Annotated in this window: 49 protein-coding genes and 1 other annotated feature (1 of these 50 cut by a window edge); of the genes, 2 read left to right on the plus strand and 47 right to left on the minus strand. The window is 30.5% G+C overall.

The features are described from left to right. Positions 1–213 precede the first annotated feature (213 nt). The 33 genes from OREMA_RS0100215 to putP form a co-directional block, all read right to left on the minus strand. Positions 214–1,437: an L-lactate MFS transporter gene (locus tag OREMA_RS0100215; RefSeq protein WP_026188854.1), complete on the minus strand. Its 1,224-nt coding sequence runs from the start codon at positions 1,435–1,437 to the stop codon at positions 214–216. Between the two features lie 705 nt (positions 1,438–2,142). Further along, the gene (locus tag OREMA_RS0100220; RefSeq protein WP_018247264.1) at positions 2,143–2,505 is read right to left on the minus strand and encodes a DUF2294 domain-containing protein; all 363 of its coding nucleotides are present in this window, start codon (positions 2,503–2,505) and stop codon (positions 2,143–2,145) included. A gap of 392 nt (positions 2,506–2,897) precedes the next feature. Then, the gene (locus tag OREMA_RS0100225; RefSeq protein WP_018247265.1) at positions 2,898–3,386 is read right to left on the minus strand and encodes a hypothetical protein; all 489 of its coding nucleotides are present in this window, start codon (positions 3,384–3,386) and stop codon (positions 2,898–2,900) included. Between the two features lie 70 nt (positions 3,387–3,456). Next, complete coding sequence (locus tag OREMA_RS0100230; RefSeq protein WP_018247266.1) at positions 3,457–4,254, minus strand: ABC transporter ATP-binding protein; 798 nt, start codon at positions 4,252–4,254, stop codon at positions 3,457–3,459. Then, positions 4,254–5,147 carry an ABC transporter permease gene (locus OREMA_RS0100235; RefSeq protein ID WP_018247267.1) on the minus strand — a complete coding sequence of 298 codons (894 nt, stop codon included), beginning with the start codon at positions 5,145–5,147 and terminating at the stop codon, positions 4,254–4,256. The genes OREMA_RS0100230 and OREMA_RS0100235 overlap by 1 nt, the downstream gene beginning before the upstream one ends. A gap of 12 nt (positions 5,148–5,159) precedes the next feature. Then, positions 5,160–6,143, minus strand: coding sequence for an ABC transporter substrate-binding protein (locus tag OREMA_RS0100240; protein ID WP_018247268.1), 984 nt, complete (start codon positions 6,141–6,143; stop codon positions 5,160–5,162). A 79-nt stretch (positions 6,144–6,222) separates the two neighbouring features. Then, positions 6,223–7,218, minus strand: coding sequence for an ABC transporter substrate-binding protein (locus OREMA_RS0100245; RefSeq protein WP_018247269.1), 996 nt, complete (start codon positions 7,216–7,218; stop codon positions 6,223–6,225). Positions 7,219–7,529: 311 nt separating this feature from the next. Beyond that, the gene (coaBC, locus tag OREMA_RS0100250; protein WP_018247270.1) at positions 7,530–8,729 is read right to left on the minus strand and encodes a bifunctional phosphopantothenoylcysteine decarboxylase/phosphopantothenate--cysteine ligase CoaBC; all 1,200 of its coding nucleotides are present in this window, start codon (positions 8,727–8,729) and stop codon (positions 7,530–7,532) included. Positions 8,730–8,842: 113 nt separating this feature from the next. After that, positions 8,843–9,043, minus strand: a complete 201-nt coding sequence (gene rpoZ / locus OREMA_RS0100255; RefSeq protein WP_018247271.1) for a DNA-directed RNA polymerase subunit omega — start codon at positions 9,041–9,043, stop codon at positions 8,843–8,845. Between the two features lie 39 nt (positions 9,044–9,082). Beyond that, positions 9,083–9,664 carry a guanylate kinase gene (gmk, locus tag OREMA_RS0100260; protein WP_018247272.1) on the minus strand — a complete coding sequence of 194 codons (582 nt, stop codon included), beginning with the start codon at positions 9,662–9,664 and terminating at the stop codon, positions 9,083–9,085. 26 nt (positions 9,665–9,690) lie between these two features. Beyond that, positions 9,691–9,936, minus strand: coding sequence for an extracellular matrix/biofilm regulator RemA (gene remA, locus OREMA_RS0100265; RefSeq protein ID WP_018247273.1), 246 nt, complete (start codon positions 9,934–9,936; stop codon positions 9,691–9,693). A gap of 241 nt (positions 9,937–10,177) precedes the next feature. After that, on the minus strand, positions 10,178–10,663 hold the full coding sequence (locus OREMA_RS0100270) for a hypothetical protein (protein WP_018247274.1): 486 nt from the start codon (positions 10,661–10,663) through the stop codon (positions 10,178–10,180). An 89-nt stretch (positions 10,664–10,752) separates the two neighbouring features. After that, positions 10,753–12,309, minus strand: a complete 1,557-nt coding sequence (locus OREMA_RS18075; RefSeq protein ID WP_018247275.1) for a sensor domain-containing diguanylate cyclase — start codon at positions 12,307–12,309, stop codon at positions 10,753–10,755. A 164-nt stretch (positions 12,310–12,473) separates the two neighbouring features. After that, on the minus strand, positions 12,474–15,254 hold the full coding sequence (ileS, locus tag OREMA_RS0100280; protein ID WP_018247276.1) for an isoleucine--tRNA ligase: 2,781 nt from the start codon (positions 15,252–15,254) through the stop codon (positions 12,474–12,476). Positions 15,255–15,621: 367 nt separating this feature from the next. Continuing rightward, positions 15,622–15,861 (minus strand) — a binding site (T-box leader). A gap of 294 nt (positions 15,862–16,155) precedes the next feature. Next, a complete protein-coding gene (locus OREMA_RS0100285) occupies positions 16,156–18,072 on the minus strand; it encodes an SLC13 family permease (RefSeq protein ID WP_083900067.1) in 1,917 nt (638 codons plus the stop codon). A gap of 776 nt (positions 18,073–18,848) precedes the next feature. Continuing rightward, a complete protein-coding gene (locus tag OREMA_RS0100290; protein WP_018247278.1) occupies positions 18,849–19,550 on the minus strand; it encodes a 5'-methylthioadenosine/adenosylhomocysteine nucleosidase in 702 nt (233 codons plus the stop codon). Between the two features lie 61 nt (positions 19,551–19,611). Continuing rightward, on the minus strand, positions 19,612–19,857 hold the full coding sequence (locus OREMA_RS0100295; RefSeq protein ID WP_018247279.1) for a TM1266 family iron-only hydrogenase system putative regulator: 246 nt from the start codon (positions 19,855–19,857) through the stop codon (positions 19,612–19,614). A gap of 25 nt (positions 19,858–19,882) precedes the next feature. After that, positions 19,883–20,407, minus strand: a complete 525-nt coding sequence (locus tag OREMA_RS0100300) for a DivIVA domain-containing protein (RefSeq protein ID WP_018247280.1) — start codon at positions 20,405–20,407, stop codon at positions 19,883–19,885. 13 nt (positions 20,408–20,420) lie between these two features. Further along, positions 20,421–21,209: a photosystem II S4 domain protein gene (locus OREMA_RS0100305; RefSeq protein WP_018247281.1), complete on the minus strand. Its 789-nt coding sequence runs from the start codon at positions 21,207–21,209 to the stop codon at positions 20,421–20,423. A 68-nt stretch (positions 21,210–21,277) separates the two neighbouring features. Beyond that, positions 21,278–21,547, minus strand: a complete 270-nt coding sequence (locus tag OREMA_RS0100310) for a YggT family protein (RefSeq protein ID WP_018247282.1) — start codon at positions 21,545–21,547, stop codon at positions 21,278–21,280. 3 nt (positions 21,548–21,550) lie between these two features. Further along, positions 21,551–22,369 (minus strand): pyrroline-5-carboxylate reductase, encoded by an 819-nt coding sequence (gene proC / locus OREMA_RS0100315; RefSeq protein WP_018247283.1) that lies wholly within the window; start codon positions 22,367–22,369, stop codon positions 21,551–21,553. Beyond that, positions 22,359–22,787, minus strand: a complete 429-nt coding sequence (locus OREMA_RS16865; protein WP_018247284.1) for a cell division protein SepF — start codon at positions 22,785–22,787, stop codon at positions 22,359–22,361. Before OREMA_RS16865 ends, proC begins: the two co-directional genes overlap by 11 nt. After that, entirely contained in the window at positions 22,787–23,488 is a 702-nt protein-coding gene (locus OREMA_RS0100325) for a YggS family pyridoxal phosphate-dependent enzyme (RefSeq protein ID WP_018247285.1), read from the minus strand. Before OREMA_RS0100325 ends, OREMA_RS16865 begins: the two co-directional genes overlap by 1 nt. A gap of 255 nt (positions 23,489–23,743) precedes the next feature. Continuing rightward, positions 23,744–25,063 (minus strand): PhoH family protein, encoded by a 1,320-nt coding sequence (locus tag OREMA_RS0100330; RefSeq protein ID WP_018247286.1) that lies wholly within the window; start codon positions 25,061–25,063, stop codon positions 23,744–23,746. A 25-nt stretch (positions 25,064–25,088) separates the two neighbouring features. Further along, the gene (locus OREMA_RS0100335) at positions 25,089–26,009 is read right to left on the minus strand and encodes an HlyD family efflux transporter periplasmic adaptor subunit (RefSeq protein WP_018247287.1); all 921 of its coding nucleotides are present in this window, start codon (positions 26,007–26,009) and stop codon (positions 25,089–25,091) included. 464 nt (positions 26,010–26,473) lie between these two features. After that, positions 26,474–27,673 (minus strand): dicarboxylate/amino acid:cation symporter, encoded by a 1,200-nt coding sequence (locus OREMA_RS0100340; RefSeq protein WP_018247288.1) that lies wholly within the window; start codon positions 27,671–27,673, stop codon positions 26,474–26,476. A gap of 168 nt (positions 27,674–27,841) precedes the next feature. Continuing rightward, on the minus strand, positions 27,842–30,919 hold the full coding sequence (locus tag OREMA_RS0100345) for an efflux RND transporter permease subunit (RefSeq protein ID WP_018247289.1): 3,078 nt from the start codon (positions 30,917–30,919) through the stop codon (positions 27,842–27,844). Continuing rightward, positions 30,919–32,187 carry an efflux RND transporter periplasmic adaptor subunit gene (locus OREMA_RS0100350; protein ID WP_018247290.1) on the minus strand — a complete coding sequence of 423 codons (1,269 nt, stop codon included), beginning with the start codon at positions 32,185–32,187 and terminating at the stop codon, positions 30,919–30,921. Before OREMA_RS0100350 ends, OREMA_RS0100345 begins: the two co-directional genes overlap by 1 nt. 19 nt (positions 32,188–32,206) lie before the next feature. Then, positions 32,207–33,484 carry a TolC family protein gene (locus OREMA_RS0100355; protein WP_018247291.1) on the minus strand — a complete coding sequence of 426 codons (1,278 nt, stop codon included), beginning with the start codon at positions 33,482–33,484 and terminating at the stop codon, positions 32,207–32,209. 19 nt (positions 33,485–33,503) lie between these two features. Beyond that, entirely contained in the window at positions 33,504–34,079 is a 576-nt protein-coding gene (locus tag OREMA_RS0100360; protein WP_018247292.1) for a TetR/AcrR family transcriptional regulator, read from the minus strand. A gap of 236 nt (positions 34,080–34,315) precedes the next feature. Beyond that, entirely contained in the window at positions 34,316–35,014 is a 699-nt protein-coding gene (locus tag OREMA_RS0100365) for a glycerophosphodiester phosphodiesterase (protein ID WP_018247293.1), read from the minus strand. Between the two features lie 238 nt (positions 35,015–35,252). Further along, positions 35,253–36,287 carry a peptidoglycan DD-metalloendopeptidase family protein gene (locus OREMA_RS16870; protein WP_157279979.1) on the minus strand — a complete coding sequence of 345 codons (1,035 nt, stop codon included), beginning with the start codon at positions 36,285–36,287 and terminating at the stop codon, positions 35,253–35,255. 276 nt (positions 36,288–36,563) lie between these two features. Further along, positions 36,564–38,033, minus strand: a complete 1,470-nt coding sequence (gene putP / locus OREMA_RS0100375) for a sodium/proline symporter PutP (RefSeq protein WP_018247295.1) — start codon at positions 38,031–38,033, stop codon at positions 36,564–36,566. 481 nt (positions 38,034–38,514) lie between these two features. On the opposite strand from putP, the gene OREMA_RS0100380 reads away from it, so the two are divergent. Then, complete coding sequence (locus OREMA_RS0100380; RefSeq protein WP_018247296.1) at positions 38,515–39,138, plus strand: PilZ domain-containing protein; 624 nt, start codon at positions 38,515–38,517, stop codon at positions 39,136–39,138. 59 nt (positions 39,139–39,197) lie between these two features. Here the strand turns inward: OREMA_RS0100380 and OREMA_RS0100385 are convergent, their stop codons facing one another. Both OREMA_RS0100385 and OREMA_RS16875 read right to left on the minus strand, forming a co-directional pair. Continuing rightward, positions 39,198–40,118: an alpha/beta hydrolase gene (locus OREMA_RS0100385; RefSeq protein WP_018247297.1), complete on the minus strand. Its 921-nt coding sequence runs from the start codon at positions 40,116–40,118 to the stop codon at positions 39,198–39,200. Between the two features lie 96 nt (positions 40,119–40,214). Continuing rightward, positions 40,215–41,798 (minus strand): alpha/beta hydrolase-fold protein, encoded by a 1,584-nt coding sequence (locus OREMA_RS16875; RefSeq protein ID WP_018247298.1) that lies wholly within the window; start codon positions 41,796–41,798, stop codon positions 40,215–40,217. Between the two features lie 233 nt (positions 41,799–42,031). On the opposite strand from OREMA_RS16875, the gene OREMA_RS0100395 reads away from it, so the two are divergent. Further along, positions 42,032–42,727 (plus strand): HD domain-containing protein, encoded by a 696-nt coding sequence (locus tag OREMA_RS0100395; RefSeq protein WP_018247299.1) that lies wholly within the window; start codon positions 42,032–42,034, stop codon positions 42,725–42,727. 108 nt (positions 42,728–42,835) lie between these two features. Here OREMA_RS0100395 and OREMA_RS0100400 read toward each other — a convergent pair whose 3' ends face one another. The 12 genes from OREMA_RS0100400 to OREMA_RS0100455 all read right to left on the minus strand — a co-directional run. Next, positions 42,836–44,314, minus strand: a complete 1,479-nt coding sequence (locus OREMA_RS0100400; RefSeq protein WP_018247300.1) for a glycoside hydrolase family 32 protein — start codon at positions 44,312–44,314, stop codon at positions 42,836–42,838. A gap of 223 nt (positions 44,315–44,537) precedes the next feature. After that, the gene (locus OREMA_RS0100405; protein WP_018247301.1) at positions 44,538–45,902 is read right to left on the minus strand and encodes a sucrose-specific PTS transporter subunit IIBC; all 1,365 of its coding nucleotides are present in this window, start codon (positions 45,900–45,902) and stop codon (positions 44,538–44,540) included. Positions 45,903–46,201: 299 nt separating this feature from the next. Beyond that, positions 46,202–47,212: a LacI family DNA-binding transcriptional regulator gene (locus OREMA_RS0100410; protein WP_018247302.1), complete on the minus strand. Its 1,011-nt coding sequence runs from the start codon at positions 47,210–47,212 to the stop codon at positions 46,202–46,204. A gap of 99 nt (positions 47,213–47,311) precedes the next feature. Continuing rightward, positions 47,312–48,256 (minus strand): aminoimidazole riboside kinase, encoded by a 945-nt coding sequence (locus OREMA_RS0100415; protein ID WP_018247303.1) that lies wholly within the window; start codon positions 48,254–48,256, stop codon positions 47,312–47,314. Between the two features lie 446 nt (positions 48,257–48,702). Continuing rightward, the gene (locus tag OREMA_RS0100420) at positions 48,703–49,698 is read right to left on the minus strand and encodes an ABC transporter permease (protein WP_018247304.1); all 996 of its coding nucleotides are present in this window, start codon (positions 49,696–49,698) and stop codon (positions 48,703–48,705) included. Between the two features lies 1 nt (position 49,699). Then, on the minus strand, positions 49,700–51,190 hold the full coding sequence (locus OREMA_RS0100425; RefSeq protein WP_018247305.1) for a sugar ABC transporter ATP-binding protein: 1,491 nt from the start codon (positions 51,188–51,190) through the stop codon (positions 49,700–49,702). Positions 51,191–51,277: 87 nt separating this feature from the next. Next, positions 51,278–52,249 (minus strand): sugar ABC transporter substrate-binding protein, encoded by a 972-nt coding sequence (locus tag OREMA_RS0100430; protein ID WP_018247306.1) that lies wholly within the window; start codon positions 52,247–52,249, stop codon positions 51,278–51,280. A 914-nt stretch (positions 52,250–53,163) separates the two neighbouring features. Then, a complete protein-coding gene (locus OREMA_RS0100435) occupies positions 53,164–53,748 on the minus strand; it encodes an ANTAR domain-containing response regulator (protein ID WP_018247307.1) in 585 nt (194 codons plus the stop codon). A 29-nt stretch (positions 53,749–53,777) separates the two neighbouring features. Next, entirely contained in the window at positions 53,778–55,670 is a 1,893-nt protein-coding gene (locus tag OREMA_RS0100440) for a histidine kinase dimerization/phosphoacceptor domain -containing protein (protein WP_018247308.1), read from the minus strand. Between the two features lie 179 nt (positions 55,671–55,849). Beyond that, complete coding sequence (gene pgeF, locus OREMA_RS0100445; protein ID WP_157279980.1) at positions 55,850–56,671, minus strand: peptidoglycan editing factor PgeF; 822 nt, start codon at positions 56,669–56,671, stop codon at positions 55,850–55,852. A gap of 34 nt (positions 56,672–56,705) precedes the next feature. Further along, positions 56,706–57,014, minus strand: a complete 309-nt coding sequence (locus OREMA_RS16880) for a GerW family sporulation protein (RefSeq protein WP_018247310.1) — start codon at positions 57,012–57,014, stop codon at positions 56,706–56,708. 85 nt (positions 57,015–57,099) lie between these two features. Continuing rightward, positions 57,100–57,671, minus strand: partial view of a sugar ABC transporter substrate-binding protein gene (locus tag OREMA_RS0100455; protein WP_018247311.1) — the 3' portion only. The gene runs 535 nt beyond the window's last position; the window shows 572 of its 1,107 coding nt (coding positions 536–1,107); its start codon lies off the right edge, out of view — the gene reads right to left on this strand; its stop codon occupies positions 57,100–57,102.

Genomic DNA, 57,671 nt, shown 5'->3' on the forward strand with positions numbered 1-57,671 from the left:
CAAAGCTAAATGCCACCTCTGGTTCACATATTGTTCCGGACTGATTGCTCATCTCAAACTCTTCAGATTCTACCTCACGGTAGACACCCTGCTACTGTTGATTTCACACACCGTACTGGCGAAAACAGCATGGATAGGATTTTCACCTACTGTTTACTAAATCTACGAGGCACACATAAAATAAAGGATGCAAAAATGCATCCTTTATTAAAACTAATCTTCAATTTTAGGCTCTTTTAACATTAAAACAGCAATTATTATACCTAATACTGCAAGAGCAATCGTTGGATAGAAAGTATATAAATAACTTCCTAAAATATCTCGTAATTTACCTGCTAAAAGATTTCCTAATACAGCTCCTACACCATAGGCTGTAAATAAAAAACCATAGTTCTTACTATAATTTTTTGCACCAAAGAAGATTCCTGTAGCAGCAGGAGCTATAGCCAACCAGCCACCTAAATTAAGCCAGAATATAGCAAAAGCTACACCATATAAGAATATATTACCCTCACCAGCATTCAACATCAAAATAGAAGCTAAAATTATAAGCATATAGGAAATTATAGCAGCCTTTTTAGGATTAAGCTTATCTGTAATCCCTCCAAAAATAGGGCGTCCTATACCATTAAAAATGGCAAAAAATGATACCATAAAAGCTGCTGTACTAGCATCTAAATTCACTACTTCTTCTGCCACAGGGCTTGAGATTCCAATAGCCATTAAACCTACTAATGTTCCTATTACAAAACAAATCCAAAGTCCATAAAAAGTTGGTGTCTTGATCATATCCTTTGTATCTAAATTTATCTCATTTTTATCATTGGACTTATCTTGATCAGAGTCAATGCTTAATTCCCTTCCTGGAAACTTTAAAGGTAGAGCCAAAACAGTAATAATAATAGCAAAAGCTATACCTAAGATTTTAAAAGTTTGAAAAGGTCCATAAGAATTAACCAACCAATTAGCTAAAGGAGCTGTTACAAAAGGTGATAAACCAAATCCTCCCAAAGTCAAACCGACTGCTAATCCTTTTTTATCTGGAAACCATTTTGCAGCTACTGCCATAGGAGCACCATAGGCCACCCCTACTCCTGCTCCTGCAATTACACCATAAGAAATAATCAGCATATTTATACTAGAAGCAAACCCTGATAAAACCCAGCCGATAGAAACAATTAAACCACCAATTATAGTTATTAATTTAGGACCATACTTCTCTATTAATCCTCCTGCAATTGGCATTCCCAATGCATAAGATACTAAAAAGAACATATAAGGTAATCCACTTTGAGTAGCACCAATATTAAATAACTCCTCTATAGGCTTTCTGAATACACTCCAAGCATAGACTGTTCCCATACACATAAATATTATTAAGCCCAAAGGTATATATAGCCACCTCTTTTTTCCTTGAGTAATACTTGACTTCGACATACTTTCCAAATCAACTCCTCCTTTTATTATTTTAATCCTTTTAATAAGTTCATTATTATACTTATATTTTTCTGTAAAATACCTCTTACTATTTACACATAAAATATCTATACATAAAATAATAGATATATTATTATTATAAAATTATCGAAACAAAATAAGTCTAAGCTATTATTATAATCCCCAAATTAGAAACAATAATAACAACTATAACCTTATATAGCCTTCTATAATAATCTTATCTCTTTTGATGAATCCTTTATAAATTTAATAATTAAATATACAAAAAAAGGTCAACACCAAGCATTGCTAAGATTAATCTTAGCAATGCTTGGTGTTGACCTACATTAGACTGGTATAATATTATACCCTTCTTTTGCCTGCCAACGAGTCTTCTATTTTTATAATATCCCATAACACTATAAGAAAAAATAATATATCTATTATTAAAATACAATTATATTAAAAGTACTATTATTAGTTATTAATATAAATATCAGCTATGTTAATAACTAATAATATACTGATATCACTTAGTAATTACTTCCTTTATTATATCGAGATGAAGTAAGCTTGTCAAATACCTTAGCTAAGGGACAGCTTAGATTACTATAAATATATATATAATAAATTCTTAAGCTGAATATTTCTATTATTTGAAATGAAGTTTATAAACCTTTAAAAATTATATATTACTTATCTCTACTACGAACTTATTTTTTGCTCTAAATCAGCCGATAATTTAAAGACCATAATTCGTTCACCAGTTCTTGTACTAATATCACTATGAAATATAACTACTTCTTCCCCAGTTTGCTCCTTAATAATTTCACCTAATTTCTCTCGCCCAGCCTCTACTAAATCAGCACGAATTCTTTTAATAGACAATAACCCTTCTGTCGTCTCAGAAAGTTTATGTTCAGCAGGTGTTAAAAGCCCCTGTAAAACAACAATTATCATGTCACGAATAATATCAGTCTTTACACTAACTGGCCCTCGACCGAGAAAGTCTTTCTCCCATTGTGTTAATACTTTACTAATCTCTGCTTCTAATTGACCTTTAGTCATAACTTCTCCCTCCTACGCAAAAAAATATATATCATATCAATACTGATAATGATATATATATTTAAACTTAATCTATTAAAGCTTTAATAGATTAAATACATTTTAAAATAAAGTACTTTAGTTGTCAAGCTAAAACTATAAGGTAACTTTAAATCTCTATCTAAGTATACAGCCTTAGAACGAACTTTAAATATGACTTTATAGAATGATAAAGCGACAGTTTTGGAGTTAGGCGTTAGGAGCTAGGACATAGAAAGATCTTACTAACTCCTATTACCTATCACCTAGCACCTAAAAGTGTCTCTTTATATCCATTAAGTTTTACTTTAGACTTCGATATCTACAGATTATTAAATTATAAAAAACAATCTATTTAAAGATATTCCCACTGCTTATTCTGAATTATAAATTTCTTCCTTAAGATCTTCCCATGAAAAATTACTAAAAAATATACCTATAAAAACAGAAATTAGACCATAGATTAATAACTCTTGGACTGTTTTTTCTATAGTAACTAGTTTAAGTATTATAGGAATTATCATAATATTTAGCATATATACTAGCATATACTTTACCCTTAACTTATTAATAGTATTATTTATCTTTTCATCTTCTAAAACTGAATTCACATACAACTCAAAGATACCATTTATTAGTCCTAATATGATAAAAGAGAATATAGTTAAGAATGATTGAATTGATAGTCTTATTAGTCCATAGCCCTTATTCACTCCAAAATAAGGACTTAAGACGATAAGAATTATACAGATAATACTAACCAAACCATACTCCTTTAGTATAACCCCTTTAATTATATATTCCCAGTACTTTAGCTTATCAATCCGCTTTTTCTTCTCTTTCCAATTACTCTTCAATAACATTTTTAGCCTCCATAATAGAGTTAATTAAGATTTATTCTTTGTGAATTCATATAGATTATTTGATTATACTTTATTGAGCTAATAAGATTCGATCATTAGTAAGTCGATGGCCACTTACCTCTGTAAACTGCTCTAATAAATCATCAATAGTCATCTTAGCTCTCTCTTCTCCCTTTATATCTAAGACTATGTTACCATTATCCATCATAATCGTTCTACTTCCAAGTTCTATAGCATGATCTAAATCGTGAGTTACCATTAAAGTTGTCAGGTTATAATCATTAACTAGTCGCTTAGTAATATCTACAATATTTTGAGCTGTTTTTGGATCTAAAGCAGCAGTATGTTCATCTAATAATAATACCTTAGGCTGCTGTAAAGTTGCCATCACTAAGGTAAGTGCTTGACGTTGCCCACCAGACAATAAACCAACTTTGTCATCTAATCGATCTTCTAACCCCAAATTCAAGCTACTTAAAGCCTCTTTGAACTTCTTTCTTCTTGTACTAGCAACCCCTATACCAAAACCAAGTCTTGAACCTCTTTTTAAGGCTAAAACAAGATTCTCAGCAATCGTCATAGAAGCTGCTGTTCCTTGTAATGGATCTTGAAATACTCTACTAATTAAATTGGCACGTTGATAATCAGACTTAGCAGTTAAATCCTTTCCATCTATGATAACCTTTCCTCTATCCAAGTTCAAACTGCCTGCAACTACATTAAGCAAAGTAGATTTACCTGCTCCATTACTCCCAATCACAGTTGTAAATTCTCCTTCAGCTAACTCTAAACCAATGCCTTTTAAAGCAATATTTTCATTTACCGTCCCTTGATTAAATACCTTTATCCCATCTATTACTTTCAACATTAGCTAACACCTCCTGTTAACTTATTAGTATTAAATTTCTCTTTTATTGCTGGTGTCCCTAAAGCTAATATTACTAAAATTGCTGTTATAAGTTTTAAATCATTAGGATTTAAATTCAATCTCAAAGCTACTGTAATTACTAATCTATAAATTACAGAACCTAAAACAACACCTAAAGTAGCCCATTTTATTTTTTTATTCCTAATTATTGCTTCACCAATAATAACTGAGGCTAAACCAATAATAATCATTCCAATCCCCATTTTAACATCTGTAAAGCCTTGATGCTGCGCTACTAAAGCTCCAGATAAGGCAACCAATCCATTTGATAGTCCCAAACCTAAAATCACAGTTAAATCTGTATTTACCCCTAAACTTCTAACCATCTGCTTATTATCACCTGTTGCTCTTAATGCTAGACCTAATTCAGTCTTTAAAAACCAATCAATTAGAAATTTAACTATTGCTACAGATAATACAAAAAATAAAAATGTACTATTTGCTTCTGATATTCCTAATTTAGTTAATAAAGCAAAAATTTTATTGCTTCCTAATAGGGAGATATTTGCCCTGCCCATAATTCTTAAATTAACTGAATATAAAGCGGTCATAGTTAAAATCCCTGACAAAAGTCCCGTTATCTTTAATTTAGTATTTAATATTCCTGTAATAACTCCAGCCAATACACCACAAACTAATGCTATTAGAACAGCTAAAATAGGATGCCAACCTGAAACAATTAACTTAGCCCCTACAGCTGCCCCTAAAGGAAAACTTCCATCTACAGTAAGGTCAGGAAAATCTAATACTCTAAATGTTAAATAAACTCCTAAAGCCATAATTGCATAAACTAAACCTTGTTCTACAGAACTTAAAATGACATTTATATTCATAATCTACTCCTCCTACTTAATTACTTTTTTAGCTTTTTCAATTAGATCTTCTGATATTTCAACATGCATCTCTTTAGCAGCATTAAGATTAATAACTAAATCTGTATCTTCTAAGTATTCTATCGGCATCTCAGCTGGATCTGCACCATTAAAGATTTCCACAGCCATCTCTGCTGTTTGTCTTCCTAACCTATAATAGTTAACTCCAATTGTAGCTAAAGCACCCTTTTCTACTGGCTTATCTTCACCAGTTATTAAAGGTAAATTATTTTCATTAGCTACTTTAACCACAGACTGAATAGCAGAAACTACTGTATTATCTGTTGGTACATAAATTGCATCTACTCTCCCCACCAATGACTGGGCACTTTGATACACTTCATTACTAGAACTTACTGTAGCAGGAATTAATTCTAATCCTAATTCTTTAGCTGCGCTTTCAGCTAATTCTGCTTGCACAACAGAATTAGTCTCTCCTGCGTTATAAATAATACCTATTTTCTTAGCTTTAGGAGCTATCTGAGCTAGTAACTCAAGCTGCTCTCTAACAGGTGTTAAATCACTAGTCCCTGTAATATTAGAACCAGGCTTCTTCAAACTTTCCACTAAGCCTGCTGATTTAGGGTCTGTAACTGCTGTAATCAAAATTGGAGTATCTTTAACACTATTAGCTACTGCTTGTGCTGTTGGAGTAGCTATAGCTAATATTAAATCCAAATCATCATAAGCAAATTGTCTAGCTATTGTTTGAGCTGTAGACATATCACCTTGTGCGTTTTGATAATCATAACTCACATTTTCTCCATCTTTATAACCAGCTTTTTCAAGCTCTTTAATAAATCCTTCTCTAGCATCATCTAAAGCTGGATGTTCTACAATCTGTATAATACCTATTTTTTTGATATTATTACTCTCCACAGTTTTTTCGTTACTACACCCTACTAATAAAACTAACAATAAAGTCATAATTAATAATCCCGGAAATTTTCTAAACATCTTTTCAGCTCCTCTTAAAATTTAATAATAGAAGCAAGATAAGCAAACTTTTCTACCAAACTACACTTCTTACTGGTTATTATTTAATTACCTTCTTAGCTTGACTTAATAAATCTTCTTTAATCTCAACGTTCATCTTCTCTGCAGCTTTAAGGTTAATAACTAAGTCAGTATTTTCCAAATATTGTATTGGCATTTCTGCTGGCTTAGCTCCATTAAAGATTTTTATGGCCATCTTTCCAGTCTGCTTTCCTAAATTGTAGTAATTAATACCTACTGTAGCTAATCCGCCATTCTCAACTGAATTATCTTCACCTACTATTAATGGTAGGTTGCTTTTGTTAGTCACTTTAACCACAGACTGAATAGCAGAAACTACTGTATTATCTGTTGGTACATAAATTGCATCTACTCTCCCCACTAATGACTGGGCACTTTGATACACTTCATTGCTAGAACTTACTGTAGCAGGAATTAATTCTAATCCTAACTCTTTAGCTGCGCTTTCAGCTAATTCTGCTTGCACAACTGAATTAGTCTCTCCTGCATTATAAATAATACCTACCTTCTTGGCCTGTGGTACTATCTTAATTAATAATTTAAATTGTTCTTTAACAGGTGTTAAATCACTAGTTCCTGTAATATTCGCACCAGGTTTCTCTATACTTTCCACTAGTCCTGCTGATTTAGGATCTGTAACTGCTGTAATCAAAATTGGAGTATCTTTAACACTATTAGCTACTGCTTGTGCTGTTGGAGTAGCTATAGCTAATATTAAATCCAAATCATCATAAGCAAATTGTTTTGCTATTGTTTGAGCTGTGGACATATCACCTTGTGCATTTTGATAGTCATAACTGATATTTTCACCTTCTTTATAACCTGCCTCTTCTAATACCTTAATAAATCCTTCTCTAGCATCATCTAAAGCTGGATGCTCTACAATCTGAATAATACCTACCTTCTTAATTTTATTCTCTTGAGGTGTTTTTTTAATATTTTGATTAGAACAAGCTACTAACAAAGTCATTAATAAAATAATTGTAATTAAACTACTCAATACTCTACTTCTCATCTTATTTACCCCCATTTTTATAATTAATTTTTACTAGAAAAAAATTACTCCATACAAAAGAAAAACCACTCCTGTAAGAGTGGCTAATTTATTAACAAACAGATATAGTAACTAACAGATACTACACCTATTTATCACATCCATATTTCCTACTAAACTACCACTCTACTTTTTTTCTACTACTAACAGCTACTTAATACCTACTAAAATTACCACACTACTATTTTACTATTTATTTATTCTCTTTTATTACAATAAATTATAATTTATTTATATTATGATGTCAAGAAAAACTTAATCCCTAGTACTCACTAATTATTTAATATCATCTCACAGATTTGATCTATAATCTGCTTTGCTACCTCTAGCTTACTAGCTTTGGGTATATCTACTTCTCTATCTTTACTAATAATTATTACTTTATTATTATCAGCAGCAAAACCTGTATCTGCAGAAGTTATATCATTAGCAACTATTAAATCAGCATTTTTTCTTGCTAACTTATCTTTGGCATTCTCTAATAAGTTATCGGATTCAGCTGCAAATCCTACTAAAATCTGATTATCTTTATCCTTTCCTAGCTTAGCTAAAATATCTTCTGTTCTTTCTAGCCTAATAACTAAGTCCCCTGACTCTTTTTTTATCTTATTATTTGAATAATCTTTAGGGCGGTAATCGGCAACAGCAGCAGCCATAATAATTATATCTTGTTCTGCCCTATACTTAAAAACAATCTCTTCCATCTCAGCAGCTGTTCTAACCTCTATCTTTTTTACTCCTTTAGGGTCATTCAAAGTTGTAGGTGCTGAAATTAAAGTTACATCTGCACCTCTAGCTTGAGCCATTCTGGCTAATGCATAACCCATCTTTCCTGATGAATGATTACCAAGATACCTTACCGGATCTAAAGCCTCCATAGTTCCTCCAGCTGTTATCAATACCTTCCTATCATTTAAATCTTCTTCTGGAGCTAATAAATATGCAATTGAAGTTTCAACAATTTCTAATGGTTTTGCTAATCTACCTCTTCCTTCATATCCGCATGCTAAATAACCTGCATCTGCTTCAATAATCTTATAATCCTTTTCCCGAAGATAAGATAAGTTATCTTGGAAGATTGAGTTACTATACATATTAACATTCATAGCTGGACATAAAACAACAGGAGCCTGTGTAGCCATTACTGTTGTTGATAGCATATCATCAGCAATACCATTAGCTATCTTTCCCACAATATTAGCAGTAGCAGGAGCTATTAACATTAAATCAGCCTTATCAGCCAAAGAGATATGTTCAACATCCCAATATTGAGCTCTACCAAACATCTCCACTACTACTGGATTATGACTTAATGATTGGAAGGTCATAGGTTTTACAAATTCAGTAGCCGACTTAGTCATAATTACATAAACATCTGCTCCTAATTTCTTTAATCTACTTACTATCTCTACAGACTTATAAACTGCTATTCCTCCAGTCACACCTATTACTACATTCTTGCCTTCTAACATAACAGATTTTACCTCCTATATAAACTATTTTTATAAAAATAAAAATGCCTTCCTATCCAGTTAGAACTAAGTTCTATCAATACTCAAACTGAAAGAAGACATTTTACATAAATTTATATTTTTTCTTCAGGAACTAGTTTATCTTCAATAATTTCTTCTAACGCCTTAGAAACATCTTTAGAGCCTTTATACTCTTCTAATAATCCTTCTGCTCCATCATTTAATTTTCTAGCTCTTTTAGAAGCTATTATAATTGCTGAAAAAGCAGAACCACACTTATCTACTAAATCATTCATCTCTGGGTATGATAACAATATTATCCCTCCTATTAATTAGTGATCAGTGACTAATTACTAAAGTTTACACCTTTCCGCAATAATAATTGATTTTAACTTATCTACTGCAGAAGCCACTTTATCATTAATAATTAAATAATCATATTTATTTATTTCTTCTATTTCTTTAGTAGCGTTTTTCATTCTAGTATTAATTGCTTCTTGAGTCTCTGTACCCCTTTTATTAATCCTAGATTTTAACTCTTCTAAAGATGGTGGTGCCAAGAAAACAAAGATCCCTTCATCAAAACTCTCCTTTACTTGCTTTGCACCCTGAATATCAATCTCCAAGATTACATCTTTGCCAGTTGCCAAGGTTTCTTCGACATAACTTTTAGGAGTTCCATAATAATTATTATGCACCTCTGCCCATTCAATAAATTCATCTTCTTTTATTAATTTCTTGAATTTATTCAGTGACATAAAGAAATAATCTTTTCCATCTAGCTCCCCTTGACGTGGTTGGCGAGTAGTAGCTGATACAGAATAGCATATATCATCATAATCTTTTAATAATGCTCTTAAAACTGTTCCTTTTCCTACTGCAGAGGGCCCAGATAGGATGATTAAGTTTCCCCGCTTATCTTTATAATTTAACATGCTTAATCCCCCACTTCAAATACTTATTACTCATCATCTGTTAAACGTTGTGAAACTGTTTCTGGTTGTACTGCAGATAGAATAATATGATCACTATCAGTAATAACAACTGCTCTAGTTCTTCTACCATAAGTAGCGTCAATTAACATTCCTCTATCACGAGCATCTTGTATAATTCTTTTTATTGGTGCAGACTCTGGACTAACAATAGCAATAATTCTGTTAGCTGCAACAATATTTCCAAACCCAATATTGATTAATTTAATATTCATTAATAATCCTCCTTAAAATTATAATAACGAACACTTTATAGATGGTAATTATATTATATGTAAAGATATATTATAAATATTTAGACTAGTTTATAATATATCATAAATCAATCATGTTTTGCAAGAAAAAAATTATATTTTAAACTCTAATAAGCCTTTATAGTACAAGTACTTTATATCTGAAAACTATTAAATTTATTATAAAAAATGAGGATTAATATATATTCCTTTTGTTTTTCTGCTAACCTTCTATTATCTTATGGTTAACCTCTTTTATGATCATATCATGAGTCTTAACATGTGAAAACAAATAAGCAATCAATAAATCATATTCTTTCTGGTCAATCTCATTGTAATATAACATACTATCTAAAATAGGGACAGGAAATCTATCTTTAGGAACAATAGCTAATAATTTTTTTTTACCATTGGGCATCTTAACGAATATTTGTAAATCATTGATTTTAGAACTGAAAAGAGATAACTTACCCTTCTTAATAAAGTAATTATTAGTAGGTAATTTGCAAAGTTCAGAGTTAATACTTGGAGTCGAAACTATATAATATATTTGTTCAAAAGAAAATTCCAAATCATTAAAGCTATACCCTAGCTTTTTTAATTTCTTAGTAGCAAAAAAATCAAGCCCCAAACAATAGAGTTTCTCTCCAGTTAACAATATAATAGTTATATAAAGAAACATCCCAATAATTAATAAATTATCTAGCATCATATACCACTCCTCTTTATTTTAAACTATAAACATTTAGAGGCTTTATAATTTTAATTTTAAGTTTAATATTTCTTAAAAATTGATAATTATTTTTTCTTATCTATTAAATAGTCTTTATATAATTTAACATTGTCTCTTCCACATAATTTAGCATAATACAATGCTTCATCTGCAACATTTAATAACTCACGATCACCACTTGCATCTTTAGGAAAGACAGCTACTCCCACACTAATAGTAACTTTAGATTTAGGTTGTGTCTCTTGATTTTTAAATTTACTTTCTGATACCTTTCTTCTAATTCTATCAGCTATAGATAAAGCCAACTTTTGAGATATATTAGGTAGAATAATAGAAAACTCTTCTCCACCAAACCTACACACAATATCTTCATCTCTCACATTACTTGCTAGTATACTAGATAATTGTTTTAATGCTTCATTTCCAGCAGGATGTCCATTGTTATCATTATAAACTTTAAAATAATCTATATCTATCATCATCAAAGCCAAACAAGTTTCTTTTTCTCTACATTCTTCTATCTTATCTTTTATACTTGTTTGAAAGAACCTTTGATTATAAAGTCCAGTTAAATTATCTTTAATAACCATATCTTCTTTTAATTTATTAAGCTTTGCATTCTGGATAGCTATAGCAGCTTGGTTAGCAAAAGGTAATAAAGAATCAATATCTTCGTAAGTAATTTCTTTTTGATTCACTATATTATCTACTGTCAATATTCCAATTACATTACCTTTAACTATAAGGGGAACTAATGCAAAAGCTTCCATACCTAATTTAGCAGCTAGTTCACATTGAAAATTATCATCAGGATTCATCCATTTAATATTATAAGATTGTTGATTTTCTATAGCTTTAGTAGCTATATTATCTTTATTCAAATCAAAAACTAAGTTTTGAATAAGATCATTTAACTCTATATGAGTTGCTTCAAGTTCTTGCTGAATAAAGATCATCTCTTCTAAATTAATTTTATCTTTGGCAATATTCTCCCAAATTTTCAGGCCTTCTTCTTGATTTAAAGGACCAATACCAATATTCCCCTTTAACACATTATCCTCTCCAGCAATTAAAAATAAAATAGCTCGATTAAACTCTAAACCTGACCCAGCAGTTACTGAAGATAATATGATATGTAGGATCTTGTCCAATTCTAAAGTTCCTTGCAAAAGAGCACTAACTTCTCTTAAACCTCTTAATTCTTTAATCTGACTAGATAATTTTAAATTTAATTGTATACTATTTTTCAATTTATTTTGGATTATATTAAAGACTCGACCTAAAAATAAAATTGTTATTAAAAAGAATAATATCTGATATGTAAGCGATATCACACTAATATCTGAAAGTATTAATACAGGAAGGGAAACCAATAATGAAATTACTCCACCAAGTGTATCAAACAATATTATACTAAGAATAATAAATATATATATAGCCACAATACCTAATTCTTTATTTAATAAATCAGTAAACAATATATTATTTGATATAAATATCATAATTAAACCAACTAACATAAGTAATTTTACTATCTTTGATTTATTTATAACAGATGAAACTAAGCTTATAATCATAGGCACTAATAAAGAGATTAATATAAAAATAGATATTCTTAACATCTATCCCCCTCCTCCTATTAATATATTCTATACTAGTATACTTTTACCTGCTATCTAATTATGAAATATTATGAAATTATTTTAGTAAATTACAATCCTATATTCCTTAAAATATGAGCAAAATAATAAAGCTTGTGGCTATAGCCACAAGCTTTAAATAATAATTATAATTGAGTTACTACTTCTGAACATCTAGCACAGATTTCTGGATGTTCTTCATTATTACCGACACTTTCACTATAATTCCAGCAGCGGTCACATTTTTCTCCGGCTGCTTGAGTTACTGCTACTTTAATATCAGACTCTTTTCCAGCATATAAATCATCACTTTTTTCTTCATCATCTTCTGATAATTCAGCAACAGAAACGATAAATAACTCTGCTAAATTATCAAATTTAGATAAGAATTCATAAGTCTTTTCACCTGCATAAATCTTAACAGCAGCATCTAAGGAATGTCCTACCACTTTATCTTTACGAGCAATCTCTAATGCCTTAGAAACATCTTTTCTAATAGTTAACAATTCTTCCCACTTAGCTTCTAGATCTTCATTGATATATTCTTCTTTGACAGTTGGCCAGTCTTCTAAGAATACACTCTCAGCATGGTCACCTTCTGGTAAGTGTTTCCACACTTCTTCAGCTGTATGAACTAAGATCGGTGAAACAATCTTAATTAGTGTAGTCAAAATTTCATACATAGCTGTTTGACCAGACTTACGTACTGGGTCATTCGGATTTAAGATATATAATCTATCTTTCAAAATATCCATATAGAAAGAACTTAAATCTACTAAGCAGAAGTTATGAACTGCATGATAAATTTTATGGTATTCATAATTTTCATAAGCTTCTTCTACCACTTGAACTAATTTTTGTAATTTCATTACTCCCCAACGATCAATTTCAGTTAATTCATTATAAGCAAGCTTATCCTCTGCTGGATTGAAATCGGATAAATTACCCAAAATATAACGAGAAGTATTTCTAATCCTACGATAAACCTCGGCATTCTCTTTTAATATCTTATCAGAAACTCTAACATCCTCTTTAAAGTTAGAAGATGCAACCCATAGTCTTAAAATATCTGCACCATATTGCTTGATAATATCATGAGGTGAGACAACATTACCAATAGACTTAGACATCTTCTTACCTTTCTTGTCAACGGTAAATCCATTAGTTACAACTGCTTTATATGGAGCTTCTCCTCTAGCTGCAATAGAAGTCAGTAATGAAGAGTTAAACCAACCACGATATTGGTCAGTACCTTCTAAATATAGATCTGCAGGTCTATCTAAGATATCATAATTTTCTAATACAGCAGCATGACTAGCTCCTGAATCAAACCATACATCCATAATATCATGTTCTTTTTCAAAGTCACTGCAACCACACTCACAAGTTGTCCCTTCAGGAAGCATCTCATTAGCCTTTAATTCATACCAAATACCTGATCCTTGATCAGCAAATAACTCTTTTACTGCTTCAATAGTATCTTCTGTTACTATTGTCTCCCCACAATCTTTACAATAGAAGATTGGAATTGGAACTCCCCAAACTCTCTGACGCGAAATACACCAATCAGTTCTATTTTCGATCATATTAGAGATTCTCTTTTCTCCCCATTCAGGATACCAATCAACATTTTTAACAGCTTCTAAAGCCTCATCTTTAATATCCTCTACACTAGCAAACCATTGTTTTGTAGCTCTAAAGATAACTGGATTCTTACATCTCCAACAATGTGGATAAGAATGATCAATAAAGTTTAAATTCATTAATAAGTCATCTTTTTTCAATAAGTCTGTTACTTTAATATTAGCATCATCATAATACATTCCTTCAAATTCTGGCCCTGCTTCTTCAGTAAATGTTCCTGTATTGTCCATTGGTGCGAATACTGGAATATCATATTCTTGACAAACAACATAGTCATCATGACCATGACCTGGAGCAGTGTGTACACAACCAGAACCTTGTTCTAAGGTAACATGGTCTCCTAGAATTAATAGTGATTCTCTATCATAGAATGGATGCTTACATGTAACTCCCTCTAACTCTTCACCTTTAAATTCAGCTACTATACTATACTCTTTAATTCCACAAATATCCATCATTTGATCTAATAACTCTTTAGCTGCTACAATTCTGCCATTATTAGTCTCAACAATTACATAATCAAATTCAGGATGAACTGAAATTGCCATATTAGATGGAATAGTCCATGGAGTTGTAGTCCAGATAACTACATAGTCATCAGTTGTTAGCTCTTCTCCACCTAAGACTTTTCCTTCTTTTACTGGAAATTTAACAAAGATAGAAGGCCCTCGACTATCTTGATATTCAATCTCTGCTTCTGCTAATGCAGTTTCGCAATCAGTACACCAATGTACTGGCTTTAATCCTTGATATAGTAAGCCCTTTAATGCCATTTGACCAAAAACATCAATCTGCTTTGCCTCATATTGAGGATCTAAGGTAATATATGGATTATCCCAATCTCCCCATACACCTAATCGCTTGAATTGTCCTTTTTGTCTTTCTACATATTTTAATGCATAATCTCTACACATATCTCTTAATTCTGTAGTAGATAACTCTTTTCTTTTTTCTCCTAACTCCTTAGTCACCTTATGTTCAATTGGTAGTCCATGAGTATCCCACCCTGGAACATAAGGAGCTTGAAATCCTTTTAAGTGGTTATATCTAGTAACAATATCCTTTAAAATTTTATTTAATGCATGACCGATATGAATATCTCCATTTGCATAAGGGGGACCATCATGTAAAATAAACTGTTTAGCCCCTTCTCTCTTCTTTAATGCTTTCTCATAGATGCCCTTCTCTTCCCAAAACTTTTGGAATTCTGGTTCCCGCTTTGCTAAATTAGCCCGCATAGGAAATTTTGTTTTAGGTAAATTTAACGTATCCTTATAATTCATCTTTACACCCCTCTTTTTATAGTTGACAGTTGACAATGTACAGTTGACAACCTTTAAATATCTTATATTATTCAAAGATTAAACTATTTTCTATACACCGAAAACTATATTATAAAGCAAAAATAAACTTAGTTAGTACTCATTCTTCTATAATCAAAATTTCAAAAACTAATTTAAAATAATTTTTTATCACGGATATCCATAGGTTTACACGAATACTTTAAAAGATTTTCATTGTAATATAATAATTTATCCGTGTTTTATTCATATCAATCAGTAGCTAATAAGTCTTTTATTTTTACTGGCTAAACCATTGAAACTCTTTAAAACTTATAATTCCTTTCAAAAAATAAAAAAACTCCTCCCTGAAAGGGACGAGATTATAATCGCGGTACCACCCTAATTAGTATAATTTTAGCTGCTAGCTACTGGCTAATAATATACTCACTCAAACAGAATAACGGTCTGCTCCGATTCCTTCTACTATTTTAATTTCAAAGGAATAGCTAAGAGACGATCTTCAATAAAGCTTCTGTTCCTAGGCTTACACCATCCCTAGTTCGCTATAACTTCTACTTCATCTACTCTTCTCTATGATTGCTATTTAATCATATAACATTTTGTCTTACATTATAATACATTTCTTAAATTAAGTCAATAGAGAATTAAAAATAACCTTCTAGCTATTATTATTAAAAACAACCCATTATAATAATAATTAAGTTTCTAAAAACTAAATCAATAAACTCATGTTGTCAACTTACTCAGCTAAATCATCTAAAATCATACTATTAAAACCTCTCCTAAGACCTAAACTAAATATCATATATTTTTAATACTCATCAGGAAGGTTTATGTTTTTATTGAAGATACATAGATTCTTTTATATTAATTTTTCAGATCATATTCCCCAAAATATAGATATAAAAAGAGGAACTATAATTGCTAAGATTATTTCTAAAGGTGCACCTACACGAATAAAATCACGGAACCTATATCCTCCTGGACCATAAATCATTAAATTTGTTTGATATCCAATTGGACTTGAAAAAGCAGCACTAGCAGCAAAGGTTACTGCTAGTACAAAAGCAAAGGGATTAGCTCCAATTTGCTCAGCTGCATTGACTGCTACAGGAATCATAAGTACTGCCGTTGCATTATTACTGATAATATTAGTTAATAAAACTGTGAAGTAATAGAAGATACCCAATATTACAACCGGCGGAAAGATACCTGTTACTTGTAGTAATTGACTAGCTATAAATTGTGCAGTACCAGTCTGCTCAATTGCCACCCCCAATGGAATTAAACCAGCCAATAAAAAGACTACTTCCCAGTTTATTGCTTCATAAACTTCATTAGGTTTTACCAAATTAGTAGCAACCATTGCTATTACCCCACCTAAGGTAGCAATAGCAATCGAAATAATATTCATTGAAGCTAGAATAATTACAGATGATAAAATTCCTAGTGCTAAAAATATTTTAGAAGGGCTATAATTGGGTCTTTCTACATCATCTTCAATAATAAAACTCATATTATTATCTAAACGCTTCAAAGTAGCATCTGTTACTAGCAAAAGTAATACATTTCCTGATTTCAGGCGAAAACTCTTTAAATTTTTGTAAGATATCTTTTCATTATGCTTAATAGCCAATAAACTGGCATCATAACGTTCAAGAAAATTAACATTATTAATAGTTTGACCTGTCATAAAGGAATTATCAGGAATAACAACTTCTATAATTTTCTGACCTTGAACTGAATCTTCTAGTTGATTTTGATTAATTTTAATATCTAGCAATAAACTTATCCCTTTATTCTCAATAAATTTTAATAATGTTTCTTTTGCAGCTCTGATTACCAAATGATCTCCAGACCTAATCGTCTTTACATCTAATGGCTCCATAAATTGTTCCCCTTCACGAGTCATTTGAATAACATCTAAATCTTTATCCAAATTTTTGAAGGCTTCACCTATACTTTTACCCAATAAAGGAGAATTATCATCAATTTTTACTTCCGTTAAAAACTTCTCCATTTTGTAATCTTTTAACAAACTTTTAGACTCAACTTTTATTCTCTCTGGAATTAAATAATACCCAACTGTAACTAAATAAATAAACCCTACTCCAAATACTATTATACCTAATTTAGTAAACTCAAACATCCCAAAAGGATGATTGATAAGTCGAGCAGATACTTGACTGGCTAAAATATTAGTAGATGTACCTAATAATGTTATAGTTCCTCCTAACATCGAGGCATAAGAAAGAGGAATTAATAACTTTGATGGTGATACTTTTGTTCTACGCCCCAGATTAGTCACCATTGGAACAAAAGCCGCTACTACTGGTGTATTGTTAATAATACTAGCAATAAATCCTGTAAAAGCAGTAATTGTTCCTACCTGCTTCTTCTGATTATCTCCTGTAAAACTTTCTAGTTTATTACCTAATAATTGCACTGCTCCACTATTTTGAATTCCCCTACTTAAAACAAACATAGCCATTATCGTCACAGTTGCGCTATTACTAAAGCCTGATAATGCTTGTTCATTAGATACCTTGGTCCATAGATTTAAAGCTACAAGAATCACTGGAACTGCTAATGCTATAATCCCAATTGGAACTGGTTCCCAAACAAATAACCCTAATAATAATATTATTACCGAGCCAACTATTGCTATACTAGTATTAAATTTAGGGATTATTTCTGTATAATTGTTTAAATTATCTGCTGCTTGAGATATTACTGGATAAAGACAAGCTAATAACATTCCTATTAATAATATAAATACTATTTTTTTAACTTGCATAAACAAATAAACCCCTCCTCAATCTAATTACTAGCAATCCCTCCTCTTAAACGGAATTCCATCCATTTTTAGCTTAATACCATATATTCTCTATTACCTTAGTAGTCTTTTATAATAGGAAATAAAAATACTTTCTCTAACTGTTTAATAGTTTTTTAGCAAAAAAATTTACACCTAGCTATTTAATTAACCTTAAGTAGCAAAAGATAAAAGGAAATGAAAAATTCATTCCTCCAATATATCAAATATTCTAGTATTAATTGGTGTGAAAGATAATCTATTAATTTCTTAAAAACAGATAATAATTTTTGATTTTTTCAATAAATGTCTCCCTATAGAAATATCTTTATAAACTCTTATTTCTTTTGGGCAATATCAAATAAAGCTAAGATAGAATATTCACATTCTTTAGATAGATTCATTATTTGCTCTATTTATCCGATATCTAGGCAGCTCTAACACTGCTTCTTCAATTTTAATTACGCAATGTTGATCGTGATACTACCGAATCGACTTGGCATAACCACGATCTTTTATATTAATACGCAATGTTGATCGTGGTACTACCGAATCGACTTGGCATAAGCTCACTCTGAAACTAAACAGTCACTTTATACTTTATGTGAAAATTTGATCTATATAACTAATATATATTATTCATAATGATAAGTTGAATTTAATAATAATCCATATCTCTTTTTACTACTAAAAAGAAGTAATACTATTCATTTCACCTTAGATTTACATCTAACCTTAGATAAAAATTTAAAATCAATCTATATATTCTTCAACATTTCTACTACTATCTTATACGAATTATCAGCAGCTATCTTTGCAAATTCATCAAAGGAAATATTAGCTTCTCCATCAGCTTTGTCAGACATTGAACGAATGATTACAAAGGGCTTAGAATTCAAAAAACATACCTGTCCTACTGCTGCTCCTTCCATTTCAGTACAATAACCTCCAAAAGTACTTTCTAACCAGGCTACCTTTTCTCTATCAGCTATGAATTGATCTCCTGATAAGACTCTTCCTATCAAAACTTTGATATCTTCTTTAGCCGTGACCTTCTCTCCTGCAACTTTAGCTAAATTAACTAACTTCTCCTCAGCCTCAAAAAATACTCTATCCAAGCCAGGAACTTCGCCATATTCTCTACCAAAACCTGTAACATCAATATCATGTTGTGCTACCTCACTAGAGATCACAATATCACCAACATCTAACACTGGATCAACAGCACCAGCTACACCAGTAAAGATAATTTGATCAATAGCAAAATCATCAATTAAAATCTGAGTACAAACAGCAGCATTTACCTTACCTATACCACTACGAACTAAAACAACTTCCTTATCAAGCAACTCTCCTGCATAAAACTCCATACTCGCCTTATTAAGAGTGTCCTTTAAGTCTAATTCCTCTTTTAACAACTCTATTTCTATATCCATTGCTCCAATAATACCTATTTTCAATTATCTTCACTCCTCTATATAAAAGTAACTATTAGCTACTAGCTAACAGTTAATAAACACATTATGTAGTAAGCATTGACTTAACCTTAACTCCATCTATATTACCAGCCTTACCAGCTAGAGCTCCAATCTCATCATTAGTTCCATCCACAATTAAGGAAATAATATTCAAACCTCGATCATCATAAGGCAAACCCATTCTTCCAACAATAATATCCCCATAATCAGCCAAAATATCATTTACCTTATTAGCAGCTTCTAAGCGATCAGAAATAACAATACCAATAACTCCAATACGCTTTTCCATCTAATCTCCCCCCTTACTTCTACTATTAATCTTCTTCTACAAATTCTAATTCTTCTTTAATAGCCTGTAAATCCACATTATCATCTTCTAACATCTCTAAATGACTTTCTAAGAACTGTTTTAACCTAATTTTTGTCAAACGTTCAACATTTGATAGTTTATTGTACTGCTTATATTTTTCTTCTGCTTTATTTTGAGCAACTTGTACTATTTTTTTAGATTCCAATTTAGCATTTTGAATTATATCTCTAGCTTTCAGTTCAGCCTCTCTGATAATAAATTCTGCCTCTTTTTCTGCTGTGATTTCTCTAGTTTTAACTACTTCTTCTGCTTTATTCATCTTTTCTTCTATAGCATATTCTTTTTCTTCATAAGTTTCTACTTCATTTTTTAACTCTTGTATCTCTAGCCTTAACTTATCATTCTCTGATATAATCTCTTCATAGTAGACACCTATTAAATCTAAATAATCATCTACCTCTTGAGTATCATAACCTCTAAGAGTTTTTTTAAATTTTTTATTGTAAATATCTGCAGGTGTAAAAGACATAAGTTATCTCCTCCTAAATATATCGCTTCAATTTTACTTTGATTCTTCCTCGATTAGATTCACCTAATAATTCATCAATCTCTACTCTTCCTCTACCTCGAATAGATATAATATCATCTGTTTGCACAAAGTGTGCTGGATTATCAATAACTTTCCAATTTACCTTTACTTTTCCTTGTTCTATCTCTTTACTCATTTTATTCCTTGAGGTTGAAAAACCTGAACTAGCTATAGAATCAAGTCTCAAGGAAGCAACAGTTGTATTTATCTCTTTTATTCTTTCAGGCTCAATTTCTAAAGCATCAAAATCCATCTCTACTACCTCAACTCCAATTTTATGGACTTGCTCAAGGTTTAATAATAGATAATCTCTTATCTCTTTAGCAACAACAGCTTGACATCCTTGCTTATATAAAATTAAATCACCAACCATCTCTCTTTTAATTCCAGTTCCCAAAATTGACCCCAAGAAATCTCTATGGCTTACTTTTTGAAATTTAAATTGTCCTCTAATATCGAGTAAAACAATAGGACTTTCAACTATGTCTGGCAGATAATAATCTGGCATTAAGGATATTCTTCTTCTTTCAGCCCTATCATAACCACCATATTCCAAAAACTTCAGATTAGGAATCTGCTCTAAAATTGCTTTAGCTAAATACAAGTGGTGAGGGTTAAGAAAATTAGTAAAGGTTGGTTGATGCCTGTTTAAAGCTAAATCTGCTTTATCTAAAATCTGTGATAACTCTATTCTATCCTCTTCATTATTTACATGAGAGAGCAACCTCTCTTTATCAACCACTATTATCACTCCTAGTACCTTAATTGTTGATAATTAGTCGATATCGACTAATTATCAATATCTAATTACTAAAATAAATAAATTAATAGTCTAATCAATCCATCTCTAATGATTTGTAAAGCTAAAAAGGCAATAATTGGTGAAAAATCAATTCCTCCAAAGGAAGGCAACAACTCACGAATTGGTCCTAAGATTGGTTCTGTAAAACGATAAATAAACTCCATTAGCTTTCTCATCCCTTCATGATGAGCTGGAGGACGTACCCATGATGCTATAATCCTAGCAAGAATTAAATAATAAAAGAACTTAAAAACTAAATCTACCAGTGAAATTAACATCTATTACTCCTCCCCCCTTAATTCTTTAGATTTCAATGTAGCCGCTTCTATAGCCGAATAAAAAGCTGAACGAACTCCTTTTTCTTCTAATATCTTTAAACCTGTAATTGTTGTACCTCCAGGAGAGGTTACCATATCCTTTAATTGAGCAGGATGCTTTTCTAACTCTAAAACCATTTTAGCAGAGCCAATTATAGTTTGTAAAGCTAATTCTAAAGCATTATCTCTGGATAAACCAACATTTACTCCTGCATCAGCTAAGGCCTCAATAATTAAATAGATATAAGCTGGACCACTTCCACTTAACCCAGTTACAGCATCCATTAAATCTTCTTCTACCTCAACTAGATTACCAACACTACTAAATATCTCTTCTACTAATTCTTTATCCTCTGCTTCAAAATCGCTTCCTAGGGTATAGGCTATAGCTCCTTCACCAATTAAAGCAGGAGTATTTGGCATCAATCTAACAACTGTATTATTTGAAGATAAATATTCTTTTATCATTTTAGTTGTAACCCCTGCTGCTATTGAGAATATTTTTTGAGATTCATCAATATCTTCTTCTAACTCTTTTAAAACTACAGGAATCACTTTAGGCTTAACTGCCATAATAATATAATCTACATTCTTAAGCAATTCAAAATTATCTTTAGCTATTATTACCTGATACTTATCCTTTAATAAGTCTAACCTTTCTGCTTTAATATCACTAATATACATCTGATTTGGCAGAAAGATCCCAGAATTTAAAATACCTTTGATCAAAGCTTCTGCCATAGACCCCGCACCAATAAATCCTATCTTCTTATTACTTGGCATATAAACTCTCCTTCTCTTCTTTAGATAGACCATTATTATCAGCTTGATAATTTATCTCTACAGTTTCAGGTGCAAATAAAAAGATGCCTTCACTAACCTTTTCTACATTTCCATCTAAAGCATAAATCACTCCACTTATAAAATCAATAATTCTAGTAGCTAGTTGATGTTCTACATCACTTAAGTTAAGCAATACCGACTGCTTATTTTTTAATTCATCAGCTATCTGCTGTGTATCTTCAAAAGAACTAGGCTTAATAATTGTCATATTCTTTTCAGAATCAGAAACAATAGAATTAAAATCTAGATCTCTTTCAATGTCATCTTGCTGATAACTATTACTCTCTCTCTCTATCTCTTGGGGACTTAAAGAAAAGAATTGATCAATTTTATTTAATAAAGTATCTATAAACTCCATCATTTATACTCCCTTTCTCCAAAAATTCCTGATCCAACCCTTAAAATAGTTGCTCCTTCTTCAATTGCCACCTCTAAATCATTGGTCATCCCCATCGATAATTCATCCATCTCCACATTTTCTATTCCTATAGCTTCTATTTTTAACGCTAATTCTTTTAATTTGCGAAAATATGGCCTTACCTCTTCAGGGTCATCAGAATATGGAGCAATTGTCATTAATCCTTTTATCTTTACATATTCAAGTTTAGATATATTCTTAATCAATTCAATTGCTTCTTTAGAATAAATACCAAATTTATTATCATCTTCAGCAGTATTTACTTGTATAAGAATATTCATTACCCTATCTTCTTGCTTAGACCTTTTATTGATCTCCTTAGCTAACCTTAAACTATCTACAGAATGAATCAAGGTACATCTATGTCTTCTAGCTAAATACTTAACCTTATTTCTTTGTAAGTGACCAATCATATGCCACCTTACTTCAGAATCAAATTCATCATATTTATCTGTTAATTCTTGTACCCTACTCTCTCCAAAATCATTAATTCCATCATCTAAAATAACTTTCATCTTCTCCAAAGAATGATATTTAGAGATAGGTAATAATTTAATCTCTGAAATATTACGTCCTGCTCTTTTAGCAGCCTTCTCAATTCTCTCTTCTATTTTATGTAATCTACTTTGGATATCTTGCATAATCAACCTCCCTACTATAATTATATATTTATTATTCTTTTTCTGCAAAAAAAATACACCTATCTGGTGTATTATAGAAATAATTAAATATAGCTAAATAAATATACCAATTACAAAGTTTATTTTTTAACGATTATTAGATATTAATTAATTTCTGGCTTTTAGTTAAACATTTTAATATTTGCTTAAAACTAAAAACCAGAAATCAGTATCTAAATTGATATAATAATACACCCATTTAAGATATAAGAGTTATTATAATGAACTAGCTGCTATTTCAGCCAATTCTGATCTTTCACCTTTAGATAAAGTTATATGACCAACTAATTCTTTATCTTTTAATCTCTCAACTAAATAAGTTAACCCATTGCTATTACTATCAAGGTATGGATGATCAATTTGATAAGGGTCTCCAGTCAATACAATCTTTGTATTCTCACCTGCTCGAGTAATAATAGTCTTAATCTCATGGGGAGTTAGGTTTTGTGCTTCATCAACTATAATAAATTGATTTGGAATACTTCTACCTCTAATATAAGTTATTGCTTCCATTTCAATTAAACCCATTTCCTTTAAATCTGCTACAGCACTGGCTGTATTCTCATCTTTGCCCCCTACCAAAAATTCCATATTATCAAAGATAGGTCTCATCCAAGGAGCTAACTTTTCATCTTTATCTCCTGGTAAGAACCCTAAATCATTACCCATAGGAACAATAGGACGTGTTACTATCAACTTTTTATAATCTTTATCTTCTACAACTTTTTGTAATCCCGCTGCTAAAGCTAATAATGTCTTTCCAGTACCTGCTTTCCCCACTAAAGTAACTAATTTAATATTATCATTTAACAATAATTCAAAAGCACATCTCTGTTCTCTATTTCTAGGAACAATCCCCCATACATCGCTAGAATTAAATATAAATGGGACTAAATAATTTTTACTTTTATCATATCTACATAGAGCAGATTGAGATCCACCAAAACTATCCTCTAAATTAACAAATTGATTAGAATATAGCTTTTCATCTAAAGATAATTCTTCTTGATTCAATCGCTTATTTGAAAAGAAGCTATTGATTTTATCAGCAGGAACTTTTATATCTTTAAGTCCTGAGTATAATTCATCAATATCAATTGCATCTGTAGCATAATCTTCAGCTTTAATGCCCAGTGCATCTGCTTTAATTCTCATATTGATATCTTTAGTAACTAAAATAACGGGAATATCTTGTTCATTTTGTAAACCTAAACTTGTAGCTAAAATTCGATTGTCAGGTTTGTTAGGATCAATACCTTTAGGTAATTGAGCTAGAACTTGATGGTTTAATTCAATTTTAATCTTACCACCATTATCTAACTCTACTCCTTCAGATAACTTCCCTTTTTTCCTTAGTTCATCTACATATCTTGAGAATAATCTGGCATTTCTACCAACTGAATCCTGCCTTTTCTTCTTATCATCTACTTCTTCAATCACAACCATTGGAATAATTATATTATTATCTTCAAATGAAAATATTGATTTTGGATCATGAAGTATAACATTTGTATCTAATATATAAATTTTTTTCATAATTATCCACCCCATCACAATAATATTAATTTAGAATTACTTTAACTCCAGGTCCTATTCCTTTAATAACTGCTTTTCCTTCTACTTCTCCTAATACTTTAATTTCTTTAAAGTATTTTTTAGTATAACCATTTACCATAACTCCTACTTTATCACCTCTTTTTACCAAAGAAGAACTCGGAACCACTATTCCATGATATCTTTTTCTAATAATTTCAACATCAACTCTTCTTAAATCAACTAATTCAGGAATAAATTTGTTAAATTTAATTACCATAATATTTTGAGGTTTATCTGGAATAATAGATCTTATCTTCCCTTTAAAATAAACTCCTTTTAATTGAGAAAATAATACCTCTATAGTAGTTCCAACTTCATAGTTAGATAGTTGATTTTGGGGTAATAAAACCGCTAGATAAAAAGTAAAATTATCAATGATTTTAAAAATTGGTCTACCAAGATTAACATTATCTCCTGAGTTAATCGGATTAATCTTACCTTTTAAATTAATAAAAGAGTCATAGTTTAATTTATCAATATTCTCTTCTCTTAAGGTCATTTCTAAACCATCTATTTTATAGCTAACTATTCCAGCATAATAATTATATAAGTTATCTTCTTCATTAATATTACGAATAGTTGCTATATGGTTTCCTGTACTTATTCTTTCCCCTTCGTTTTGATAAAGTTTAATTTTTCCTCTTTTAGGAGCAAAGGTAACCCTTTCCTTTCTAATCAAAAGCCCTGAAGTTTTAATATGATCTTTAATTGTTTCATAGGAAGTCATTACTATCTTACTAGAATGATAACCTAAAAAATTAATTATAAAAATAATTAACAATCCACTAATAATAATTGTTAATAAGAATTTAATAAATCCACTCAAATTATTTCTTTTTACCTTCTTATGATCAACCTTACTGGTTATTCTCCCAAAATCTCTCATAGTAACCCTACCTTCAATTAAAAGCAATAAATTTTTAGAGATTATTACTCCATACTTTTATAAAATTTAATGTTAAATTAACTCTAGTAATTTAGCAAAGGATTTATATAATTATATATTTCTTTTTCAAATCATATAATTCCTACTTATATTTAAAAATAATCTTAAATTTAATGTTTCTTGAAGGTTTTCTACCTATCTAAGATATATTTCATCTTAGGATTACTCTACCTATCTATTTAATATAATATTAAGTAATATGTAAAAATATGTTTTAATTTCATCAATTGGTCTTGTTAAGATAATTATACCTATGTTTAGATGTTCCATTATAATATAGATTTAAGCTATTTAATTATCAATTATAACAGATTTACTACTAAAGCTCAATAGCATTTATCTTTATAAATAAAAAGAGCTTAATCATATGATTAAGCTCTTTTTATTTATAAATTTATATAAAATTATAAACTTTCATTATTAATCTCTTCTTGCTTAGTAATATTCTTATTCTCAGATAAGCTATCCATAATAATTGATATAGCACCATCTCCCATAACATTAGATGCAGTACCAAAACTATCTTGAGCTAAGTGTAAGGCAATCATCAGAGACTTTTGCATTCCTCCAAATCCAAGCATTCCTTCTAATAGCCCTAAAGATGCCATTACTCCTCCACCTGGAATACCTGGTGCAGCAACCATCGTAACCCCTAACATTAGAATGAATGGAAACATTGCTGCAAAAGTTACTGCTTGACCACTTAACATCATAACTGCCATTGAAGCTAATGTTAAAGTAATTGTATCTCCTGCTAAGTGAATTGTAGCACCTAACGGTACAACAAATTCAGCTATATCTTCTTCTACATCATTACTTAGTACAGAACGAACAGTTACTGGAATAGTGGCTGCTGAAGATTGAGTTCCTATAGCTGTAAAATAAGCTGGCAACATATTTTTTATTGCTTTGAAAGGGTTTTTCTTGGCAATATTACATGCTACCAAATATTGAATAATCACATAAGTAGTTTGTAAACCAATAATTAAGATGTAAACCTTACCAAAAGAAGCCATAATAGAAGCTACTTTACCCACATAACTCATATTAGCAATAATACCTGCAATATGTATAGGTAATAATGGAATAATAACTACTTTAATTACTTTTTGCACTATACCTTGAAAATCTTTAATTACATTATAAAGATTCTTTTCACTTAAATTGGCCATCCCAAGCCCAATCATAAAGGCAGTTACTAGGGCTGTCATAACTCCCATCATTGGTGGAATATCGATAGTGAAAAAAGCATCTACTGTATTCTCTATTGTATTTAAATCTTGACTTCCATCTAGTAAAGCTGGCAGTACAGCTTTACCTAAAATAAAAGCTAATGTTCCAGCAATAATAGTCGATAAGTAAGCTATACCTGTTGCTAACCCTAGCAATTTACTAGCTCTTTTCCCTAGTTCAGCAATACCTGGAGCAACAAAAGCAATAATAATAACAGGAATAATATAACTTAAGAAACTCCCAAAAATATTATTAAATGTTTTAAATAAACTAATTGGCCACTCTACTCCTACTTTTAAACAAAGACTCCCTAAAATCAATCCTACAACAATACCTATAACTAGTTTTGGTAATAAGCCTAATCTTTTCATTTCTTCTCTCCTCCTAATTACTTATGTTTGTCATAAATGGACATTTGTCTTTTATAATTATACAAACTTTCTTAAAAATTTTCAAGTAATATTTCTAAATATAATATTGCTAACACAAAATAAAAAGTGTTGCTTGGGTAAAAACCCAAGCAACACTTTTTATTTTTATTATGCTTTTATCTCTGTTTCTTCATCTCCATGGAGAAGATTTCTTAAAAAGTTCATTACTAATTTAGAAATATCTTCCATGATATCATAAATAACTGGAACAATTACTAAGGTCAAAACTGTAGCAAGAGATAATCCTCCAATTACTACAATTGCCATCGATTGTTGCATCTCAGCACCTGCTCCAATTCCTAAAGCTAAAGGTATCATTGCCAGTATCGTTGTCAATGAAGTCATCATAACTGGTCTTAATCTGATCGGTCCAGCATTTAAAATAGCTTCTTCTCGTTCTTCATGTTCACGGCGAGTATTGATATAATCAACCAATACGATACCATTATTAACAACAATTCCCGCCAGCATAATTATTCCTATAAAACCATTAATACTTAAAGGAACACCTGTAATTGCCAACGCAGAGATTGCTCCTACCAGAGAGACTGGCACTGTAAACATGATTATAAATGGATGGACTAAAGATTCAAACTGAGCAGCCATTACCATATAGACTAAGATGATTGCCATAATCATCGCCTTCCCTAATTCTTGGAAGGATTCTTTCATATCTCCAGCATCACCTTGATAGTTAATACTATATCCAGCTGGAAGATCTATCTTATTTAGTTTAGATTTAATATCTCCTAATACCGCACCTAAACTACGATTGTGAGTATCTGTAGAGATAGTAAACTTACGTTCTTGCTCTTCTCTTTCTATAGCATTTGGACCTGTTGCATATTTTATCTCAGCTATTTGTGATAATGGTACTAATCCCCCTTTTGGAGAATTGATCTTAATGTCTAATAACTTATTAATCGAATTGGTCTCTTCATCAAATAACTTCAAGCGGATATCATACTCTTTTCCATTCTCTTTATACTTACTTACATCCGCACCATCGATTGCAGTATCTAAAGCATTAAATAATTGTCGCTTAGTAATTCCTAATTCTTTAGCTAAACTCTCTTTTGGGATAATCTCCAACTCTGGTTTGCTAGCTTTAGGTGTAATTGCTATATTTCTGCTTCCTTCTGTAGATTGAATTTCTCCTTCTATCTGCTTAGCTAAAGCTAATAAAGTGTCTAAATCTGGCCCTTGAACATTAACACTAATCGCACTACCACCTTTACCTTTACGCCCCATCGCTGAAGTCTGTGGCACAACATTGATTTTAGCTCCAGGCACATCCTTTAATCTAGTTCTAATTATCTCAGCTATCTCAGTAACACCACGATCTCTTTCTGCTAAATCTACCAAATCTACCTCTATTTCACCTTCATAGCTATTACTATTAGATCCAACTTCACTAGATAAACTATCTATCTCTGGAATATCCCCAATCTTATCCTTCATCTCTTTAATGAACTCATTAGTATTCTCTAGCTTAGTACCTTGAGCTAATTCAAAATAAAGGTTTACTACTCCTCTGTCAGTCTTAGGCATAAATTCAACTTGTAGAGGGATTAATTTACTTTTAAGTCCAAAAGCAAACAAGACTAGAATAACTATCAAAGATATAGCAACAACATAACGCCATTTTAAAGCCACTCTCAAAAGTTTTTGATATGCTTTAGTAACAATTCCCCGTTTATTCTTTTCTTCATCTATCTCAACTCGCAATAATTTGGAAGATAACATTGGTATAAAGGTCAGAGCAACTACTAAAGAAGCAAGTAGTGAAAATGCTATAGTCTTTGACATTGGAGTAAAGATTTCACCAGCAATCCCCTCCACAAAGACCATAGGTAAGAATACAATTACTGTAGTCATAGTAGAAGCAAAGATAGCTATCCCTACTTCTGCCGTTCCTTCTTTAGCTGCCTGAATCCTACCTAGTCCTTCATGATGATGACGATAAATATTCTCTAATACTACTACCGAGTTATCCAATAGCATTCCAATTCCTAAACTCAATCCACCTAAGGTCAAGTTGTTTAAAGTCAGTCCTCCAAAGTACATCATTGCTAAAGTGGCAATTACTGAGGTTGGAATCGCAGTTGAAATGATTACTGTTGTTCTGATATTTTTCAAAAATAGAAATAGAATTATAACTGCTAAGATTCCCCCCATAAAGAAGTTCTGTTGCACACTGGCAATAGAGTCTTTAATGAATTCAGAGGTGTCTGAAATAACCTTAACTTCGATATTCTCAGGAACTTCCTGCTTTAATTCTTCTATCTGCTTATTAACTGCATCGGCTACTTCTACAGTATTGGCATCATTTTGTTTCTTTACTCCTAAAGTAATACTTCGCTTACCTCTCAAATAACTATACTGCTCTATTTCAGCATGAGTATCTTCAACTACAGCAATATCTGATAGATTTATCTTCTGACCACTAGAAGATATTAACTGAATATCTCTAATCTCATCTACACTTTCAAATTCTCCTTCTCCCTTTAACGAAAGTTCTTTAGTACCATCATCTACTTCACCAACACTCATATTTAAATTAGAACTTTTAATACTAGATGATATATCATCTAAGGTCAAGCCATAACCATTTAACTTCTCTTGATTAACTTTAATTTGAATCTCTCGCTCTAAACCTCCAACAATATCTACAGCTGCAACACCAGATATCTTCTCTAGCTGTGTTTCGAATTTATCCTCTGCTAGCTGTTTTAGATAAGTTAAATTACCACCAGACATAGCTATCTTAATAATCGGTCTATTGGCCGGGTCAAATTGCATAATAATTGGTTCATCAGCCCCATCAGGCAGAGCATCTTTCACCATATCAACCTTATCTCTAACATCATTTTTAGCACTATCTATATCTGCACCCCAGTTAAACTCCAAGATGATTGTAGAGACACCTTCTTTACTTGTAGAACTAATCTTGTCCAATCCTTCTACTGTAGCTATAGTCTCTTCTAAGGGATCAGTCAGGGAATCCTCTACCTCTTCTGGACTGGCACCATTATATTGAGTTTGAACAACAACATATGGCAAGTCTAAATCTGGCAAAAAATCAACACCTAGTCTAGTAAAGGATACACCACCAATCAATACAACTAAGAGAACAAACATAGTAATAGCTATTGGACGATCTATTGAAAAATCCGATAGCTTCATTATTGCTCACCTCCTCCTACAATTCGCACTTCATATCCAGCTGTTACTTGTTCTGAACCAACAGTAATCACTTTATCTCCTGCTTCAATTCCTGATAAAATCTCTATGCTTTCTGTTGTAGTTAATCCTGTGTTGACTTCTTTTTTTACTGCTTTATTCTTCTTAACTATATAAACATAAGATTTATCATTCTCCTGAATTAATGCTTGCTTAGGAATAACTATTTTGCCAGCACTATGCTCTGTTTTAATCTTAACCTCAGCATACATCCCTTCTTTGATTAAATTATTAGTATTATTAACTTTGATTTCAACTGGAAAACCTAGCTTTTCTTGATTTAATGCTGGACTTATATTCTCAATTTCACCTTCTAGTTTATGGTCTAAAGCATTAAAATCCACTTCTACCGACTGATTCAACTCTAAACTATTTATATTTTTTTCACTAACATAAGTTTTTATTTCGATTGAACTAAGATCTAAAATGGAAATTACTGCTTGTGCTCCTGCCATTTCACCAACTTCAATATCAACCTTTGCTATTAATCCCGCAAAAGGTGCTTTAATTTGAGTCTTATCTAAATTTAATTGTGCTGTATTTAATTGAGCCCGAGCTTGCTCTACATTAGATTTTTGAGTATTGATTGCTTCTTGAGTTGGACCAGCTTGAGCCATCTTTAAAGACTCTTGTAGTGCTTTATAATTATTCTTAGCACTTATATATTCTGTTCTAACACTCTCTAATTGTTGTTTAGAGATAGCCTCTTTATCAAATAGCCTTTGATAACGTTTATAGTCTCTTTCTTTCTGCTCATAACTAACCTTAGCTTGTTCTACTTGAGCAGTTAACTTATCAATCTCTTCTTGTCTACTTCCAGCTAGAAGTTCTTCTAAAGCTGCTTGAGCAGAATTAAAAGCTGTTTTAGCTTCAGCTACTTGTGCTTTAATATCTGCTTGATCTAACTGAATTAACTTATCAGCAACTTTAACTTTGTCTCCTTCATCAACTAAAATTTCTGTTACTCTCTTTTGTAATTCTGGTGTTAAACTTGACGACTTAATTGCTTTAGCCGTGCCTGTAACTGTAATATAATTAGATATCTCACCAGTCTTTGCTGTTATAATTTCTACTGGAATTCCAACTGCTTGTTGAGTTTTTTCTTGATCAGACGTTTGTTTGCCTTTATTAGATCCACACCCTGTTAAAACAGTAATTGTTAACCCAAATATTAATAAAATCATAACCATCTTCTTATAATCTTTTAACATGATACTTCCTCCTCAGATGTTATTTGGCTTCTTCAGTAATCTTGCCTATTACTTTATTCAACTCAGCTACTGCTAGATTATAATCATAAATTGCTTGATAATACTGAATTTGAATTTGTTGATAAGTAGTTTGAACATCTAATAAGTCTAAACTACTAATAATCCCCTCTTTAAACTTTAATTCATTATTTTTTAAATTCTCTTGAGCCTGTTTTAAATTTAATTTATTTAAGTTAATTCTCTCTTTTGCTGCTCTTAAATTTAGTAAAGTAGTTTTAATTGATAATCTAATATCCTTTTTGGTCTGTTGTTGATCTATCTTAATCTTTTCTAGCACTTTCTTTAACTGCTTTTCTTGTTGCTTATCTCGACCACCATTAAACAAATTATAGCTAAAGCTTAAAGTAGTCTGCCAATCACCATCACTAACAGTTAGCTTATCATCACTAGCTTCATAACCTGCATTTAAACTAATCTCAGGATAGATATTACTATTCTTCTTATTCTTTAAGTTTAATTTTGCATTCTCTTCTTGTAAATCTAATAGCTTAAAGGTAGATTTATTATGTAAGGAATACTCATAAACATCTTCCATTTTAAACTCTGCTTTTTGCCAGTTTAAAGCATCGCTAATCTTTAGTTCAACATCATCGCTCATATTTAAAGTATTTTTTAAGGCTAATTTAGCAGTTTCTAAGTTATTTTTAGAAATCAATAATTCCTGCTGAGCTTGGTTATAACTAACCTTAGCCTGTAACAGATCACTTTTTGTACTAATTCCAACCTCTTTATTAACTTCAGCAACCTTTACATACTCTTTATTCTGATCAACTTGTTGCTTTCTAAGATCAACTGTCTCTTTAATCTTTAAAATATTGTAATATTCTTCTAACACTTGATAAATAACCTCTTCTTTCTTCTGTTCTAACTGTAATTTGCTAATTTTTAAATTATTTTTAGCTATTTCATAGGCAGATCTTAACTGACCTGCTTTAAATAAAGGTTGCTTTAAATTCAAACTGACACTATAATTATCTTTACTAGCTCCAACTTGTGGTTCTTCACCAGATCTAGTATAGTTACTTCCTAAATCTAGCGTAGGATAAAAGGCACCTTTGGCTTCCTTTAATTGGGCTTCTGTTCTTTCAACCTCTTTTCTTAATTTATTCAATTCTGAATTCTCTTCCACAGCAATTTTAATTGCTTCTTCTTTATTAATAGTCTGAGAAGCAGAAGTAATAGTAGATAAGCTGAATAATAAAATAATTACTAAGATAAAAACTTGTCTTCTCTTCATAACAATCCTCCTTAATCTATTAAGCCTTAATTCCACTTAACATAATCTTTAAAATTAAATCTGTTGTCTCTTCCACATCTTCTAACTTATAAACACTAGGATTATAACTCCCTCCAATAGACCCTAAAATAAAGTTAGCCAACTCTTCTGATTCAATGTCTATAACAAATTCATCACCTTCTTGTCCCTCTTTAATTATTTTAGATAAATTATCAATTGATTCTTTTCGTAACTTGTGTATCTTCTTATTAAAGTGCTTATCAGGAGTAACTGAACTATCTTGAATCATCTTAACTATATTCTTACTCTCTTTGAAAAAATCAAGATGTGATCTAATTATGGTTTTTAATTTTTTTATAGCAGTTTTATTAGGGATTTGAGCCTCTCTTACTAATTTCTCATTAAGCAATTCAATTCCTGAAACGATAATCCCCCAAAACAACTGCTCTTTACTATCAAAATACCAATAAACTGTCCCTTTAGCCACTCCTGCTTCATCAGCTATCTCAGCAACAGTTGTATTATGATAACCTTGTTTAGCAAATAATTTAATTGCTGCTTGAATCAATCTCTCCTTTTTTGAGTTTTTCCCCATATATCATACCCCTTTTTATTTTTTGGCTGACTGGTCAGTTTGACTGTTTAGTCAATATGTTAACATAAGTTTTCCTTAAAGTCAACCATTTTACATTGTGGGATAATAATTCTAGGTTTGCAAATAAAAAAACTATCAGCAGATTACACTGATAGTAATTCTAATATTTTAATTTTTAACTCCTTCTTTATCTTGATAAACTAATTTACTAAACTAGCTATTATCCATCTATAAATTTAGAAAAAATAAGGATAATCACTCATAATACCATCTACCCCTAGTTCACTTAACCTTTTAAACTCTTGTTTATCATTAACAGTCCAGGTATTGATAAAAAATCCTTTTTTCTTGATCTCTCTTACAAAATCTTCAGTTATAACTAAATGGTGTGGATGTATTCCATCAGCAGCTGCAGAATTAATCAATTCTATAGGCTTTATTGTTAAAGAAGATACTAAGATTGCAGCTTTTATAGTAGGGATAATCGATTTAATATATTTAATCATTTTATGGTCAAAAGAAGATATAATAACTTGATCCTGAAAATCTTCCCTGTCTAATATAGCTATCAACTTATCAGCTATAAACCTAGCTTCTTTTCTGTTTATTTTAATCTCTATATTAATTTTTAGATTCCCTCGTAATAATCTAATCACTTCTTCCAAGTCCAATATCCTCTGACCACTAAATTTCATATCAAAGCACTCACCAATATCAATCTCTTTTAATTCTTTTAGAGTCATATCTTCTACTCTTCTATCTATAGCAGCAATTCTTTGCAAATTATAATCATGAAATACTACCAACTCTCTATCTTTGGTTAATTGGATATCTAATTCTACCATATCAAGTCCATACTCTATTGCTTTAATAAATGATATCTTTGTATTTTCAGGAGCTATTCCTGCCAGACCCCGATGACCTATTTTAATCATAATTAACCTCCAACTTCTTGAATTAAAGGATCTTTCCATCAACTATATTTAACAAGATATAAAATCAAAATATATCTCTATAGAAAGAGATTTTATTAGCTGCTAGCTACTGGCTACTAGCCTTTAGCTTTTAAGGTCTTAGCTAATAGCAGATTTATCACGAAGGGTTTATGATTTTCGAACCCGTAGGAACAGCTAAAAGCTAGTAGCAAAAGTGTCGCATTATCCCCATTAAACCTCATCTTAAATATTGCAAAGGATCTACTGCTTTATTATTTATGTAAATTCCTAAATGCAAATGAGGTCCAGTACTTCTTCCACTATTGCCTGAAAGAGAAATTACCTCACCAGCCAATATCTTATCACCCTTTGAAACTAATAACTTAGAATTATGGGCATATAAGCTAACTACCCCATTACCATGATCAATAGTTATAGTTTTTCCATATCCTCTAATCCAACCTGCATATAAAATTATCCCCTTCTGTATAGCTTTAACTTTAGTTCCCTTAACAACTGCTAAATCTACACCTTTATGTAATATTCTCTTCTTATAAATAGGATGTTTTCGATAACCAAACTTAGATGAAACTTTAATCTTTACAGGAGCAACTAAGCGATTAAGAATATCATTTTTAGTAAATTTATTAGAATTAAATTTAGATTCTGTAATTCTAATCGGAATCCTCAGCATCTTAATCTTAGTAATATTCTTATAGCTTATATTATTAATTTTCTTCAATACTTCTATATTAATTTTAAATTTTTTAGCTATCTGATGTAAATTGTCTGTAGGCTTTATCCTATAATTTATTATTTTATTCAAATTATAGGATTCTAATTCCCCTAAATTATTTTGGGGAATAATTATTTCATCTCCTATATTCAATTTGCTAGAACTCATATCATTTACTCTTTTTATTAAATCTAAAGTTAAATTATATTCTTTTGCTATACCTTCTAAAGTGTCACCACTTTCTACTAGATAACTTTTAAAATTAACAAGTTGTTCTAATTTAAAAAAGGTCTCTTGATCAACTTTGCCTGTGATTTTTAGCTTATTCTTATTTTGGAAGTCTACTAATGATTCATAAGTTTTAGAATCGAGCTTAGATGTTAGAGCAACATCATACCCCAATATCAATAAATTATACTGTACCCTTTTAATAGTAGGCTTATTAGTTATAAAATCATCAGCTAATACTATATTATTTGTAATCATCAAAACTAAAATTATAAGTAATATAATCAAATATACTCTATTATTATTCACCAAATTTAGTTTCTCCCTTCTAAAATCTTTAACTTTAAAAAATAATTCAAACTATATCTAGGTTTTACAATAATAAAAGATGAAATATATATTAACTACTTTTCCATTTCCTCAATAAAATCCTTCTTACTACTAAACAAAGAACAAGAAACTATTACCATTCATTTTCATAATTATAGTATTCAAATAACTTAAGCACAGACATATGTCTGTGCTTAAGTTATTATGGTTATATCTATTTAATTCAGATACTAAATTTTCAAAATTAAAAATATTTTAAAGCAAATCACCATTTTGAACAATTTCTACTACTTGATCAAATTCATCTAAAATTTGATCATTTTCTTCTACTATGAAGATATTAATAATAGAAATTGTTAAGACATTTGCAATAAATCCAGGTACAATCTCATACATAATTGAACCTAAACCAACTTGCTTCCAGATGACTAATCCAATAGTACCAACTATCATTCCTGCTAAAGCAGACTTCCAAGTAGTCTTTTTAGAGAATAGAGCAAATAAAACTACTGGACCAAAGGCAGCTCCAAAACCTCCCCAAGCATAAGAAACTAAACCTAATACTGTATTATTTGGATTTAAAGCCAAGAATAAAGCTACAACCGAAATTAATAATACACAAATTCTTCCCACATGCATTAGTTCCTCTTCACTAGCATCCTTTTTAATAACTTTATCATAAAAATCTTCTGTCAAAGTTGAAGAAGAAACTAATAGCTGTGAATCTATAGTAGACATAATAGCTGATAAAATAGCTGCTAATAGTATTCCGCCAACCCATGGATTAAATATTTGTGTAATCATCTCAATAAATACTCTTTCACTATCTGCGATATTTGGGAACATAGGTATTGAAATTAACCCTACTACAACTGCACCTCCCAAAGAGATTAAAACCCAAACAATTGCAATAGTCATCGCTTCTGGTAGTTTTTTGATAGATTTAATACTCATAAATCTAGCTAATATATGTGGCTGACCAAAGTAACCTAATCCCCATGCCATAGTAGAGATAATAGCTAGTAATGGTAAATTAACTTCAGGAATCAACCCCATAGATATGTTTTTAGATATCATAGCTTCTCTAATAGAATCGATTCCACCAACATTATTATAAGCCAAAATAGGCACTATAGTAATCGCTAAAAACATAAGTATACCTTGGAATAAGTCTGTCCAACATACTGCCAGAAATCCTCCCAAAAAAGTATAAAGAACTATTACTATTGCACCTACAATTACTGCTACACTATAGTTTATACTAAACATAGCTTCAAATAATTTACCTGCAGCTACCAAGCCTGACGATGAGTAAATTGTAAAGAATATAAGAGTAATAATTGCTGTTATAACTCTTAATAATCCAGTTGGATCTTGAAATCTATCCTCAAAAAAGGATGCTAAAGTCATAGAGTTTGTATTTCCTGTATAAACCCTTAGTCTAGGTGCAACAAATTTCCAATTAAGTACTGTACCAATGAAAAGACCAATAGCAATCCAAGATTCCTTGCCCCCTCCTAGATAAACTGCTCCAGGCAATCCCATTAATAGCCAACCACTCATATCACTTGCTTGAGCAGATAGAGCTGTTACCCAACTACCCATACCTCTACCACCAAGTAAGTAATCTTCAATATTAGTCGTCTTCTTATAAAAATAAATTCCTATCCCCATTAAAAAGATAAAATAAATTATAAAAGTTACTAATGTCTGTATCTGTATCATTATACTTTACTCCTCTCTACTCTGAAATTATCTTTTACCATCATACCATAATTTTTTTTATCATTCAAATCATTTTATAATTATTCACTAATAATACAACTACACTACTCTTCTTATTTACTAATATTGTACAAATAGATATAACAGCTACTACGATATTAGCAATTTAATAAGACTCATAATCTAATCTTTTATAGAGGGGCTGATTATGTATAAATATAAAAAGCATACCCTTATTACTTATATTGGTCTCAATATTTAGTCTAAGATTTTCTAATACACCATTTTTATTCTTTACTAATTTTTTTGCTTTCTTATATTTTGTTATTTCTTTATTCTTAGCATATTACAATTATCATAAAAAAATTTACGATTTTCTAAAGGACTTATTAGTAGTTATGAATAATTTATTAATATATGAATAAATTTCTATTACTTTAATATTGAAATCCATTAATTAATAAAATAGGACTGATAAATTATGAGTATGATTAAAAAAATTAAAAATTTTGATTTAAAAAACTTCTTTATAAAGAATAAATCTGCTAAGAAAACAACTGAAATTAAGGTTAATAATATTGTTTACTTAGTAAAAATAAATAAATTTATCTCAAATACTTCTTTAGAAGTCTCTTTTTTCTTAAAAAATAGTAACAAAGAGGCTGTTACTATACCCAAAATCGGTAATTTAATCTTTATTTTTAGAAGTAACAGCGGATCTTATCATATTCCTATAGCTATTAAAGGGAAGAAAGAGTCAGAACTATCATACTCTATAGAATTGGATGGAGAAGTATTACATGTTGAAAAAAGAAAATATGACCGTATAAAGGTTAATATCAAAACTAAATATTTAATTAACTCAATTAGGTATAATGGAATCATTGAAAATATCAGTCCCACAGGTGCTAAACTTATTGCTGAAAATAGAATTGAAGATACTGAGTTACTATTAGATGTTAGTTCCATTCCAATCTCTATCTCCAATATCTCATGTAAAATCATCTGGTCCAAAAAGATAACAAATCAAAAATATTCTTATGGGCTTAATTTTCAATTTGATAATCCCAATAATCAACATGAAATAAGAAATTGGATATACTAGTTAAGTTGAACATAGTAATAAACAAGGATTCTGAATTAATTCAGAATCCTTGTTTATTACTATTCATACAGCCATAAAAAGATTTCAGGAAAATACTTAGCCCAATACCTCTCATTATGAACTGCTTTTTTATCTACTAGTAATCTTAGTTCATTCTCATCAAAACCTATATCTTTTAGTAAATTATACATTTCTTTAGTAGCCTCTAAATAATTTTTATCATATTCTGTTCTTCCAAACTCTTTACCGCCCACATAAAAACAAATTTTCATATTCTCTCTTTTGCCTACTTTTTTAGAGAAATTATATACTTCTTTAATCTTAGCTTTTTCAGCAGTAAAATAAGGAGAAAAAACTCCTATCTTGGAAAAAACATTTTGATACCTTAAACCAGCATAAAAAGATATTAGTCCGCCTAAAGAACTTCCGGCAATTCCTGTATTTTCTCTGTCAGATAATGTCCTGTAATTCTTATCTATATATGGTTTTAATTTATTAACAATAAAATCTACATACTCCTCTCCCAATGGATTTTTAATTTTATTATAAAACAACCAATACTCCCAAGGTGAATACTCACTAGCCCTATTAGATCCATCATTATAGACACCTACTATTATTACACCTTCTGTTCGGTCTTCTGCTATTAACCTTTCCAAAGTTTTATTTATCTGCCATCCTCCATAATTTGCTGAATCAATTGTGAAGAGGTTCTGGGCATCATGCATATATAATACTGGATATCTCTTATTAGATTCTTTATATCCTACAGGTAAATAAACCAACAGATCTCTCTTCACCCCTTTAAACTGAGGTATATCAAAATCTTTAATCAGCTCTAAATTGCTTATTCCTTGATATTCTTTGACTACATAACCATCTACAATCTTTTCGTCTGAATTAATACTAATTGCATCAGCCTTGTGATTATAAGTTATTAATAATACAAAACTTATAATCACAAATAATATGTTTTTCATAAACTACTTCTACCTCCTTTAAAAAAATGATCTCAACTGCTTATTTAAATAAGCAGTTGAGATCATTTTAAAATTAATATAGACTCCCTTTATAATTTACTTTTTATATAGCCATAACAATCCATTTTCAAACCACTTAGACCAATATTTCTCGTCTTGAGTTCCTTTTGGATCTACAACTAATTTTACTTCATCTGAAGAAAAACCTGATTCTTTAAGTAAATCTGCCATATAGTAATTATTATTAACAACTTGTCTATCAAGTTGTGACTTACCTAACTCTTTTCCTCCAGTATATAAATAGATATCCATTTCTTCTTCTTTACCAATTTCCATTACTGAATCATAAATTCTTCCATTAGCAATCCAAAATGCTGGCGAAAATGCTCCTATTTTAGAGAAAACATTCTGATATTTTAACCCCCCATAAAAAGAGATTAATGCTCCCATTTCACTTCCTGCAATTCCTGTATTCTCTCTATCAGATAAGGTTCTATAATTTTTATCAATATAAGGCTTTAACTCCTCAACTAAAAATTCTAAATATTTATCACCCATAGCATTGTTTATATATGGTTCATCTGTCCATGGAGAATACTCTATACTTCTATTACTTTCAGCATGATTTACACCTACTATTATAATACCATCAATTTTAGATTTCTTAAATAGCTTTTCTGCTGTCTCATCAGCTTTCCATTCCAAATCATCAGCTATTGTATTATCAAAAAGATTTTGACCATCTTGCATATAAAGTACTGGGTATCTTTTATTACCTTTATTGTAGTCAGATGGTAAATAAATTTGAATATCAGGTTTTCTATCTAACTTTTTACTATTAAATTTCTTAACAACTTTAATATTACCACTGACCGTACTATTTAGCTTATCTCCTATAGTCATCACTTTAGGAGACTTCCTTCCTAAATCAGCCCATCTAGCTACTTTGATTTCTACAGTTTGATCTTCTTTTGAAAAAGTATACATTCTGTTGTAAATATCTGTTCCATTCTCCTGCACTTCTACCTTAGACCAATCTCCTCTAGTCAGCTTATACTGAATTATATTCCCAATCGGTTTAGTCAAGGTAAAACTATAAGTATAGTCTTCATTTCTATTTAACTTTCTACCACCTTTATCAGGCCAGTCATTAAAAGTTCCAGCAGCATATATATTATCTTCTAAAGGTGTATTATTAGGAACTGTTACCTTAAAAGTTACTGTAGATATACTATTTACTTTATCACCTACAGTAACTCCTTTCGATGACTTATTTCCAAGATCAGTCCATCTACCTATTTTAAGTTCTACAACTTGATTATCTTCTTTGAAAGTATAAACTCTATTATGAATATCTTTACCATTCTTCTTCTCTTCTACCTTAGACCAATCTCCTCTAGTAAACTTGTATTGAATTATAGTATTAGCTGCTTTAGTCAAAGTAAAGCTATAAGTATAATCTTCATTTCGAGTTAACTTCATACCACCTTTATCAGGCCATTCATTAAAATCACCCACAACATATATATTATCCTCCAAAGGTGTATTTTTAGGGACTGTTACTTTAAAGGTTACTGAATAAAGCTCATCACTTTTTTGAGCTAAAGCCAAAGAATTAGTAGTCATTAATAATAAAACAGATACTAATAATATTAATATTATCATATTTATCTTTCTCAATTTAAACTTCCCCCTTGTATTAAAATTATCTACAAATTAATCACTTCTGTAATGCTATAATTATACTTTAGATGAAAAATATAAAATTCCTGCAAATAATAAATAAAATATTTACAATTATTTAATCTAAATCTATTTATTATAATAAACAGATCTAAATTAATAAAAAAACTTGATATATTAAATGAAAGTGATAAAATAACATATAAAAATGATCTAAAAGAGGTGAATTTATGGATTTTAATAATAAGTTATTAAAATTAATTAGCCCACAATTGAAGAGATATATCGAAGAAAATATAATAAGCTTATATCATAAATTTGATAAAGCACATAATATCAATCATGTAGATAAAGTCATTAAAGCATCTTTAGAGCTAGCGCAAATTTTATCAAAGAATTTAGACATAGCTTATACTATTGCAGCTTATCATGATATTGGTTTAGGCTTCTTCCCTCACAATAAAAAGAAAAGTAGAGAATATCACCATAAATATTCAAAAATACTTACTGAACAAGATACCACATTGAAGGAGTTTTTTAGTATAGAAAAAATCAAAATAATTGCTCAAGCTTGCCATGATCACCGAGCTTCATTGCAAGGTACTCCTAAATCAATTTATGGAAAGATAATAGCAGATGCAGATAGAATAGATGGATTAGAAATTAAAGAAATGATTATAAGATGTTGGAACTATACCATAAGTTATAATCCAGAACTATCCCTTGATCAAAGATATAAAGAAATATATAGCCATTTAAAAGAAAAATACGGAGATAATGGTTACGCTTATAATTCCTTTTATTTAAAAGAAAGCAAGAACATTGTTAAAGAAGAAATAAAAAATTCACAAAGAATATTATCCTGTAATGAAAATTTCAAAAGTTTGTTTAACCAATTACTAGCGGAAAAGAAACTATTAAAATAAAAAAATAAAGTAAGAGAATATTCTCTTACTTTATTTTTTTTAATCTATTCAATTAATAGATATAATATAAACCTTGCTTAACTAATTAATTTATTATAAAAATAACCTTTATTTATTCTTTAAATCCCATTTTTCAATCCTTCTCAAATTAACAGAACCACCTATAGCAAAAAATTTAATTGACCTACTATCTTTCCTTGGGTAGATTCTACTTGAAAATACCTCTCTACCATCATTCACAAATAACTCTAAAGAAGATCTATCTAAAAACAGATGTAATTTAAGATTATTATTATCTTCTAGATAACATTGACGAATCCCCTTACCTCCAGCTCCCGATTTATCTCTATCTAGGGATATTTTATTATCTGCAGGATTATAACTGATTAATGTCTCCTCGTTATTCTCTGCTGAACATCTAACTTTGATACCAAATTCTTCTATATCTTCAATTTCAAATTCAGCGATCAATTCAACTACATCACCTGATATTCCTTCTAACTCTATTTCTTGATTATTAATCAATATATTACTATAAGCTCTATAATTCTCTCTTAAAGTTTTTAACTCTTGAATAGGCTTTTGAATTAATTGCTTATCTTCGCCTAACTCCAAAACACGTGGAATGGTCATACAATGAATCCAAGCATTTTCTCTCTCTGCATAATTCTCATCCTCTTCAGGTAATCCCATCCAAGCAATCATAATTCTTCTTCCTTTATCATCAATAGTAGTTTGAGCAGCATAAAAATCAAAGCCCCGATCTAACTCTTTAAAATCACCATGTTCCATTATTCCAGTCTCATAATCCAATTCACCTACTACATATCCTGCTTGGTAGATATTATTATAAAGGTGATCCTTAGCTTCTACCCCTTGTGGTAAAAAAAGCAAAACATCTTTATCACCTAACTCAAATAGATCTGGACATTCCCACATATAACCAAAATCACCAAGCTGGCTTCCAACTACTTCTCCTACTAGCTGCCACTGTTTTAAATTATTTGACTTATATAACAAAACCCTTCCTGCTAAGTCAACAGTCTGAGTACCAATAACCATATACCAGACTCCATCTTTCTTCCAAACCTTAGGATCTCTAAAATGCCTTGTATATCCCTGAGGTTGATTTTCAATCACTGGACCTAATTTTTCAAAATTTATTCCATCCTCTGTTATAGCTAAGCACTGATAAGTCTCTCTATTTCCTTCTTCATCTTTTACATTACCAGTATACATTAATGTCAATACCCCATCATTATCAAAGGCGCTCCCTGAGTAACAGCCATGGGTTTCATACCATTCACTTGGAGTTAAAGCTATGGGTAGTTCTTCCCAATGCACAAGATCTTTACTCTTATAATGCCCCCAATAAATTAATTTGTCTTCTGGATATACTGGGTTAAACTGATGACACAAGTGATATTCCCCATTAAATTGAATAAATCCATTTGGATCATTCAACCATCCGACTGGTGCCATTACATGATACCTTAATCTATAATAATCATTTTCTACTTTATCTCTATTCTCTTTAATAGCTTTATTGGCTTTAATTAATAGTCTTTCTTTTTTCTCTTTACTCATAATTTCACCTCTTTATAAGTTAGGAATTAGTTGGTTAGTTATTTGGAAAAATAAAAATATTATAAATCTCATTCCCAAATTAACCCTTATCATCATTTGAGCTTAAAGTTAAAATTAAGAAAATGCACTTAATCCCATCTTCAAATTCAAATTATTAAAATAAGAAATTAAATTTTAAAGTAAAATTATAAAGAAGAGGGTTCCCCCCCTTCTTTATATTACATTATTTATCTTCTTTAAATCCTATAATCCAAGTTGCTGCAAAAGCACCACCAAAGGCAATTAAGAACCCGATTATATAGTTAACTAAGGAACCAGCTTCTACAATAGTAGCTCCTGGAATACCTGTTACTCCTAAGCCAACCATTCCAACCTTGGTTAATACAAGATAAGCACCACCTAAAGCACCACCGATTGCCGCAGCAATGAAAGGCTTAACTAATCTTAAGTTAACACCAAAGATTGCAGCTTCTGTAATTCCTAATAAACAAGAAGTAGCTGCTGGTAAAGCAATTGCTTTCATCTTTGTATTCTTAGTTTTGAAATATACCGCTAAAGCAGCACCACCTTGGGCAACATTAGCCATTGACCAGATTGGTAATAAGAAGTTAACTCCGTATTTAGATAACAAGCCTGCTTCAATTGCATGGAAACTATGATGCATACCAGTAATTACTATAGATGAGTATAAACCACCAAAGATTAGACCAGCTAAGATACCAGCAGTATCATAGGTAAATAAGATAGCTGATGAAATTCCATCTCCTACTAATCTCATAAGAGGACCAATTGCAATTAAAGATACAAACCCTGTAACTAAAATAGTTATAAATGGTGTTAGAATGATATCTAAAGCATTTGGTACAACTTTTCTCAAACCTCTTTCAATATATCCCATTACCCATACAGCCAGTAAAATAGGTAATACTGTACCTTGGTAACCTACCATTCCTATTTGCATACCAAACAAATCTAAAGTCTTTTCTATCCCCTCACCCATTGTCCAAGCATTCTGTAATGCAGGGTGAATTAAAATACCACCTAAAGCTGCTGCCAAATAAGGATTGGCTCCAAATTCTTTAGCAGCACTGAAAGCAATAATAACTGGTAGAAAGATAAAGGCTGCATTAGAGAACATATTTAATAGGGTGAATAGTGAACTACTAGGATCAACCCAATTAAACCTACTTGCCATACCTAATAGTCCCATTAACAATCCACTAGCTACAATTGCAGGTATAATAGGAACAAAGATATTTGATAACATTCTAGCAAAACGCTGTAATGGATTCAAATTCTTCATAGCTTCTTTCTTAGCTTCGCTAGTACTCACTTCAGAAACTCCTGTTTCTTTAGTCAACTCTGCATAGACCTTATTAACTGTTCCTTGCCCGATTATAATCTGGAACTGTCCCGAATTAATAAAAGCTCCTTTTACTGCTTTAATATCCTCCACTTTGCTTTTATCTGCCTTATCATTATCCTTTAACACTAAACGCAATCTTGTAGCACAATGTGCTGCACTATCAATATTCTCTTCCCCACCAATAGCTTCTAAAATCTGTTTTGCAACTTCACTATAATTCATTTTATCTCCTCCTTAGTTAATGATTTATTGAAATATTAACTTAGTATAATAGAGAGGAGCTTATAAACTTATATCTCATTATGAACTTATATGATTTTACTATAACTTATAAAATTTTTCTCTTATTATCTCCTCTTTTTAATGAAAGCATTCAAACAATTGCAAAAATAAACTTATATAAGTTATAACCTTATCTAAATTTATAATTTTGGAAACGTTCTAAAGTATCAAAACATCTTATAAAACTTTTTTGGGAACGTTCCCAAAATCCTTAAAAAATATAAGTATAGTTTATATACCTATATTTTTTTCACACTATTTCTTTCTACTATATGATAATCCATGATTAATTTGTCTTCAAACTCATCTCCATTAATGTACTTTAATAAAAGTTCAGATGCCTCTTCTCCAGACTTAAGATGATCATAATCAACTGTAGTCAACTCTGGAGTCATCCAAGAACTTATATCAGAATTACCAATACCTACTACAGATATATCTTCTGGAACTTTATATCCACTATCTTTGAGATATTTTATAGCTCCAATAGCCAAACTATCTGTTACTGCAAATACAGCTGTCGGTAATTCTTTAGAATTTTTGACTATCTTTTTCATACCTTCGTAACCTGAGCTAATAGAAAAATCACTTTTTGTATAAATATACTCCTCTTTAAGCTCAAGATCATTATTCTTTAATGCCTCTTCATAGCCTTTTTTTCTCAATTGTCCCACAGCAACATCCTTTTCATGCACACCAATATAAGCAATTCTTTGGTGCCCATATCCGATTAAATACTCAACTATATCTTTGGCTGAATTAAAATCATCATGGATAACTGATGGAAAATTAACCATATCACTGATATCTTGACCTAAAACTACAATTGGCAGATTAATTTTATTTAAAGTTTCAATATGCTTTTGAGTAACCTCAGTAGCAAAGAATAAGATTCCACTTACCCTCTTCTCTTTTAATAACTCTAAATATTTAATCTCTTCTTTAATGTCTAATCTAGTATTGGTCAGCAAAAGACTATAACCATTATCATACATAATATTACTTATTCCTTCTACTGCTGAAGAGATAGTATTTGTGTTAATCCTAGGTATTATAATGCCAATACTATCAGTGCTATTTTTCTTTAAATCCTTTGCTATAGAATTGGGAATATAACCTGTCTCCTCTATAACCTTCTGAACTTTAGACCTAGCTTTATCACTAACACTTTCAGCATTATTAATTACCCTTGAAACTGTAGATTTAGAAACACCAGATAATTTAGCTATCTCTTTAATTGTAATAGCCATATTAATAAACCCTTCCTTTGCTTTTGGGAACGTTCCCAAAACTTCTTATAAATATTATACAATATATTAATTTATAGGTCAATACCTTTAAAGAAAAAATTATTTCAATATCTTTTCAACTTCCTCTAAAGTAGGTAGTGCTGACATAGCTCCCTTTTGAGAAGCTGCTAATGCTCCTGAAATGCTAGCAAATTTAGAAGTATAGTTTAAAAAGCCATTGTCAAATTCTTCTATACTCTTCTCAGTCTTATTTAAATTATATAAAATACCTGATACAAAAGCATCTCCTGCTCCTGTAGTATCTACTGTTTCTACCTTCATAGTTTCTACAAATTCTAATTGATCTTTATAATAATAATAAGATCCTTTGCTACCAAAAGTCACATAGATTAAAGGAATATCATACTCTGCTTTTAATATCTCAACTCCAGACTCTACATTATCTTCTCCAGTAATGAATTCTAATTCTTCATCAGAAATTTTAAGAATATCTGCCTCAGATAGCATAGAGATAATACCTTCTTTTGCTACAGCTTCATTAGACCAAAGATTCAATCTCAAATTGGGATCATAAGAGATTAACATTCCATTCTCTTGTGCTTTTTTGACAGCATACTTAGTCGCAGTTCTAGCAGGTTCATGAATTAAAGAGATAGAACCAAAATGTAGAATCTTATTCTCTTTAAAGATATCCTCATTTATATCTTCTTTGCTTAAAAAAGTATCAGCACTAGGATCAATATAAAAACTAAAGCTACGCTCTCCACTTTCATCTAAAGTAACAAACACTAACCCTGTTCTAGCTTCATCAGTTAAAACCATCGATTCTGTATTAACACCTTTTTCTTCTAAGGTTTCTTTTAAAAAGATACCTAATACATCATCACCTACTTTACCTACAAAACTAGATTTTGCTCCTAATCTACTAAGACCTACTGCTACGTTAGCAGGAGCCCCCCCTGGGTTCTTCTTAAAATTGATATTCTCCTCATCTAAAGGTATAAAGTCAATTAACGCCTCTCCTAAAGTTATGATGCCTTTCATTAAATACACCTCTTTTTCTATTATTTTTATATTCTATCCACCTATTAGTAGTGGTATTCAATAAATCCAATGATATGTAAGCAATAACAAGTGACAAGTTGAAAATATTAAAATTCCCATAATAAAAAACCCTATCTGTTTTGGGAATAATTATATAGACTAGATTAAATTTTGTCAAATTCAGCTATAATTTTAATAATTTAAATAATAATATAAAATAAATTTACGCCTTCTTTTTATTGTTTTTTGTTTAAAATATAAATTTAGTAGCCTTATGTCAATTAAAATTAATTATAAATTTAAAGCCACTCATAAAAACAGCCTGTAGATAATTGACAGACTGTTTTTATAATAAAATTTATCATATAATTAAATTTTTTACTAGATAAATCAATTTCAACTTAGTAGTATAGAAAGGCAAATAACTTTCCACTTAATTAAAAAAATTATTTTCTTTTTACAACTCCAGATCTAACAAATACAGCACCTACTATAACTGCTCCCTTTACTACTAATTGCAAATATGGAGAGACATTCATTAAATTCAAACCATTATTGATCATACCAATAATAAAGGCACCAATTAATGTACCAATGATTGTACCTCTACCTCCCATAATACTAGTACCTCCAACTACTGTAGCAGCAATAGCATCTAATTCCCAGCCTTCTCCTGCTAATGGTTGACCAGATCCTAAACGGGCAGCTAAAATCAAACCAGCAAGAGCAGACATGAAACCTGTAATCATATAAATTTTCATTTTAATTGCTTTAACACTAATTCCTGAAAGTCTAACTGTCTCCTCATTATCGCCAAGAGCACATACATGACGCCCAAATCTAGTTTTATTTAATATAATACTAGCTACAACTAAAACAGCAATCATAATCCAAACTGGGACTGGAATCCCTCCTAGATAGCCTCTACCTATAAACTTAAATCCAGCTGACAATCCAGCAATTGGACTACCTCCAGTATATAATAAAGCAGCACCTCTAGCCATAGACATCGTACCTAAGGTTACAATAATTGGTGGTATCTTAGTATTAGAAATTACTAGTCCATTAAAAATACCAAAAGATGTTCCTAAAGCTAAACCTAAAATAGTTGCTAAGATGGGTGACATTCCAGTATTAACAATAAATCCTGCAATTAATGTACCTGTAAAAGCTACAATAGAGCCAACTGATAGATCAATTCCACCAGTCAAAATTACGAAAGTCATACCAGTAGCAATAATAGCATTAAGAGAAACTTGGCGTGCTAAATTGATCATATTTCTAGAAGTAAAAAAATAAGGACTAGCTATAGATAAGGCAATAGATAATAAAACTAGACCAATTACTGCATAAATCTCTGGTTTATAATAACTATTGTTAATTTTTTTCAAGAAAACATTCTTCTTACCTGAAGTTAATTTCTGGCTCAAATTCAAATCCATATTAACTTACCTCCCCTGCAGCACTCTTCATAATTTTTTCTTGATTTAAATCCTTATTCTCATAAATACTACTAATTCTACCCTTATGCATTACTAAGACTCTATCACTCATTCCAATAATCTCTGGAAGCTCAGAAGAGATCATAATAATTGATTTACCTTGCTCAGTTAATCTATTCATTAATTCATAAATTTCATACTTAGCCCCAACATCAATCCCTCTCGTTGGTTCATCAAAGATTAGTATATTTGAATCAGTAAACATCCACTTAGCTAATACAACTTTTTGCTGATTGCCACCACTTAAATTTCTAGCTAACATCTCTTGAGAAGGAGTTTTAACCCCTAAATCATCAATATATCTTTGCACTTCTTCTCTTTCTTTTCCATTATCAATCAGTAACTTTTTAGTAACCTTATCTATTTTAGCCAACGTTATATTGTTTTTGATTGATTGGCCTAAAACAACCCCCTGCTGTTTTCTATCCTCTGGTAATAAACCAATTCCATGCTCAATACTATCCTTAGGTGATTCAACATTAATTAATTGATCATTAAGATAAACTTCTCCAGTATCCTTAGGGTCAGCACCATACAAAGCTCTAACTAATTCTGTTCTACCAGCCCCTACTAAACCAGCAATTCCTAAAATTTCACCTTTGTGTAAAGAGAAATTAATATTATTTAAAACCCCTTCACTAGAAAGATTTCTAATCTTTAATACTACTTCACCGGTCGTTACTGTCCGTTCAGGATAACTATTAGTCAAATCTCTTCCAACCATCCAACGGATGATTTGATCTTTATCAATATTATCTACATCATCAGTAGCTACATGTTCCCCATCGCGCAAAACACTTACTCTATCTCCTATCTCAATTAATTCATCTAGATGATGAGAAATGTATATAATAGACACTCCTTTATTTTTGAGATCACAAATCACAGCAAATAAACGTGCTAGTTCTTTAGGTGTTAAGGTTGCTGAAGGTTCATCCATTACAATCAATTTTGCTCCAAAAGATAATGCTTTAGCAATTTCAACAAATTGTTGTTCAGCTACACTCAAGCTATTGACCATAGCTCTAGGGCTAACCTCTACTCCTAACTTATCCAATATTTTTTGGGTATCTTCATACATCTTGTCTTTATCAATCATTCCTAATTTATTAAGCGGCTCTCTACCCATAAATATGTTTTCAGCTACAGTTAATACCGAAGCTAAATTAAACTCTTGGTAGATAATACTAATCCCTTCTTTTTGTACCTGCAAGGTACTACTAGTATCTAATTTTTTCCCATTAAAGAATATCTCCCCTGAATCTCTTTGATAAGCTCCTGAGAGAATCTTCATCAAGGTAGATTTCCCCGCTCCATTCTCTCCAATCAAACAATGTACTTCTCCTTTATGGATTTGAAGACTAACATCTTTTAATGCTTGAACACCAAAGAAAGACTTATTTATATTCTTCATTTCTAAAATGTTATTCATAAATAGGCACCCCTCTATTAGAGTTTAAATCTAATAATTCAGATAATCAGAGCAAGGGTCAAATCTAACCCTTACTCTATGAATATCTTACCAGCTGAAATCAGCAGCATTCTCATGGGTGATTAATTTTACTGGTACAGGTAATTCATCAGGAACTTCCTTACCATCTAGTAACATCAATCCGTACTCAATACCTAATTTTCCAATTTTTGCAGGCTCTTGAGCAGCAGTTGCAGCCATACCCATTCCAGTTTCATTATTAGCAATTACTTCAACTGCATTTGGAGCACCATCTACACCCATCACAAAGAACTCATCTGCACGACCAGCTGATTGAGCAGCAGCTACTACACCCAAAGCACTTGGATCATTTATAGCAAATACAGCATCAATTTGTGGGTGAGCTTGTAAGATATTTTCCATAACCTCCATTGATTTAGCCTTTGTACCATCACCATTCTGCTCAGCAACAACCTTAATATCTGGATATTTTTTTATAGTTTCCATAAATCCATTATATCTATTTCTAACAGCAGAAACCGGGTTACCATTGATAACAACAACTTTTCCTTTTCCATTTAAGCGTTCATTAACATACTCTGCATTAATTACACCCGCTTTGTAATTATTAGATGCAATAAATATATCACGATCACCTATAGAGTCACCATCAACACATACAACTGGAATTCCAACTTCCTTAGCAGCAGCAACAATACTTTCAGATGCTTCATAATCAACAGGATTTAATAATAGCAATTCAATACCTTGGACTATCATATCTTCAACATCAGCCAACTGTTTTGCAGCATCATGTTGACCATTTGAAACAAGAAGAGTACCATTTAAATTGTCTTCTACCTCTTTTTTAACGGAATTCTCCATAGCTTTAAAAAATGGGTTATCAGTAGTCATAAATGTAATTCCAACTTTAATTCCTTCATGAGCATTAGTAGTTGTTACAGTTTCATTTTCTACTTTTTTACCACCACATGCTGACAAAGCCAATACCATAGTTACTAATAATACTACAGCCATAATCTTTTTGATTTTAAACACTTAAATCCACCCCTTTTTCTTCTTTTAATTTACTAAACTAATTATTATACTAGCTAAAAAGATAAATCTATATAATAAGAATCCTTATAAAATAATTAAGCTTATTGATTCTAATTAATCTGACTAATACTATAAGATAATTTCTTATCTCCCCCTTTCAGCTTGATTTATTTAAATGGGGCATAAAGCCCCATATATAATAAGAGCCCTTATAAAATTATTAAACTTATTGGCCCTAATTAACTATAATCATTTTATAATAATACAGCCCATACACAGCAAAAAAATTGATATTTATTCTGCTATATCTGGGCTGTTATAGTAATAGCTTATTATAAGAGTTATACCCAAAATATTAAATTTTCACTTGGCCTAAATACCTCTTCATAGATCATAAAAAATTATCTTCATTATTATTTATCTTTCTCAACTAAAGTTATCTAAGCATATATGATTATTTGTGATTGTTTGTAATTATAATTCCTTATATAATCATTTATAATTCTCAGATTATAAACTCCACCTTATTAAAAATACTCAAAGAAAAAATAGGTGCCCCATATATGCATGCATAACTAAAAATATAGCATGTTCATATACGGAGCACCCATAACCCCTGTAATCTATACCAACCATAAGTATAGATTAATCTATTTATTTTTTATTATTCTCATTTAGAGTAATTTTTTTGTACCAACCATAAGTACAAAGAAAAATTATAACTGCTTTATTCTACAATTTAATTATATATCCAATTTAACAAATAATCAAATTCACTCACATTCAATCAAAAACAATAATAGAAGACTATATATTTATAACTCCATCATACTCTTTATATCTTAATTTTCCTTAACTTGATTTTATTAACTACCTGCTAATAATTATATAGAATAAGTATTAAATCTATTATATTAGCCTAAAATCTGATTTGCTTTAATTATTTCTTTCGCTATAACTATCATTTTCTTATTATTATTTCTACTCATTTTCTGTAATTCTTTCATCGCTTCTGCTTCTTTTAAATTCTTTCTATCCATCAAAATACCCTTTGCCCTTTCTATATATTTACGGTTCTTTAAAGAGGTTTTTGTATCCTTTAATTCATCTTCTAAGTCCTTAATTTCATTATATCTAGATATAGCAACTTTTATAGCTGCATTTAGGTCTTTAGCATCAACAGGTTTAACTAAATAGCCAAAAACACTTTCGACACTGGCTTTTTCTATTAGCTCTTGATCATGATAGCCACTAACTATTATACTCGGAATAAGTCTTATGCTATTTATCCTCTTAATTGCCTCAATTCCATCTAAAGAAGGCATATTAATATCAATAATTATCAAATCTGGTTCTAGATCTAATGCTAACTTTACTGCTTCTTTACCATCGCTTGCTTCACCAATAATTTCATATCCCAATTTTTTTAAATTAGCCTTAAGCCCCATCAAACACAAATATTCATCTTCAGCTATTAATATCTTCAATGGCTTATCCATAAAATCTCCTCCTAATAACTAATGTCACTTTAACTACCTAATGAAATACTTTCTATTGGCAGCTTTATTCTTACCTCAGTACCTTCTTTTAAGTTAGAAAAATTCACTCTACCATTAAATTCATTACTAATAATAGAATGAACAATAGATAACCCTAAACTCTCCGTATTCTCTAACTTAAAATCTCCATCTAATCCAACTCCATTATCTTTAATAACCAACAGAACAACATCCTCAAGACGCTTACATCTAATTTTAATCTTTGCAACTGATTTATCAGTAAAAGCATGTTTTAAACAGTTGCTTACTAATTCATTGACTATTAAAGCAATCGATGATGCCTTATTATAAGCAATAAATATATCTTCTAAATCTAATTTAACTTTAACCTTTTGATCCAAGTTAACAAATCTAACAATAATTTTTATTAAAGTTTTAAGATTAGTAATACTTCTACCAAATTTATCTTTAGATAGAATATCATGTACCACAGCTATACTTTTAATTCTTAAAATAATATTATCTAGAATATCATCAACAGATTTTTTAGAGTTTTCAGCAATAAAGTTCTTTTGTAAAGATACTAAATTTACTATTGCTTGCAAGTTATTTTTAATTCGATGGTGACTTTCTTGTAATAGTGCAGACCTTCCCATCAGTCTAGTATCCTCAATAGCCAATGCAGCTTGCCGAGCAAAGGTTGATAAATATTTAGATTCATCCTCAGAATGCAAATAAAAGTCTTCATAAAAAATTTGGATAATTCCTGATACATGTGATCTAATTAACAACGGAATACATATAATTGTCTTTACTTTATTATTTTTTTTAAATAAAGAATCAAAATCCTTTTCTCGAGCATTGGAATAATAAATATTATCTTCTTTTGAAATATTTAAGATTGACTTTCTGGTTAAACTGGCCTCTAAATATTTTTTTCTCTTAAACTCAAAGTTATCTATTAATGCATTAGTGCTTTCATCAATCAAATTAATAATACAACCATCAGCATTCATAACCTTACTTACTTCTTTAGCTAATAATATTAATACATCTCTTAATTCATATTCAGAAGTTAAGAATTCAGTTGCTTTAAAAACAGCATCTAAAATTTCTCGTTCATCACTACAACTAGATTGAATCTCTCTGTAATTATAATCTACTAGCAAACTAAATAATTTCTTTGGACATTTTTTAGCCTCATCCGCAGCTAAAGTTCCTTTAAATTGACCATTAGCGATAATAGAGATTCGATCAGAAACTCTTAAAGCTTCTTCCCATCTTTGGGTGATATAAATAATACTACCTCCATCTTTTTTATAACTACTTATCAATCCATAGATTTTAGAAGTAGATTTAGCACTTAATTTATCTGTAGCTTCATTCATAATAATCACTTCAGGTTTATTTAAAAACACCTTAACAATTGCTACTAACTTCTTCTCTTCTGTAGATAAGTTATCGACTTTTTCTTTATAATCCAAATCAAAATTATACTGTTCTAAAATCTCTTTAGCTAAATTATTAACTTTCTTCCAATTAATAAAATTAAAATATTTTTTAGTTGGGTATTCTAATCCAAAAAGATTTTCTGCTACAGAAAAAGAGCTTACAAGAGGAGATTTCTTTAATAGAAAATCTATTTCAGATAATTTATGATCCACAACTCTATCTATTAATTCAGATTTAAATTCTAAACTTCCTATTAGCTTCTTTAAAGAGGACTGTCCAAAACTAGCTGATAAGGAATCTCCTTTAAGATAAGTAGCTATTGACTTAATAAACAACTCACTTGCTGAACTATTCTCTATAACTAGACCATGAACCTCACCTGAATATAGATCTAAATTTATATTACTAATACTATGCCCCTCAAAATCACTACAATATAAATTGTTAATCTTAAAAATAGCTTGATCCATTTACTTAGCCACCACCTAAAAATATTCAATAAAAAATAAATTCTCTCTAAATTTAATTTTACTATTTATTAAAACCATTCTATGCTTTTTATAAAAAACCTGTATTCTGATTAAAATTAATAAGCTAAAAAAAGAGAATGACTTATCATCATCCTCTTAATTATTTTATTAATAAAATATTACTTTAATTTAATCAAGCTAGCCATCCTACCTGTCTTAGCCTTATCATTTCTATAAGAAAAAAATAAATCTGAGTTACAACAAGTACATAGTTCACTCTGAATTATATTTTCTTCTCTAACCCCTATTTCTTCTAACTGAGCTTGATTGGCTAATGGCATATTAAATCTCCAATGTTCTTTTCCTTCTTCACTAACAAATTCTTCCCAGTTCTCAAAATTATTCTTCAATGGATCAATAACTTTAGAGTCAACTTGATAACAACAAGCACCAATAGCTGGACCTATTCCTACTAGAATATTTTGAGGATTTGTTCCATATACCTCCTTCATCTTTAGCACCGTTTTCTGAGCTATCTTTAGCACTGTACCTTTCCAACCAGCATGGGATAATCCAATAACCTTTTTGACTGGATCTAAAATTAAAATCGGGGTACAATCTGCATAATAAGATGTTAGTAAGATTCCAGGTTGATTAGTAATTAAAGCATCTGTACCATCAATAGCACTTTTATAATCTAAAGCACCTCTCCCTTTATCTTTAATATCAATAACTTTGATCTGATCACTATGTATCTGCTTAGCTGCTACCAATTCTTTATGGTTAGAACCCAAAATCTCAGTGATTAACCTTCTATTCTCTAAAATATCTTCTCTTTTGTCATCAACATGCAAGCCTAGATTCAACTCAGCATAATCACCTTTACTAACACCACCTAACTTAGTTGTAAACCCATGTTCTACCAAACCGCTATCTTCAAATTCTTCAATAATGTAATATTTGACACCATACACTTCTCTTAATTTAAAAATTTGAATCACCTTCTTCTTATAATTATTCTTAAAAAGTCTAGCTTTAAATAATATTCTCTAGACTTCCTATAATCTCAGGAATTCTTTCTTTTAGTTCTCTCGAGTCTGAATTATCTTTTAAATCTATAAAAGAAACTTCATTATTATCTTTAATAATAATAATTGCTCTTGTATTCAAAGAAGCTCCTCCACCTGCACCAATCATATCCTTACTTCCAATTCCAAACCCTACTATAGTATCTATAATAGGAATAAAAGTCAAATCGTCTAGTTTATATGGATCACCAAAAATTTGATTTTCTTTAATCATCTCTTCCAAATTAAATATAAGATCATCTTGTTGTAAAGTCATCTTTTATCTGCCCCCTTCATATTAGTTTATTCCTTTTTTATTAATTTATAATAGCAGATAAAAAAGAACAGTTCTCACTGTTCTTCTAATTAAGAGTTTTAACTTTATTCTTCCATAATTTAAATAACTGATCTTCATTTAAGTTGCCTTCTAAATAGTTTCTAAACTTTGAAGAGAAAAAATTATATAATAAATAATCATTACTTTTATTTATCTTTACAGCATTCAATAATTGTTTTGCCACTATATCTCCTTGTCCAGTTAACTCTTCTAAAAACTCATCATTAGGCATAATAGTACCATTATATTTATAAAACTTTCTTGCTACCTCCTCTGAAGATAAATATTTCATAACATCTCTAATTACCGGATTATCATTTAACATAGCCCATTGCTGTCCTCCCATTGGAGAAAAATGACCTTCTTTTCCCTTAGGTAACAAGGCTATTTTAAAATCTTGATTGGATTTATCTAAAGATGATAAAACCCAAGGTCCATTAATCATCATAGCTACCTTTTCTTCAATAAACATCTTTACCATCTGGTCATAAAAGTTATTGTTATCTACTTTAGGTAAAGAGTTATCTTTATAAAGCCTTTTAAATCTCTTAGCTACATTTATGAAAGAATTATAGTCTACATCCTCTGTAAGGAAAT

Origin of the sequence: Orenia marismortui DSM 5156 (assembly GCF_000379025.1) — a bacterium.
Classification (GTDB): domain Bacteria; phylum Bacillota; class Halanaerobiia; order Halobacteroidales; family Halobacteroidaceae; genus Orenia; species Orenia marismortui.

Coding starts and splice junctions, on each gene's coding strand:
- OREMA_RS0100215 (WP_026188854.1), bottom strand. CDS start 1,437: ATGTCGAAGTCAAGTATTACTCAAGGAAAAAAGAGGTGGCTATATATA.
- OREMA_RS0100220 (WP_018247264.1), bottom strand. CDS start 2,505: ATGACTAAAGGTCAATTAGAAGCAGAGATTAGTAAAGTATTAACACAA.
- OREMA_RS0100225 (WP_018247265.1), bottom strand. CDS start 3,386: ATGTTATTGAAGAGTAATTGGAAAGAGAAGAAAAAGCGGATTGATAAG.
- OREMA_RS0100230 (WP_018247266.1), bottom strand. CDS start 4,254: ATGTTGAAAGTAATAGATGGGATAAAGGTATTTAATCAAGGGACGGTA.
- OREMA_RS0100235 (WP_018247267.1), bottom strand. CDS start 5,147: ATGAATATAAATGTCATTTTAAGTTCTGTAGAACAAGGTTTAGTTTAT.
- OREMA_RS0100240 (WP_018247268.1), bottom strand. CDS start 6,143: ATGTTTAGAAAATTTCCGGGATTATTAATTATGACTTTATTGTTAGTT.
- OREMA_RS0100245 (WP_018247269.1), bottom strand. CDS start 7,218: ATGAGAAGTAGAGTATTGAGTAGTTTAATTACAATTATTTTATTAATG.
- coaBC (WP_018247270.1), bottom strand. CDS start 8,729: ATGTTAGAAGGCAAGAATGTAGTAATAGGTGTGACTGGAGGAATAGCA.
- gmk (WP_018247272.1), bottom strand. CDS start 9,664: ATGTTAAATTATAAAGATAAGCGGGGAAACTTAATCATCCTATCTGGG.
- remA (WP_018247273.1), bottom strand. CDS start 9,936: ATGAATATTAAATTAATCAATATTGGGTTTGGAAATATTGTTGCAGCT.
- OREMA_RS0100270 (WP_018247274.1), bottom strand. CDS start 10,663: ATGCTAGATAATTTATTAATTATTGGGATGTTTCTTTATATAACTATT.
- OREMA_RS18075 (WP_018247275.1), bottom strand. CDS start 12,309: ATGTTAAGAATATCTATTTTTATATTAATCTCTTTATTAGTGCCTATG.
- ileS (WP_018247276.1), bottom strand. CDS start 15,254: ATGAATTATAAGGATACGTTAAATTTACCTAAAACAAAATTTCCTATG.
- OREMA_RS0100285 (WP_083900067.1), bottom strand. CDS start 18,072: ATGCAAGTTAAAAAAATAGTATTTATATTATTAATAGGAATGTTATTA.
- OREMA_RS0100295 (WP_018247279.1), bottom strand. CDS start 19,857: ATGGAAAAGCGTATTGGAGTTATTGGTATTGTTATTTCTGATCGCTTA.
- OREMA_RS0100300 (WP_018247280.1), bottom strand. CDS start 20,407: ATGTCTTTTACACCTGCAGATATTTACAATAAAAAATTTAAAAAAACT.
- OREMA_RS0100310 (WP_018247282.1), bottom strand. CDS start 21,547: ATGTTAATTTCACTGGTAGATTTAGTTTTTAAGTTCTTTTATTATTTA.
- proC (WP_018247283.1), bottom strand. CDS start 22,369: ATGCCAAGTAATAAGAAGATAGGATTTATTGGTGCGGGGTCTATGGCA.
- OREMA_RS16865 (WP_018247284.1), bottom strand. CDS start 22,787: ATGGAGTTTATAGATACTTTATTAAATAAAATTGATCAATTCTTTTCT.
- OREMA_RS0100325 (WP_018247285.1), bottom strand. CDS start 23,488: ATGCAAGATATCCAAAGTAGATTACATAAAATAGAAGAGAGAATTGAG.
- OREMA_RS0100330 (WP_018247286.1), bottom strand. CDS start 25,063: ATGAAAAAAATTTATATATTAGATACAAATGTTATACTTCATGATCCA.
- OREMA_RS0100335 (WP_018247287.1), bottom strand. CDS start 26,009: ATGAGAGATTTTGGGAGAATAACCAGTAAGGTTGATCATAAGAAGGTA.
- OREMA_RS0100340 (WP_018247288.1), bottom strand. CDS start 27,673: ATGAAAAGATTAGGCTTATTACCAAAACTAGTTATAGGTATTGTTGTA.
- OREMA_RS0100345 (WP_018247289.1), bottom strand. CDS start 30,919: ATGAAGCTATCGGATTTTTCAATAGATCGTCCAATAGCTATTACTATG.
- OREMA_RS0100350 (WP_018247290.1), bottom strand. CDS start 32,187: ATGTTAAAAGATTATAAGAAGATGGTTATGATTTTATTAATATTTGGG.
- OREMA_RS0100355 (WP_018247291.1), bottom strand. CDS start 33,484: ATGAAGAGAAGACAAGTTTTTATCTTAGTAATTATTTTATTATTCAGC.
- OREMA_RS0100360 (WP_018247292.1), bottom strand. CDS start 34,079: ATGGGGAAAAACTCAAAAAAGGAGAGATTGATTCAAGCAGCAATTAAA.
- OREMA_RS0100365 (WP_018247293.1), bottom strand. CDS start 35,014: ATGATTAAAATAGGTCATCGGGGTCTGGCAGGAATAGCTCCTGAAAAT.
- putP (WP_018247295.1), bottom strand. CDS start 38,033: ATGATACAGATACAGACATTAGTAACTTTTATAATTTATTTTATCTTT.
- OREMA_RS0100380 (WP_018247296.1), top strand. CDS start 38,515: ATGAGTATGATTAAAAAAATTAAAAATTTTGATTTAAAAAACTTCTTT.
- OREMA_RS0100385 (WP_018247297.1), bottom strand. CDS start 40,118: ATGAAAAACATATTATTTGTGATTATAAGTTTTGTATTATTAATAACT.
- OREMA_RS0100395 (WP_018247299.1), top strand. CDS start 42,032: ATGGATTTTAATAATAAGTTATTAAAATTAATTAGCCCACAATTGAAG.
- OREMA_RS0100400 (WP_018247300.1), bottom strand. CDS start 44,314: ATGAGTAAAGAGAAAAAAGAAAGACTATTAATTAAAGCCAATAAAGCT.
- OREMA_RS0100405 (WP_018247301.1), bottom strand. CDS start 45,902: ATGAATTATAGTGAAGTTGCAAAACAGATTTTAGAAGCTATTGGTGGG.
- OREMA_RS0100410 (WP_018247302.1), bottom strand. CDS start 47,212: ATGGCTATTACAATTAAAGAGATAGCTAAATTATCTGGTGTTTCTAAA.
- OREMA_RS0100415 (WP_018247303.1), bottom strand. CDS start 48,256: ATGAAAGGCATCATAACTTTAGGAGAGGCGTTAATTGACTTTATACCT.
- OREMA_RS0100420 (WP_018247304.1), bottom strand. CDS start 49,698: ATGGATTTGAATTTGAGCCAGAAATTAACTTCAGGTAAGAAGAATGTT.
- OREMA_RS0100425 (WP_018247305.1), bottom strand. CDS start 51,190: ATGAATAACATTTTAGAAATGAAGAATATAAATAAGTCTTTCTTTGGT.
- OREMA_RS0100435 (WP_018247307.1), bottom strand. CDS start 53,748: ATGGATAAGCCATTGAAGATATTAATAGCTGAAGATGAATATTTGTGT.
- OREMA_RS0100440 (WP_018247308.1), bottom strand. CDS start 55,670: ATGGATCAAGCTATTTTTAAGATTAACAATTTATATTGTAGTGATTTT.
- OREMA_RS16880 (WP_018247310.1), bottom strand. CDS start 57,014: ATGACTTTACAACAAGATGATCTTATATTTAATTTGGAAGAGATGATT.